The 57,671-nt window shown below is 62.7% G+C and carries 48 protein-coding genes and 1 pseudogene (2 of these 49 cut by a window edge); 14 read left to right on the top strand and 35 right to left on the bottom strand.

The genetic code is table 11. The annotated features are described in order from the left end of the window. Nucleotides 1-547: the 3' portion of an LLM class flavin-dependent oxidoreductase gene (locus tag RIN49_RS14850; protein WP_309120947.1), read on the top strand. The gene continues 461 nt to the left of window position 1, outside the view; only the last 547 of its 1,008 coding nucleotides appear in the window; its start codon lies beyond the left edge, outside the window; it ends in the stop codon at nucleotides 545-547. 52 nt (nucleotides 548-599) lie between these two features. On the opposite strand, the gene RIN49_RS14845 is transcribed toward RIN49_RS14850, so the two are convergent. From RIN49_RS14845 to RIN49_RS14790, 12 genes are all read right to left on the bottom strand, one after another. Then, on the bottom strand, nucleotides 600-1,739 hold the full coding sequence (locus tag RIN49_RS14845) for a glycosyltransferase WbsX family protein (protein ID WP_309120946.1): 1,140 nt from the start codon (nucleotides 1,737-1,739) through the stop codon (nucleotides 600-602). A gap of 15 nt (nucleotides 1,740-1,754) precedes the next feature. Then, nucleotides 1,755-2,642, bottom strand: a complete 888-nt coding sequence (locus RIN49_RS14840; protein WP_309120945.1) for a carbohydrate ABC transporter permease — start codon at nucleotides 2,640-2,642, stop codon at nucleotides 1,755-1,757. Nucleotides 2,643-2,657: 15 nt separating this feature from the next. After that, nucleotides 2,658-3,515, bottom strand: a complete 858-nt coding sequence (locus tag RIN49_RS14835) for an ABC transporter permease (protein WP_309120994.1) — start codon at nucleotides 3,513-3,515, stop codon at nucleotides 2,658-2,660. A 149-nt stretch (nucleotides 3,516-3,664) separates the two neighbouring features. Next, the gene (locus tag RIN49_RS14830; RefSeq protein WP_309120944.1) at nucleotides 3,665-5,329 is read right to left on the bottom strand and encodes an extracellular solute-binding protein; all 1,665 of its coding nucleotides are present in this window, start codon (nucleotides 5,327-5,329) and stop codon (nucleotides 3,665-3,667) included. 113 nt (nucleotides 5,330-5,442) lie between these two features. Next, nucleotides 5,443-7,170: a sensor histidine kinase gene (locus RIN49_RS14825; protein WP_309120943.1), complete on the bottom strand. Its 1,728-nt coding sequence runs from the start codon at nucleotides 7,168-7,170 to the stop codon at nucleotides 5,443-5,445. A gap of 12 nt (nucleotides 7,171-7,182) precedes the next feature. Continuing rightward, the gene (locus RIN49_RS14820; RefSeq protein ID WP_309120942.1) at nucleotides 7,183-8,883 is read right to left on the bottom strand and encodes a response regulator; all 1,701 of its coding nucleotides are present in this window, start codon (nucleotides 8,881-8,883) and stop codon (nucleotides 7,183-7,185) included. 128 nt (nucleotides 8,884-9,011) lie between these two features. After that, nucleotides 9,012-14,132: an Ig-like domain-containing protein gene (locus RIN49_RS14815; protein WP_309120941.1), complete on the bottom strand. Its 5,121-nt coding sequence runs from the start codon at nucleotides 14,130-14,132 to the stop codon at nucleotides 9,012-9,014. A gap of 396 nt (nucleotides 14,133-14,528) precedes the next feature. Beyond that, nucleotides 14,529-15,425 (bottom strand): CPBP family intramembrane glutamic endopeptidase, encoded by an 897-nt coding sequence (locus RIN49_RS14810; protein ID WP_309120940.1) that lies wholly within the window; start codon nucleotides 15,423-15,425, stop codon nucleotides 14,529-14,531. Nucleotides 15,426-15,495: 70 nt separating this feature from the next. Then, nucleotides 15,496-15,651: a hypothetical protein gene (locus RIN49_RS14805; protein WP_309120939.1), complete on the bottom strand. Its 156-nt coding sequence runs from the start codon at nucleotides 15,649-15,651 to the stop codon at nucleotides 15,496-15,498. A 62-nt stretch (nucleotides 15,652-15,713) separates the two neighbouring features. Then, complete coding sequence (locus RIN49_RS14800) at nucleotides 15,714-17,279, bottom strand: UDP-glucose--hexose-1-phosphate uridylyltransferase (RefSeq protein WP_309120938.1); 1,566 nt, start codon at nucleotides 17,277-17,279, stop codon at nucleotides 15,714-15,716. Continuing rightward, nucleotides 17,276-18,277 carry a UDP-glucose 4-epimerase GalE gene (gene galE / locus RIN49_RS14795; RefSeq protein ID WP_309120937.1) on the bottom strand — a complete coding sequence of 334 codons (1,002 nt, stop codon included), beginning with the start codon at nucleotides 18,275-18,277 and terminating at the stop codon, nucleotides 17,276-17,278. The genes RIN49_RS14800 and galE overlap by 4 nt, the downstream gene beginning before the upstream one ends. Beyond that, nucleotides 18,265-19,446, bottom strand: coding sequence for a galactokinase (locus RIN49_RS14790; protein ID WP_309120936.1), 1,182 nt, complete (start codon nucleotides 19,444-19,446; stop codon nucleotides 18,265-18,267). The genes galE and RIN49_RS14790 overlap by 13 nt, the downstream gene beginning before the upstream one ends. 137 nt (nucleotides 19,447-19,583) lie before the next feature. On the opposite strand from RIN49_RS14790, the gene RIN49_RS14785 reads away from it, so the two are divergent. Continuing rightward, nucleotides 19,584-20,471: an AraC family transcriptional regulator gene (locus tag RIN49_RS14785; protein WP_309120935.1), complete on the top strand. Its 888-nt coding sequence runs from the start codon at nucleotides 19,584-19,586 to the stop codon at nucleotides 20,469-20,471. On the opposite strand, the gene RIN49_RS14780 is transcribed toward RIN49_RS14785, so the two are convergent. The 16 genes and pseudogenes from RIN49_RS14780 to RIN49_RS14705 form a co-directional block, all read right to left on the bottom strand. After that, a complete protein-coding gene (locus tag RIN49_RS14780; protein ID WP_309120934.1) occupies nucleotides 20,468-21,610 on the bottom strand; it encodes a PQQ-dependent sugar dehydrogenase in 1,143 nt (380 codons plus the stop codon). The genes RIN49_RS14785 and RIN49_RS14780 overlap by 4 nt on opposite strands. A gap of 92 nt (nucleotides 21,611-21,702) precedes the next feature. Next, nucleotides 21,703-21,879 (bottom strand): hypothetical protein, encoded by a 177-nt coding sequence (locus RIN49_RS14775; RefSeq protein WP_309120933.1) that lies wholly within the window; start codon nucleotides 21,877-21,879, stop codon nucleotides 21,703-21,705. Nucleotides 21,880-21,949: 70 nt separating this feature from the next. After that, on the bottom strand, nucleotides 21,950-23,140 hold the full coding sequence (locus RIN49_RS14770; RefSeq protein WP_309120932.1) for a MalY/PatB family protein: 1,191 nt from the start codon (nucleotides 23,138-23,140) through the stop codon (nucleotides 21,950-21,952). A gap of 87 nt (nucleotides 23,141-23,227) precedes the next feature. Next, complete coding sequence (locus RIN49_RS14765) at nucleotides 23,228-25,171, bottom strand: stalk domain-containing protein (protein WP_309120931.1); 1,944 nt, start codon at nucleotides 25,169-25,171, stop codon at nucleotides 23,228-23,230. A 56-nt stretch (nucleotides 25,172-25,227) separates the two neighbouring features. Continuing rightward, on the bottom strand, nucleotides 25,228-25,641 hold the full coding sequence (locus RIN49_RS14760; protein ID WP_309120929.1) for a hypothetical protein: 414 nt from the start codon (nucleotides 25,639-25,641) through the stop codon (nucleotides 25,228-25,230). Nucleotides 25,642-26,018: 377 nt separating this feature from the next. Further along, nucleotides 26,019-26,711: a DUF559 domain-containing protein gene (locus tag RIN49_RS14755; RefSeq protein ID WP_309120928.1), complete on the bottom strand. Its 693-nt coding sequence runs from the start codon at nucleotides 26,709-26,711 to the stop codon at nucleotides 26,019-26,021. 580 nt (nucleotides 26,712-27,291) lie between these two features. Then, nucleotides 27,292-29,199 carry an FtsX-like permease family protein gene (locus RIN49_RS14750; protein ID WP_309120927.1) on the bottom strand — a complete coding sequence of 636 codons (1,908 nt, stop codon included), beginning with the start codon at nucleotides 29,197-29,199 and terminating at the stop codon, nucleotides 27,292-27,294. Beyond that, nucleotides 29,171-29,959: an ABC transporter ATP-binding protein gene (locus RIN49_RS14745; RefSeq protein ID WP_309120926.1), complete on the bottom strand. Its 789-nt coding sequence runs from the start codon at nucleotides 29,957-29,959 to the stop codon at nucleotides 29,171-29,173. Before RIN49_RS14745 ends, RIN49_RS14750 begins: the two co-directional genes overlap by 29 nt. A 105-nt stretch (nucleotides 29,960-30,064) precedes the next feature. Beyond that, nucleotides 30,065-31,135 (bottom strand): sensor histidine kinase, encoded by a 1,071-nt coding sequence (locus RIN49_RS14740; protein WP_309120925.1) that lies wholly within the window; start codon nucleotides 31,133-31,135, stop codon nucleotides 30,065-30,067. Next, on the bottom strand, nucleotides 31,132-31,851 hold the full coding sequence (locus tag RIN49_RS14735) for a response regulator transcription factor (protein ID WP_309120924.1): 720 nt from the start codon (nucleotides 31,849-31,851) through the stop codon (nucleotides 31,132-31,134). The genes RIN49_RS14740 and RIN49_RS14735 overlap by 4 nt, the downstream gene beginning before the upstream one ends. Before the next feature lie 13 nt (nucleotides 31,852-31,864). Then, nucleotides 31,865-32,083, bottom strand: coding sequence for a type II toxin-antitoxin system antitoxin (locus tag RIN49_RS14730; RefSeq protein ID WP_309120923.1), 219 nt, complete (start codon nucleotides 32,081-32,083; stop codon nucleotides 31,865-31,867). A gap of 3 nt (nucleotides 32,084-32,086) precedes the next feature. Next, entirely contained in the window at nucleotides 32,087-32,935 is an 849-nt protein-coding gene (locus RIN49_RS14725; protein ID WP_309120922.1) for an SPFH domain-containing protein, read from the bottom strand. A 255-nt stretch (nucleotides 32,936-33,190) separates the two neighbouring features. Further along, nucleotides 33,191-33,597 (bottom strand): annotated as a pseudogene (locus RIN49_RS14720) (carbohydrate ABC transporter permease); the annotation flags it as partial. A 164-nt stretch (nucleotides 33,598-33,761) separates the two neighbouring features. Further along, the gene (gene abc-f / locus RIN49_RS14715; RefSeq protein ID WP_309120921.1) at nucleotides 33,762-35,663 is read right to left on the bottom strand and encodes a ribosomal protection-like ABC-F family protein; all 1,902 of its coding nucleotides are present in this window, start codon (nucleotides 35,661-35,663) and stop codon (nucleotides 33,762-33,764) included. Nucleotides 35,664-35,956: 293 nt separating this feature from the next. Beyond that, on the bottom strand, nucleotides 35,957-37,576 hold the full coding sequence (locus RIN49_RS14710) for a GTP-binding protein (RefSeq protein ID WP_309120920.1): 1,620 nt from the start codon (nucleotides 37,574-37,576) through the stop codon (nucleotides 35,957-35,959). Between the two features lie 32 nt (nucleotides 37,577-37,608). Beyond that, nucleotides 37,609-38,463 carry an AraC family transcriptional regulator gene (locus RIN49_RS14705; RefSeq protein WP_309120919.1) on the bottom strand — a complete coding sequence of 285 codons (855 nt, stop codon included), beginning with the start codon at nucleotides 38,461-38,463 and terminating at the stop codon, nucleotides 37,609-37,611. 79 nt (nucleotides 38,464-38,542) lie between these two features. Between RIN49_RS14705 and RIN49_RS14700 the strand changes: the two genes are divergently transcribed. Beyond that, nucleotides 38,543-39,415: a phytanoyl-CoA dioxygenase family protein gene (locus tag RIN49_RS14700; protein WP_309120918.1), complete on the top strand. Its 873-nt coding sequence runs from the start codon at nucleotides 38,543-38,545 to the stop codon at nucleotides 39,413-39,415. Between the two features lie 74 nt (nucleotides 39,416-39,489). Here the strand turns inward: RIN49_RS14700 and RIN49_RS14695 are convergent, their stop codons facing one another. The 3 genes from RIN49_RS14695 to RIN49_RS14685 form a co-directional block, all read right to left on the bottom strand. Continuing rightward, complete coding sequence (locus RIN49_RS14695) at nucleotides 39,490-39,729, bottom strand: glutaredoxin family protein (protein ID WP_138197391.1); 240 nt, start codon at nucleotides 39,727-39,729, stop codon at nucleotides 39,490-39,492. A gap of 77 nt (nucleotides 39,730-39,806) precedes the next feature. Beyond that, complete coding sequence (locus tag RIN49_RS14690; RefSeq protein WP_309120917.1) at nucleotides 39,807-40,823, bottom strand: ion channel; 1,017 nt, start codon at nucleotides 40,821-40,823, stop codon at nucleotides 39,807-39,809. A gap of 71 nt (nucleotides 40,824-40,894) precedes the next feature. Beyond that, nucleotides 40,895-43,087, bottom strand: coding sequence for a HelD family protein (locus RIN49_RS14685; protein WP_309120916.1), 2,193 nt, complete (start codon nucleotides 43,085-43,087; stop codon nucleotides 40,895-40,897). 151 nt (nucleotides 43,088-43,238) lie between these two features. On the opposite strand from RIN49_RS14685, the gene RIN49_RS14680 reads away from it, so the two are divergent. The 5 genes from RIN49_RS14680 to RIN49_RS14660 all read left to right on the top strand — a co-directional run bounded on the left by RIN49_RS14680 (nucleotide 43,239) and on the right by RIN49_RS14660 (nucleotide 46,066). Then, nucleotides 43,239-43,454, top strand: coding sequence for a hypothetical protein (locus tag RIN49_RS14680; protein WP_309120915.1), 216 nt, complete (start codon nucleotides 43,239-43,241; stop codon nucleotides 43,452-43,454). A gap of 138 nt (nucleotides 43,455-43,592) precedes the next feature. After that, on the top strand, nucleotides 43,593-43,964 hold the full coding sequence (locus RIN49_RS14675) for a GntR family transcriptional regulator (protein ID WP_309120914.1): 372 nt from the start codon (nucleotides 43,593-43,595) through the stop codon (nucleotides 43,962-43,964). Beyond that, entirely contained in the window at nucleotides 43,961-44,863 is a 903-nt protein-coding gene (locus RIN49_RS14670) for an ABC transporter ATP-binding protein (protein WP_309120913.1), read from the top strand. The genes RIN49_RS14675 and RIN49_RS14670 overlap by 4 nt, the downstream gene beginning before the upstream one ends. Next, a complete protein-coding gene (locus RIN49_RS14665; RefSeq protein WP_309120912.1) occupies nucleotides 44,860-45,543 on the top strand; it encodes a hypothetical protein in 684 nt (227 codons plus the stop codon). Before RIN49_RS14670 ends, RIN49_RS14665 begins: the two co-directional genes overlap by 4 nt. Nucleotides 45,544-45,733: 190 nt before the next feature. Beyond that, a complete protein-coding gene (locus RIN49_RS14660; protein ID WP_309120911.1) occupies nucleotides 45,734-46,066 on the top strand; it encodes a hypothetical protein in 333 nt (110 codons plus the stop codon). Here RIN49_RS14660 and RIN49_RS14655 read toward each other — a convergent pair. From RIN49_RS14655 to RIN49_RS14645, 3 genes are all read right to left on the bottom strand, one after another. Further along, on the bottom strand, nucleotides 46,057-46,281 hold the full coding sequence (locus RIN49_RS14655) for a YwbE family protein (RefSeq protein WP_309120910.1): 225 nt from the start codon (nucleotides 46,279-46,281) through the stop codon (nucleotides 46,057-46,059). The genes RIN49_RS14660 and RIN49_RS14655 overlap by 10 nt on opposite strands. A gap of 143 nt (nucleotides 46,282-46,424) precedes the next feature. Further along, nucleotides 46,425-47,726, bottom strand: a complete 1,302-nt coding sequence (locus RIN49_RS14650) for a (Fe-S)-binding protein (RefSeq protein ID WP_309120993.1) — start codon at nucleotides 47,724-47,726, stop codon at nucleotides 46,425-46,427. A 64-nt stretch (nucleotides 47,727-47,790) separates the two neighbouring features. Next, entirely contained in the window at nucleotides 47,791-49,206 is a 1,416-nt protein-coding gene (locus tag RIN49_RS14645; RefSeq protein WP_309120909.1) for an FAD-linked oxidase C-terminal domain-containing protein, read from the bottom strand. Nucleotides 49,207-49,332: 126 nt separating this feature from the next. Between RIN49_RS14645 and RIN49_RS14640 the strand changes: the two genes are divergently transcribed. Beyond that, on the top strand, nucleotides 49,333-50,091 hold the full coding sequence (locus RIN49_RS14640; protein WP_309120908.1) for a FadR/GntR family transcriptional regulator: 759 nt from the start codon (nucleotides 49,333-49,335) through the stop codon (nucleotides 50,089-50,091). Nucleotides 50,092-50,146: 55 nt separating this feature from the next. Here the strand turns inward: RIN49_RS14640 and RIN49_RS14635 are convergent, their stop codons facing one another. Beyond that, nucleotides 50,147-50,554: a hypothetical protein gene (locus tag RIN49_RS14635; protein ID WP_309120907.1), complete on the bottom strand. Its 408-nt coding sequence runs from the start codon at nucleotides 50,552-50,554 to the stop codon at nucleotides 50,147-50,149. A 288-nt stretch (nucleotides 50,555-50,842) separates the two neighbouring features. Here RIN49_RS14635 and RIN49_RS14630 point away from each other — a divergent pair, with 288 nt between their 5' ends. The 5 genes from RIN49_RS14630 to ptsP form a co-directional block, all read left to right on the top strand. Further along, a complete protein-coding gene (locus RIN49_RS14630) occupies nucleotides 50,843-52,276 on the top strand; it encodes a PTS mannitol transporter subunit IIBC (RefSeq protein ID WP_309120906.1) in 1,434 nt (477 codons plus the stop codon). 87 nt (nucleotides 52,277-52,363) lie between these two features. Then, nucleotides 52,364-54,442: a BglG family transcription antiterminator gene (locus tag RIN49_RS14625; RefSeq protein WP_309120905.1), complete on the top strand. Its 2,079-nt coding sequence runs from the start codon at nucleotides 52,364-52,366 to the stop codon at nucleotides 54,440-54,442. Between the two features lie 2 nt (nucleotides 54,443-54,444). After that, nucleotides 54,445-54,882: a PTS mannitol transporter subunit IIA gene (locus tag RIN49_RS14620; protein WP_309120904.1), complete on the top strand. Its 438-nt coding sequence runs from the start codon at nucleotides 54,445-54,447 to the stop codon at nucleotides 54,880-54,882. Then, the gene (locus RIN49_RS14615; RefSeq protein ID WP_309120903.1) at nucleotides 54,879-56,081 is read left to right on the top strand and encodes a mannitol-1-phosphate 5-dehydrogenase; all 1,203 of its coding nucleotides are present in this window, start codon (nucleotides 54,879-54,881) and stop codon (nucleotides 56,079-56,081) included. The genes RIN49_RS14620 and RIN49_RS14615 overlap by 4 nt, the downstream gene beginning before the upstream one ends. Further along, nucleotides 56,078-57,671 carry the 5' portion of a phosphoenolpyruvate--protein phosphotransferase gene (ptsP, locus tag RIN49_RS14610; protein ID WP_309120902.1) on the top strand. Its footprint extends 140 nt past the window's final position, so the window shows 1,594 of its 1,734 coding nt (coding positions 1-1,594); it begins with the start codon at nucleotides 56,078-56,080; its stop codon lies beyond the right edge, outside the window. The genes RIN49_RS14615 and ptsP overlap by 4 nt, the downstream gene beginning before the upstream one ends.

The raw sequence follows: 57,671 nt of genomic DNA, 5'->3' as shown, positions 1-57,671 counted from the left end.
GCTCGCCGCGATGCCTGCGATCCCGACGGCCCCAAGCGTCTGGCTGCTCGGCTCGAGCGACGAGAGCGCCCGGATCGCCGCGCGGCAAGGGCTCGCGTTCGGTTTCGCGCAGTTTTTCGGCGTGACGGAGGGCGAACGCGCCATGCGGCTATACCGCGAATCGTTCCGGCCGTCGGCGTACTTGAAAGAGCCGATGTCGCTCGCCGCGGTGCTCGTCATCTGCGCCGAGACGGAGGAGGAGGCGAACCGTCTTGCGTTCAGCTCCGACCTCTTGTTCCTCAAGCTCGAGCTCGGACAGGAGCTTCGGGAGCTGCCGTCCGTCGCGACGGCGGAGGATTACCCGTACACGGAGTACGACCTGCAGCGCATCCGGTTCGGCCGTCAGCGCCGGTTCGTCGGCACCCCCGAGCGGGTGAAGGCGGAGCTGCTCGCCGCCGGCGAGCGATACGGGACCGACGAGTTCATGGTTGTCACGCCCGTATACGATCAGGCCGCCCGCATTCGCTCGTACGAGCTGCTGGCCGACGCGTTCGGCGTTCGGCCGTAATCGAGGAAGGCCCCTCGTCCGCGTTGTTCCGCCGCGAACGAGGGGCCTTCTCTCATGTTCCGAATACCCTCTTTACCGCTTCCAAATATCCCATCCCGTGCTTCGTGTCCGGTTCTAAATAACTTCCCTCCGTCCACTCGTTCCATGCGTTGATCGTAACGATCGGCAAGCCTTCGCCGCGTTCGGCCGCCGTCTCCGCAAGCCGCTTCGTCCGGCGCAGCGCCTCCTCGAATCGCTCCGGCGTATTGCCCGAGACGGTCGCCATGTATTGATAACCGATCGGCTCGTACGTATCCGATTGCACCGTTCTCGGACTCGTATCCCAACCCATCGTCACATTCGGGAAGTATGGCACCGGATAGTCGGCGGCGAGCGACTCCATCTTCGCGAGCGACCGCTCCGTCCACCATCCGTAATCGGTGACCGGAAATTCCGGCAGGCCGACATGGTGCAGCCATACGTACGAGGTGACGGAATCGATGCCGAGCTCGGTCAGCAGCTCGTTCGGACGCTCGATCTTCTCTTCGCCGGGCAAGATTTGCACGCCCCACACGACCGCGTTCAGATGCAACTCCCCGAGCCCCGCTTCCCGGACGCGCGAGCGGAACCCCCGGAAGATGCGCTTCGTCGCCTCGAGGCCGCCGAGCCCTCCGACCAGATTCATCAGCTCGTAGATCGAGAAGTACAAGCCCCCGTTCACGCGCCAATAAGACGGGTGCGAGAAGTAAGCGCGGATCATATGGTCCGTCGCCTCGACGAACGCCTTCTCGGACACGGCGCCCGGCGCCAGCGTCGGCGGCTGGAGCGCGCGGGTCAGCGGATGAATGTCGATCCAATCGTGATTGGCCCACATGAGCGCGAATTGCAACCGATCCGCATTCGGCGCTCGGAGAAAGCCTTCCTCGAGGCCGCGCTGCAAGTACGGGCCGTCTTCGTACCAATACCAATCGAAGAGGAACGCGTCGATGCCGTGGTCGGCCGCCGCGTCGATTTTCCGAGCCATGACGGCCGGATCGGCTTCGTCCTCGTATCCCCATAACGGGATCTTAGGCTGTTCATGCCCTTCGAACCGCGGCTCCGCGCGCTTCATTAATTCCCATTCCGTCCAGCCCTTCCCGTGCCATCGATCGTTCCTTGCGTCCTGATGATAGTTCGGGAAGTAGTAGGCGGCCGTTTGCACCTTTTTCGTCATGATCGCATTCGCTCCTCACTCTTTCACGCTGCCCAGCGTGATGCCTTGAATGAAATACTTCTGAAGAAACGGGTACACCATCAAGATCGGCAGCGACGCCAAGAAAATTTGAGCCGCCTTCGTCGTCTTGTCCGAAATTTGAGATAAAGCCTTCAGTTCCTCCGGCGTCGTCATGAGGCTCGGATCGCGGTTGATGACGACGGTTTGCAAATACGTCTGCAGCGGGTACCCGCTCGGACGGTTCATATAAATCAGGCCGTCGAACCACGCGTTCCAGTGGCCGACGCACGTGAACAGCAGCAACGTGGCCAGCGCCGGCTTAGCGAGCGGAACGACGATGGTCCACAGCACGCTCCAATGTCCCGCCCCATCCACGAAGGCCGCTTCGAACAGTTCTTTCGGCTGCGAGCGGATGAAGTTCAACAGCAGGATGACGTTGAACACCGGCACCGCCCCCGGCAGGATGAGCGACCACAACGTATCCAACAGCCCCACCTGTTTAACTACCATGAAGCTCGGGATGAGTCCGCCGGAGAACAAGATCGTCACCACGAAAAACCAAACATATACCGTTCGCCACCGGAATTGACGCGTCTCCTTCGACAGCGGATAGGCGACGATGACCGTCATGAACATGTTTATGACGGCGCCAAGCGCGACACGCTGCAGCGAAACGGAGAAGCTTTGCAAAAATTCCGGCTTGCCCAGGGCGAACTCATAGGAAGCTAGCGTGAAGCCGACCGGCCACAGCGTCACGTAGCCGGCCGTCGCCGCGGAGCTCGAGCTGAACGACAGCGCCAGTACATGGACGAGCGGCAGCAAGCAGAGAACGGCCGTTACGGTTAGGAAGGCGTTGTTGGATAACAAGAACGCCTTCCGGCCGAGCGATGGTCTATGGAGCAAGGGGCGTCACCTCCGTCAGAAAATCCGATAGTTCGCCAAGCGATAGGCCAAGAAATACGAGACGGAGATCAGAACGAGCGAGACGATCGACTTGAATAATCCGACCGCCGTGGCGAGGCTGTACTGCGCGTCGACGAGGCCGATCCGATAGACGAGCGTGTCGATAATATCCCCGGTGCTGTACACTTGAGGACTGTACAGGTTGAACACCTGGTCGAAGCCCGCGTTCAAGACGTTGCCGAGGCTCAGCGTCGACATGAGCACGATGATCGGCAGCATGCCCGGCAGCGTGACGTGCCAAGTTTGCTTCCACCGGTTCGCCCCGTCCATGAGGGCCGCCTCGTACAAGGTCGGGTTGATGGACGTGATCGCGGCCAGGAAGACGATCGTGGAGAAGCCGAATTCCTTCCACACGTCCGAGACGACGAGGACGAACGGGAACCATCGTTCATGGCCGAGGAAGAAGATCGGATCCGCGCCGAACAGCTTCAACGCCGCATTGACGATGCCCGTCGAGGGCGACAGGATGTCGATCAGCACCCCGCCCAGAATGACCCACGACAGAAAATGCGGCAAATAGACGACCGTCTGGATCGTCCGCTTGAACAGCGCTTTGCGCACTTCGTTCAACAGCAGCGCGAAGACGACCGGAACGAGCAGCCCGAGAACGATCTTCATGGAAGCGATGAATACCGTGTTCCATAACACCTGCGAGAAGTTGGGAAGCTGGAACAAAAATTCGAAATGCGCCCAGCCGACGAAGTCGGACCGGAAGAACCCTTTGGTCGGGACGAAGTTTTGGAACGCGATGACGATGCCGATCATCGGGTAATAACTGAAGAGAAGCATGACGAGGACGCCCGGCAGCAGCATCCAATGAAGCGGCGCTTCGCTCAGATGATTTTTCGGTTTATGCAAGCGGTCCACCTCCGTTCATCGATCCTCCGCTCCCGTCGCGAGAAGGGAACGGGGCTGCCCCGCGTCAAGCTCGGGCAGCCCCGACCGGAGGGGAATCGATCGTGTTATTTCGCCGACGCCCAATCGTTCACTTCTTTCGTGATTTCATCTCCGCCGAGCTTCTTCCAATTTTCGACGAACGTATCGAACTCATCCAGCGGGACCGTATTCATGATGATTTTCGTGAACGTCTCGAGTTCCAGCGTGTCGAGCGTCGTCCCTTTCGTCAACATCGTGGCGGTCGGCGCGCCGAGGAACGCGTTCGAAACCGTCAAGTTTTGCTGGTCGTAGTAATCCTCGACGCTCAGCGCTCCGCCCGGGCCGGACCACTTAAAGCTGCCCCAGAACGCCTTGTCGCCGTTCATGTATTTCTTGATCGACTCGAAGTTGTCTTTGCCGTCGAAGGAGAGCCCCTCCCCGCTGTCGGCTGCAAACCCTTTGACCACGTCGCGGTAAATATTGATGTTCTGCTGCGGATGCTGCGCGTAGACGGCGGCGTACATATACGCCGGGATGACGTTATCCCCGTGAAACTCCATGTCGCGTCCGTTCGGACCGTATTGCTTCTCAAGATTGTAGTTCAGCAGCTTGATAAGCGCCTCAGGGTGTTTCATCCCCTTCTTCGCTACATAGAAGACGGCCGGTCCGTTGCCGAGCATGCTCTTGGCCGGCCCGCCGTCCTTCGAGACGAGCGGATAAGGCGTCCAGTCCGCGTTGTTGTCGTTATTGAAGCTGTCCGGCAGCGGCCAGAACGCGTTCCAGTGTTGTCCGTACACGAGGCCGACTTGGCCGGACGCGACCATCTCGTTCACCTTGTTCGCATCCTGAACCCCGAATTCCGGGTCGATCAATCCCGCCTTGAACATCTCCTGCAGCATGCCGAGCGCTTCTTTCATCTCCGGTTGGATGGAGCCATAGACGAGTTCGCCGGACGCGTTCTCCAACCAAGCCTCCGGGTAAGCGCCGTAGCCGGCCGCAAGGCCCCCGATGCCGGCGTACCCCGAGAAGATGTTCTTCTCGATCGCGATGCCGAACGTCCGCTCGTGACCCGACGGTTTCTTCTCCGCGAAGGTCTTCGCGATGGTCTGAATGTCGGAGAGCGACTTCGGCTCCGGCAGCCCGACCGCGTCGAGCCAATCCTTGCGGATCCAAATCAAGCTCGTGCCGTCCAGCGTCGACACCGTCGACGGCATCGCCATGATTTTGCCGTCGAACGTGGCGGCCGTCAGACCGTTGCCTCCGTCCCCCTCGATGATCGACTTCGTCAGCTCGGACGCGTAATCGTCGTAGACGGAGGTCAACTCCTCGATCATATCCGCGTCGACCAGCTTCTGCAGCTGGGCGAGATCGACCGGCGTAATGTCGGGAATCGCTCCCGAGGCGACTGAAACGTTCAGCTTCTGAACGAATTGCGTGTCCGGCACGCTCCACTCGTTCTTCACTTCGATGCCGAGGTCGTCTTTATAACCGCGATACCAAATATTGTTGTCGATCGACTCGCCTTCCGCGAACTTGATCGAGCTGTTCAAGCTTCGAACCGTCGACACGACGATCGGCGGATCGTATTTGCCGAGCGGATCCGTATTCGACTCCGCAGCCGGTTCGGCCGTCCCCGGTTCGCTTGCGCCCGTCGGGTCGTTCGAGGCGCCGCCGGTCTCGCCGCCTTCTCCGCTGCATGCGCTTACGAGCAACGATAAAACGAGTGCCGCCATCCACAGTATCTTTTTCATTGGCCGTCCCCTTCGCTCATTCAGAAATTAGGAAGCAGATGATCATCTGTCTTCATCCTACCGCCCGTGCGGAAGGAGCGAAATCATAATCTCTCTACATCCTTGCCTTCTGTCTACTTGTTGAGCAACCTCATCTCGACGCGCAGGCCGCCGCCGGCTCCCCGGTCGACCGCAAGGCCCGCGCCTTCGCCGTAACGGGCGCGGAGACGGCGGTGCACGTTCGCGAGCCCCGTCGTTTCCCCTTCCGCCCGCCCCGACTCGAGCTTGGCACGCAGCTCGTCGAGCGCCGCTTCGGTCAGACCGGCGCCGTTGTCTTCCACGACGACGACCAAGCCGCTCCCCCGTTCCAGGAATTCGACCAGCAGCAACCCGTCCTGTGCCTTATTCTCGAGCGCGTGGATGAACGCGTTCTCGATGATCGGTTGCAATATGAGCCTCGGCACGAGCCGCTCGGCGAACGAGTCCGGAATGGCGTCGAATCGTACCGCGATGCGATCCCCGAAGCGGACCAGTTGAATGTCGACGTACGTCTTCGCGTGGGCGGCTTCCTCCGACAGGCGGATCAGCTCTCTGGAATCGCGCGTAATGAACTTATAATACTCGGCCAAATATTGCGTGAACCGCTGAATGAGCTCCGTGTCTCCGAGCTTCGCCATCCGGAATATCGTAAAGAAGCTGTTGTATAGAAAATGCGGATTGATCTGCGATTGAAGCTGCTTCAACTCCGCATGCTGCGTTCGGTATTTTTGTTCGAACACTTCGTACACGAGCTCTTGCAGCTTCCGGACGGTTTGGTTGAAATGCCGGTATAAATATGCGAATTCGTCGCGTTCGGTTCGTTCGATGACGGTGTTGAATTGGCCGTTCCCGACGTCGCGGAACGCCACCATCAGCTTGCGCAGCGGGCGATGGATCAGCCGATATACGACGGCGGAGATGGCTGCGATCAACAGCAGCGAGAAGATCGACAAATACCAAATGCGCCGCCGATTTCGCTCCAAGGGGCCGAACACCTCGTCTTCCGGCACGTATACGACGAAGTTGGCTCCGATCTGATCCGACGGCTCGTAATAATACAAATAGTTCGACCGGTCCAAGACGAGCGTGCCCATGCCGGACGGCTCCGCCGCGCCGCCTTGCACAAGCTCGATCAAGCGAGCCATGACCGGATCGTCCGCCTCGTTTGCGAACGCCCACTCGCCCTTGAAGCTCGCGAGCGCGGCGCCTCCGGCGCCATTGTATTTAAACTGATTGAGCGTCTCCTTGATTTTCCCGATGTTGATTTCGACGCTGAGCAGGAACGGCGGCTCGGTCCCTTCGAGAAGCAGAGGATTCATGTAACTGATAAATAACCGGCCGCGCCAATAAATGAACGGGGAGACGAACGAGTCCGACACCGCGCGCATCGCCGCGTATTCCTCCTCCGACATGTCGAAGTACGGCTGATTCGCCGCGATCATGCTGCCGAGCGAGGGGATGTACGCTTTCGTATTTTCGATGAACCGGTTGGAGAACTTGAGTTGGATCAGCTGCTGCTGCACGGACAAGATCGCGCTTCGCTTGCCCTCGTTGGATAAAATCTCCGACGCGTTGCTAAGCGTGTCCAGGTCCTTGTTCATGCCGAGCTCCTGCTGGAACCGGATCGTCTGGTCGAACTCTTGCTCCAAGCTGCTCAAGTAGAAATGCGCCTGCGACCGAATCGATTCGCTGATCCCCTCCCGTACGCTCTCGGCGTCGGAGTGATTGATCTGCAAGCTGACGATGTAGAGCGGCATAACGACGCATAGCAGCGTGACGAGAAGCTTCGTATAGGTCGATTGCAGCAGCGAGCCTGCTTCCATGGTTGCTCCTCCTTATCCGGACAGCGCGGACTCTCGGTACTCCTGAGGCGACATATTGTTCAGCCGCTTGAACAGCCGCGCGAAGTACGAGGGCGAGTCGAGGCCGACCGCCGTCGCGATGTCTTGGATTTTCAGGTCCGTCGATCGCAGCAGTTCCTTCGCCTTATGAATCCTCTTCTCGGTGACGCGTTCGGATACGCCGATGCCGCTGACTCGCTTATACAAACGAGACAAATAGGCCGGATTTAAGTATACGATCCGAGCTAACGCCCCGAGCGACAGGTCGCCGGCGAGATGGTGCTCGATATAATGGTTCAACGTCTCGACGATTTCCAGTCCGCGGTTATCCTGCCTCCGCTTCCTCGCGAGAAACAGCTCCCTCGCCAGCCGCTCGAAATAATGATGCGCATCCGCCCAAGAGGCGTGCCGGTCGAACCGAGTCAACGGCTCGAACGGTTCGAACGCGAGAGCGACGTCGGAACCCCCGCTCTCGCCTTCGAACCGATTCAAATAAGACAGAAATAAGGAGGATAGCTTCTGGAATACCTCGTATTGCAAGGGCAGCGGCGTCTTGCCCTCGTCCACCGCGCCCATCAAGTCGTGAAGCGATTCCATGAATTCGCTCTCCTGCCCGTTGTCCAAATACGTCTCGAGGAAGACGAACCGCTTCAGCCGGGACCGAATGTCGAACGCGTGATCTTCCGCTTGACCGTCGGCGCACCGTTCGCCGCTCAAATACGAAATTTCTTCCCCGATGCCGGCTCCCCGGCGGCGCAGCCGCGTCAAGCGGTCGTAGACGCGTTCGATCTCCACCCATTCGAACCGGCCGCTGCCGACGAAGCTGAGCTCCAGCCGGAGGAACTGCTTCGCGGCCCGTTGGGTCGATTCCAGCGCGTCCTGCAGCTGTCTCTCGGAAGCGTCCGGCTCCCCGGGCGGCGTCCCGGTTTCGACGGCGGGTTGAATAAGCCACAGCAGCGTCGCATCGTCGAGGGAGACGGCCAGCAGCGCGTCCCACGGCAGGAACTCCTGCGCGATGTTTCGGATCGCATACGAGAGAAGCGCGCGGTCCGTAGGACGGACCGCTTTGGCCTGCGGCGCCTCCTCCGTCTCCGGCTCGCTCCCCGTCGAGGCCGTCCACCGGTCGACCCGGCCGATCACCATAAACAAGGAACCGTGCGCCGATAACGGAATTTCGAGCTCCTCGAACCGCTGCCGCAGCCGCTCCGGCGTCGCCGGCTCGCCTAAGAGCAGCTGATGGACATATTCCCGCTGCCTTACCGGCAGCATTGCGCGGATTTGCCGACGCGCCTCCTCGATGAAGCGCTCGTGCTCCAGATCCCGATGAAGCGCTTCCATCGCATTCGCCACGGCGCGGATAATTTCGTCGTCGCCATCCATCTTTAGGACGTAGTCGACGCCGCCCTTGCGAAGCACCTCTTGGATATAATGGAAATCGTCGTAGCCCGTCAGGAACACGACCTTGCAGCGCGGCCATCGGACGCGGATGCGATCGAACAGCTCCAAGCCGCTCATCTCGGGCATTCGAATATCGGTTAAGACGATGTCGATCTTGTCTTGTTCCATCGTTCTCAGCGCCTGCATGGCCGAACTCGCCCTGTACACTTCTAGCTCCAGCGTATTCAGGGATTGAAACAATTCGACCAGCCCGTCCAGCAATATCGCTTCGTCGTCCACGATCAACAGTCGAAGCATGGGACCCCTCCGTACGCGATGGTTTATTTACATATAAAGACAGGGCCGCCCGAGTGTCGGCAACACTCTGGACGGCCCCGGCAGTCTTTCCCAATTATCGGGGATGCGGGGAGTACGGTCAACGCCGGTTACGGATTTTCCTCATTGCCGCGATTTCCATGGCCGTAGCCGTTCCCGTTTCCGTTCTCGTCGCCATGGCCCTTGTCGTGACCTTGCCCGTTCCCGTGGCCGTGGCCGTTGCCGGTGACGGTCACGACCGCCTCGGCCCGGATGCCGGTACCCGGTACGGCGCCGTACGCGGTGAAGCTGCCCGGCGTCTTATACGCTTCTGGATCGATGTCCTCCCAGACGACCGGGACCGGCTGCTCGCTGCCGTCCGCGAAGGACGCGGTCACCGTATCGGGCAGCGCCGGCGCGGTCTTAAGCGTCGTCGTTGCGTAAACGGGCGAGACGCCGACGACGGGAGCTTCGATTCGAACGTAATCGAGCAGGAAGGCGCCTTCCGTCGCCCCATCGACCGGGTCGAAGCGAATTTGCTTCAGCACCCCGGTCCATCCCGGAACGGTCGACAGATCCAGCACGTATTCCGTCACGCCGGCATCGTTCGCGACGAGAGGTATCGCCTTGCTCTTCGCGGCGTCGAACGACGGACTGTCGTTCGTCGCGAAGAAGAAGGTGCCCTGCGAGCTCGGCGTCCCGTTCCGAAGACCGATCCTCACGATCGTCTTCCCTGCCAGCGGCAGCTGAAGGCCGTCGGGCGAGAAAAATTGCGCGTCGCCGTACCATACATGGTCTCCCCGTAAATAACCGCCTTCTTTCCAGCCGAAGCCGCTGATGCCGAACGCGTTGCCCCAGCCCTCCGCGCTGTCGGTAAACTCCCAGCTCGACGCCAGATTCAGCACCGTTACCGAAGCGTGCACTTCGTACGGCTCCGTCCCCGCGACCATGCCCTTAACCGTGAAGAAGCCGGCGGAGGCGTACTTCGACGGGTCGATGGGTTCCCAGGCGACCGGCACTTCCGCTTGACGTCCGTCCGCATAGGTTTCGACGACGGTCGTCGGCAGCGAGGGCGCGACGCCTGCCGTCGTCGTCGCGGAGACCGGCAGAACCGTAAAATCGACGATCCGGATATAATCGAGCAGGAACGACCCGCTGTCGATCCCTTCCGCCGGGTCGAAGCGCAGCTGCTTCAACACGCCGTTCCAGCCGGATACGCCGGACATATCGAGCGTATACTCCGCGAACTCGCCGCCGTTCCCGGCGATCGCGAACGCTTTGCTGTTCCCTTCGCTGAAGCCGGTGCCGTTCAGCGTCGTGAAATACAATTTTCCGGTCGTACCGGCCGGCGCATCGGTTTGCATCCGGAAGCGAACGCTCTTCTTGCCCGTAAGATCGAGCCACAGGCCGTCCGGCGAGTAGAACTGCGGGTCGGGGTGGTTGATTTGCCCGCCCACGTATCCGCCTTCCCGCCAGCCGAAGCCGCTCATGCCGCCGGCCTGCCCCCAGCCTTCCGACCCCTCGGAGAACTCCCACGCCGACTTCGTGCCCAGCTCCGTCAGCTCGAACGGCTGCACGCGGAGCTCATCCAGCGCGATGGAGCCGCCGGTTTCCGTTCCGTCCCAGCGCAGCTTCAGCTGCTTCAGCACGCCGTTCCAGCCCGGGACCGCGCTCATCTCCACGCGGTATTCCCTGAACCGGTCGTCTTGCGCGACGAGGTCGAAGCGCTTGCTGCGCGATTCGTCGAACGCCGGGTTCGCGTCCGTCGCGAAATACAGCGTCGCCGACGACGCCGGCGTCCCGTTCCGAAGTTTCAGTTTCACGGTCGAATGGTTGTTGATATCCGCCTTCACCGAATCAGGCGACGACACCTCGCCCCCTGCGGCTCCCAACGTGCCTTCCACATACCCGGCAGGGTTCCAACCGAAACCGGACACGCCTTCGGAGGAATGCCAGCTTTCGGCGTCCGCGTCGAAGCTCCACGAAGCGATCGCCCTCGAAGGCAGCAGCCGCACATAATCCAAGCCTGCCGTTCCGCCGCCCGCTTCGTTGGACAGCTCCACGGCCAGCTGCCGAATCGTTCCGCTCCAGGCCGGCGCGGCGCTCAAATCGACCGTGTATTCGCTGTAGCCCGCATCGTTCGGCTTCAAGGCGATCGGGACGCTCTTCGCTTCGTTCCATGCGGCGTCCGCCGTCGTAATAAAGTACAACCGCCCGCTCCCGGCCGGCGTCCCGTTCCGCAGCTTCATCCGTACGACCCGATAGTCGTCGGCCGAAACGTTCAGCGCATCCGGCGAGACGAGCCGCGCGCTTGCGCCGGTAACGCCGCCCGCGATCGCTCCGCCGCTCTTCCAACCGATCGCTTCGAGCCCTCCCGCGCCGCTCCAGCCTTCCGCGTTCGTCTTAAACTCCCAGTTCGTGCGCGGTCCGGCGGGCTCTCCGCCCGGGGAGGCGCTGTGCGACACCCGGAATTCATACAACTCGGGCGCTCCTCCGACGCTGGACGGAATATGCAGTCTGACCCGATCCGTCGCGACGGCCGCGATCGAGAGCGTCGTCCGCTCCGTCAATGTGCCGCCGAAGGCTGCGGCCGACCACCCCGAGCCGTCCCACACTTGAACCTCGTACTCGGCGATCGTCGACCGATCCATTTTCGGCAGCAGCTCGACGGTATCGAACGATACGGCTCTGCCGAACCGAAGCTCCAGCCATTCCCCGGCCGTCCCGCCGGCGCGCCAATAGGTGCTCGGGTCGCCGTCGTTCGCCTGCGCGGCGTTCGCCGCGAAAAACTTCTCCGGCTCGAACGAAGACGCCTCGGCGTACGCTTGCAGCGCGATGTTCCCTGCCGGCTGGGGCGGCGCTTCGACGCTTCCGCGGCCGTATTCGAAATAATCGTGGGAATACGTGCCGCTTTGCGGAAGCCAAACGACCATGATTTCGTGGCGACCTTCCGGCAGTCCGTACTTTTCGAAAGCGACCGCCTGCTTTTCGACCGTCGGACTATACAGGTTTACGACCCCTTGCGACAGTCCGTCGATGAAAATTTCGGCCTCCGCGCCGTCCGGCGCTTTGACCGTGCCCCATCGAACGCTGTGCCCGTCGAAGCCCGCGCGGACGAAGTTGCGGAAATGATTGTCCGCCCTCGCCTCCGGGTTGTGCACGTAGGAATAAGAGCCCCCCGAGCTGGCCGCATCCGGTACGGTCACCCACCCGCTCGGGTTCGGATGAACGAATGCTTTGTATTCCGGCGAATGGTCGTGGTCCTCGATCCGGAAAAACCCGTCGCTTGCGGCCGGGATCTCCGATACCGCCTGCGGCGCCTGCTCGACCCGAGCCGGGTGAACCCCCGCGTCAAACACGAAGTTGAATCGGCCCTCCGGCGCCGCGTCGCCATACTGATAGAAGTCAAGGACGCTGTCGTCGTTCCGCCAATGATCGGCCCACTTAAACTCCAGCCGCAGCGGATCGGATAAGCCGCTTAAAGCCGCCTTCGGAATCGCCGCCATCAGCTCGTTCCCCGCGGCGCGATATCGGATTCGATCCGACGCCGTCTGCCAGCTCCAACCGCCGCCGCTCCGCTCCAGCGTCGTTACGCCGTCCCCGACGCCGGTCCGATTCAACGCGTAGTCGTATCCGTTCCATCCGGTCCTTCCGTCGCCGTCCGCATTGAGGAGCAGCGTCATCCAATTCGGATCGGTCGAAGGAGTCAGCTCCTCGACGGTTCGGACGTAGAAGTATAGATTTGCGTCGTCCGCCGTCACTTTCATGACGTCGATATCGTTCCGTCCCGTTTCGTTGCGGTAAATCAGGCGGTCCGTCCCGACATGATGTCTGGCCGCCGTATCGCCCGTATAGTCTTTGTACGCGGGGCCGACGTCGCTCCATTGTCCGAAGTCGCCGTCGATGTCGATCGTCTTCCCCGGCGTAGGCGCGGCGGGCGGCTGTACCCCTTTATACCGTCTGATGTTTTGCACGAGCTGCATATAATAATGGTCCTCATAGCCGCCGGCCATCGGTTCCATGTCGCGGCTCCAGCGCTGATCCACGACGTCGTAGAAGACGAGGGGATCGCTGGCGCGGGCCGCCCAGTTCCCGGCGATCCATTCGTTCCACTCCAGCACGAGAATCGTCTTCGGATCTTGTTCGATCGCATAATCCCATTGCTCTTGAATGTTATGACCGTAATCGACCGCGCCAGGCGTCTCATCCTCGGCGCCGTCATGATAGTTCCGGCTCTTGGACGGCGGATCGTCCCGGTTATACCAAGCCGTATAACTGAATATCGCGGATTCGCCCGAGTTTTGCGCGACGGATACGGAGATTTGCTCCTTCTCCCCTCGATCGTTGTAATTGATGCGCTGCGGGCGGTCGAAGCTGATCCAGTCCCACCCGTTCGCGGGTTGCTTCGGTTCGTTCGGCCACTGCGCGTACCGGAACGTGAAGAACTCGCTCGCTTTCGCGGAAGGCGCCTCCCCCATAATGAGGGGCTTGCCGTCCCAATAAAACCAGGTGCTTGGAAAACGATACGGCGCATCGTCCGCATAAAACGTCTCGTAAATTTCGTCCATCGTCGCGGAAGAATTCGTATGCGTCATGAAAGCCACCTGCGGGGCGTCTCCCCCCTGCAGCTGAAACTCCGCGATCGTCCGCATGATCAATTCCGCTTGAGGCTTGTAAATTTCATTGTTGGAGGTATCGAGCAGCAGGTAATCGACGTCCGCGTCGGACAGCATCTGAATATGCTTCCTTACGACCCAAGCGTCGTCGGACCGGTAATAACCGAACAACGGCTCTCCCCAATACGCGAAATGTCCCGGCCCCGGCCACGCCCCGCTGTCGGGACGGTCCGGCGCCGTCGGATCCGCCGCCAGCACCTCCGAATTGTTATAGATGTTCTTGTACTCCCGATGATCGTTCGAGCCGTGCCACAGGACGTAGAACACCCCGACGGATCGTTCCTCCCGGGGCAGCGAAGTCGCCCGGTAGTCGGGGAGCGTCCGTCCCAAGCCGTCCGTCCCCGCAAGCGGGCCTCTCGTCGCCGCGACTTCCGACGCCGCCATCGTCATCCCACCCCCTTCCGCCGTATCGATCGCCGCGACCGCCGATTCATCCGGCGCCGCCGTCCCCGATGCCAGCGCCGTCGACTGCGACACCTTCCCGGATGCCTGCGCCGGCGCCGGGGCCGCCGTCCCCGTCGCCAACACGCACGCCGCCAACGCAGCCGCCATCCATGCCTTCCGCTCGAAGCCCATTCGCCCGATTCCCCCTACGCCCAAATATGAAGCGCTTTCTTCAATGTAAATACTAAAGGGTCGACCGAGCAAACTCTATCGTAGAAAATATACTTTCTGTACCTTTGTCTACTTGTTCGACGAAATGCGGGTTTCGCGCCCGCCGCCTGCATAAGTGCAGTTATATATGCTTCAACAACCGCGAAACGCCACGCTGCCTGCAAAACTGCAGCTATTCTCACCTACCGAGAAGCGAACCGGCCGAATGAACTGTATTTTTGCAGGCATTCGGCCGTCGCGCGTTTTTTCCCGCCCGAATACCTGCACTTTTACATTCGCCGCCGACAACGCCAAAAGAAAAAGAACCGTCCGAATTCACGGACGGTCCTCCTTGCTCCTGAGCGGTAAGAAACCAGCTTAGGAAAGCCCCGCCGACGCGGACGCCCCCCGCTTCCGGATCGCGAGCGCCAGCCAGAGCGATGCGCCCGCGGTTACGAGCGTAACCGCGAAGCTGCCCTCCAAGCCGAAGGCGCCGCCGGACACGAAGTCGTTCAGCGACTCGACCCGCAAAATCGAAGGCGTCTCCACGCCGGACACCGCCATGCCGAGCACGTCGCCCTGCACGAAGTTCCACGTCAGATGGGCGCCGATCGGCGCCCACAGCCCGCCGCTCCACTCGCGAAGCAGCGCCAGCATGACGCCGGCGAGCACGAGGTTGAGCATCGGGAACGCGTTCGACAGGACGGCCGGGTTGTTCATATGGAACAGCGCGAACAGCGCCGACGACGCGACCACCGCGGCGACGACGCCGCCCGACCGGCGGACGACTCCGTACACGTACCCTCGGCTGAACACCTCTTCCCCGACGGCGACGGAAGCGAACAGAACGACGTCGAACAGCAGCGCGACGACGACGTCCGACGTCAGAACGGCGTCGACGACGGCGATGCCGCCCGCGATCCACGCGATCAGGAACGCCAGCACGATCAACAGCGCGCCGAGCGCCAACCCGAGCAGCCCCTTCGGCAGCCAATCGCGCTGCCTCCACCCGAGCGTCCACGTCCGCTCCCGCTCCATAGCGTAATACAAAATCGCCGCCGTCGCGACGCCGCTTGCGGCGCTCAAAGCGAAGGACGCGGTTCGGAGCCATGGATTCGACTGCAGCAGCTCCGTAATGCTTTCGGGCGTCACGTTTCCGGCGTTCCGCGCCGCGTCCGCGATCGCGGCGACGAGGCCGATCCCCGCGCTGACGAGTAGATTCAGAACAAGAAACAGAACCGCGGCGAGCAGCACTTTGCCCGTTGTTTTCCACATCGAAGAAACCCCCGTTCGATATCGATTAGGTAAGAAAGCTTCCTAATCATACCAAACGGGGGCTTCGAATTCACTCCGGCGGGTCCAGCTTCTCCGGCCGGACGCGCACCGTCTCGACCTCGGAGACGGCGATTTCGACTTCGTCGTCTTCGCCGCCGACGATCGTGCCTTCGCCGAAGCCGTCGATCTCGACGCGCCGGCCCGGAATGACGTCTTGCGGATCCATTCGCTCCACCCTCCAACTTTTCCCTTAGCATCTCGCGAGGGAGGGCGGATCATGCATGCCGTTTACCGGTTGTCGCGATATCCCATCGACGCGAGGAACGCGGCGAACGCCGCCTGTCCCTTCTCGTCTTGCTTATACACCCCCGCGTCCGTCAAGACGCGAAGGAAGATGCCGCCGACCTCGTCCTGCAGTAGCCGCTCCGCGTCCGATGCGGACAGCGCCGTTCCGTGCGCGTCGAGCAGCCGATCGATCCAAGCCGCATGCTTGTGCAGCGCATGATCGGCGTCCGCCCTCCAGGCTTCGTCAGAGGACTGCCCCGTAAGCAGCGCGGCGATCGCTTCGAGCTCTTCCTTCAGCCGCCCCGGCAGCACCGCGAGTCCCATGACCTCGATCAGGCCGATGTTTTCCTTCTTCACGTGGTGCAACTCGCGATGCGGGTGGAAGAGCCCTTCCGGATGCTCCTCGGTCGTACGGTTGTTACGCAGCACGAGATCGAGCTCGTATTCGCCGTTCGCCGTCAGCCGAGCGATCGGGGTAATCGTATTGTGCGGCGTCTCGCCGGTGAAGGCGCGAATGTCTGCCGACTCGTCGCTGTACGCCCGCCATGCGGCCAGCATCGTAACGGCGGCTTTGCGCAGCTGCACCCGGTTGAACGAGACGAGCCGCACGACGGACATCGGCCACTTCACGATACCCGCCCGCACGTCCGGCAGCTCCGGATGCGCGAACGTCCGCGCGATCGGCGCCTTCTCCTCGGGGAACGCATGGCGTCCGCCCTGGAAGTGATCGTGGTTCAAGATCGATCCGCCGACGATCGGCAAATCCGCGTTCGAGCCGATGAAGTAATGCGGGAACTGGTCGAGGAAGTCGAGCAGCCGATCGAACGTCCGATCCGATATTTGCATGGGCACATGACCGCTATGGAAAATGATGCTGTGCTCGTTGTAATACACGTACGGCGAATATTGGAAAAACCAATCCTCCCCGTCCAGCTTCAGCGGGATGACGCGCAGGTTTTGCCGGGCCGGATGATTGAGCCGTCCCGCGTAGCCGACGTTGTCCGCGCACAGAAGACACTTCGGATACGCGACCGACGGCGCGTTCTTCAGTAGCGCGATTTCCCGCGGATCCTTCTCCGGCTTGGACAGGTTCACCGTAATTTCGAGCTCGCCGAAGTCCGTCGGCGTCCGCCAGTACAGATTGCGGCGGATGCGGTCCATCCGAATGTACGCCGCGTCGATCGACATCGCGTAGAAGCGGTCGGTCGCCGCCTGCACGTCGGCGCTGCCGGCGATACTCCGGAACTCCCGGACGACCTCGGACGGCCGCGGCATGAGGCAGCCCATCAGCCGCGTGTCGAACAGGTCGCGATGCGTCAGCGTATTTTCCTCGAGGATGCCCGCTTCGGCCGCGTAATCGAGCAGCCGCTCGAGCGGCTCGACGGGCGAGTCGAGCGCCTCCTCCGGCGCGGCGCCGGCGTACGGCTCGACGAGTCGGAGCAGCTCGAGCAGCGCGTTGCGCGAATACGCGAGGTCGAGCGGCTCGATGAGCCGCTTCTGCAGCGCGTACTGCAGCAGCCGCTCGACCTCGTAGGCGGCGTCGATGCCGCCGCGCGCGTCCGCCGTCATGAGCGCTCGCCTCCGTCGCCGTAGCCGTTCGGATGCGCCTGATGCCAGCTCCACGCGCTCGCGATAATGTCCTCGAGCGACTCGCGCTTCGGCTGCCAGCCGAGCTCCGCTACGGTGCGCGCCGACGAAGCGACGAGAATGGCCGGGTCGCCCGCGCGGCGCGGCTCGACCTTCGCCGGGATCGGGCGGCCCGTGACGCGGCGCGCGACCTCGACGACCTCGCGCACGGAGTAGCCGCGTCCGCTTCCAAGATTATACACGCCGCTCTCGCCGCCCTCGCGCAGCTTCTTCACCGCGAGCACATGCGCGTCGGCGAGGTCCTGCACGTGGATATAATCGCGGATGCACGTGCCGTCCGGCGTCGGGTAGTCGTCGCCGAACATCGAGATCGCTTCGCGTGTCCCAAGCGCGACCTGCAGCACGACCGGCACGAGATGCGTCTCGGGCTGATGGTCTTCGCCGATCTTGCCGCTTTCGTGCGCGCCCGCCGCGTTGAAGTACCGCAGCGACACGTACTTCATGCCGTGCGCCGTGTCGAACCATCGCATCATGCGCTCCATCGCGAGCTTCGTCTCGCCGTACGCGTTCGTCGGCTCCGTCCGGTCGCTCTCTTCGATCGGCACCCGCTCCGGATTGCCGTACGTCGCCGCCGTCGACGAGAAGACGATGCGCTTCACGCCGGCTTCCTGCATCCGCTCGAGCAGACACAACGTGCCGTATACGTTGTTATGATAATATTTGCCCGGATTCGTCATGCTCTCGCCGACGAGCGAATTCGCGGCGAAGTGGATGACGGCGTCGATATCGTTTTCCGCGAACACCTTCTTCATGGCCGCCTCGTCGCGAAGATCGCAGACGTACAGCTTGCCTCCGAGCACCGCTTCCCGATGTCCCGTCTCCAGGCTGTCGACGACGACGACGTCCTCGCCGAGCGCCAGCAGCTCCGCCACCGTATGCGAGCCGATGTATCCGGCTCCTCCCGTTACTAAGACCGCCATGCTTTCACCCCGTCTCCGATATCCGCGACGTAGAACGCCGCCGCGAGTCCCGTACGCTCCGTATAGTTCTTTCCGACCTGCGCCTTAAATTTCTCGATCGAATCCTCATGCACGAGCGACACCGTGCAGCCGCCGAAGCCGGCGCCCGTCATGCGGGAGCCGAGCGTGCCTTCGATGGCGCGCGCCTCTTCCACGAGCACGTCGAGTTCCTTGCAGCTGACCTCGTACAAGTCGCGCAGACTCTCGTGCGAGCCGTTCATCAAGGCGCCGAAGCCGATCAGATCGTCTTCGCGCAGCGCGGCCACCGCCCGCTTCACGCGGTCGATCTCTTCGACGACGTGGCGCGCCCGCTTGCGCACTTCCGCGTCGACGATCGCGTCCTCGTTCGCTTCGAATTGCGCGAGCGTCAGCTCGCCGAGTAATTTGAGGCCCGGAATGCGCGATTGCAGCGCCTGGACCGCTTGCTCGCATTGCGAACGGCGCGTGTTGTACTCGGAGTCGACGAGGCCTCGGCGCTTGTTCGTGTTCGAGATGACGAGCTTGTAAGCGCCGCTGTTGAACGGCACGAGGTCGTATTCGAGCGTGTCGCACATGAGCAGGATCGCGTGGTCCTTCTTGCCGTTCGCGACGGCGAACTGATCCATGATGCCGCAGTTGACGCCGACGAATCGGTTTTCGACCTTCTGGGCGAGCAGCGCGAGCTTCACGGTGTCGATCGGGTCGACGCCTTCCATCGCCATCAGGCCGAAGCCGGTCACGACTTCGATCGACGCCGAGGAGGAGAGGCCCGCTCCGTTCGGAATCGCCCCGGAGAACAGGACGTCGTAGCCGCGGGAGAAGGATAAGCCTTCTTGCTGCAGGAACGCCGCCATCCCCTTCGGGTAGTTCATCCAGTCGTCCGCTTCGTCATAGACCAGTTCGTCTATGGAAAAATGTTTCACCGATCCCGGGAAGTTCGTCGATGCAAGGCCGAGCGAGCGATCGCCGCGCGGCCGCGCGAGCATCGCGGTGCCGAACGTGAGCGCCGCCGGAAACACATATCCGCCGTTGTAATCCGTGTGCTCGCCGATCAGATTGACGCGACCCGGCGCGTGGAAGCCTTGGATGCCTTCCGCCGGTCCGCCGAACAGACGCAGGAACTCTTCTTTCAATTGCTGGAAATCCGCCATGGGAAGATCCGTCCTTTGCTTCGGTTTTGGTTTCTCTTATCCCCAGTATAAGAAACTTCTTCGCCCCGCGCCATGGAGCGATGTTATCGACGTATGGAATAATGTGATATGATCGTTGGAAAAGGAGGCCGTCCGCCATGACGCAAACGCAGAAGCCTAAGCCCACGTACGCCGTCGTGTCCCATCCGGACCCCGACGCGGCGAACCGTTCGCTCCAGGTGCTGTTCACCGGCCGAAGCCAGACGAAACCGGGTCACCGGCTCGGGCCGAAGGTGTTCGATCATTTCCTGATTCATTACGTGGAAAGCGGGAGAGGGGTGTATACGGCCGAAGGCCGGGAGTATGCGCTGGGTGCCGGGGACAGCTTCGTCATCTACCCGGAGGCGCTCGTCAGCTATGCCGCCGACGAGGAGGAGCCATGGCAATACCGCTGGATCGCGTTCAAGGGCGAAGAGGCGGAGCGGCTCGTCGCAGCCGGCGGCGTGTCGCCGGAGACGCCGACGGCGCGAACGCGCGAAGGCGCGCGCGCGGCGAAGTGGTTCGAACGGGTGATGAAAACGTTCCGGGACAAGGAGGCCGGCGCCCACCTGCGCGCGAACGGCTGCCTGCAGCTGCTGCTCGCGGAATACGCGGACGCGCGACGCGCGGGCGAGGCGGCGGACGCCGCCGCGAAGGGCGCCGACGACGACGGGCCCGCCGCGGCGCTGACGCGGCAGGCGATCCACTACATGACGACGCAATACGCCGAGCCGATCACGATCGAGCTGATGGCGGAGAGCCTCGGGTACAACCGCGCGTACTTGTCGCGCGTCTTCCGCGAGCGCACCGGAGCGACGCCCGTCGCGTTCCTCGTCCGGCTCCGGCTCGATCGCGCCCGACGGCTCTTGCGCGAGCGGCCCCTTCTGACGGTCGAGCAGGTGGCGTCGTCCGTCGGCTTCGCGGACGCGCTCTACTTCTCGAAGCAGTTCCGCCGCGCGTACGGGCAATCTCCGACCGAGTACCGTCGGTCGGTCAAGCAGTATTAAGGCAGCTCGAAGCGGAGCAGCCGGTCGTCCGTCGCGCCGGGCGTCCCGCGGCCGTCGGTGTTGTTCGTCAGGACGTAGGCGTAGCCGTCCCGCACGGCGACGTCGCGCAGCCGGCCGTAGCCCCGGGCGACCCCGTCGAGCGATTCGCCCGCGGGCGTCGGCCGCGCCGGGTCGAAGCGCAGCAGCGCTTCGCCGCGCAGCGTCGCGACGAGCAGCGCGCCGTCCTCTGCGACGGCGATGCCCGACGGCGCGATCGCCGGCGGCTCGCCGGAATGGTACAACGGCGGGATCATGCCGTTCTTCTTGGCGTCGCCGTAGACGTCCGGCCAGCCGTAGTTGCCGCCCGCCTCGACGGCGTTGATTTCGTCGTGGCCGCCGGGGTCGCCGGACGGACCGTGCTCCGAGGCGTACATGACGCCTTCGGCGGTCCATGCGACGCCTTGTACGTTGCGGTGTCCGTACGAGTATACGTAGGACCCCGGGAACGGGTTGTCCGCGGGCACGCCGCCGTCCGTCGTCAAACGCAGGATTTTCCCCGCAAGGTTGTTCAGGTCTTGCGCGTACGCTTCTTCGCCCGCGTCGCCGGTCGTCGCGTACAGATGCCCGTCCGGTCCGATCGCGAGGCGCCCGCCGTCATGGATGCGCGAGCCGGGGATGCCCGAGAGCAGCTCCCCCTTCTCGACCCACGCCTCCTCCTGCTCCTCCAGCGCGACGATGCGGTTCCACATCCGTCCGTTCGCCTCGTACGTGTGATACGCGAACGCCGTCTTCGTCTCGGCGAAATCCGGCGCGAGCGCGAAGCCGAGGAAGCCCGATTCGCCGCTCGCGGCGACGCCCGGCTTCACGACGACCGGCTTGCGTACGATGCTGCCGTCCGGTCCGATCCGCACGACGCTTCCTTCCCGCTCGCTGACGAGCATCGTCTCGCCGTCGAACGCGATCGCCCACGGCGTCCGCAGCTTCTCGGCGAGCACGGCGTAAGGCGCCTCGCCCTCCGCCTCGGGCGGCTCCCGCTCCGCGGCTTCGTCCGCCGGCGCCGTCGCCGCCGGCGGCGGGGCCGCTCCCGGCTCCTCCCGCGCGAAGCAGCCGCCCGCGAGGCCGGCCGCCGCGAGCAGCGCGAGCATTTTCCAAACGAACATCAAATCCTCCCCCTTAGGGCTTTACTTCCATCCTCTCCCATTCCGGAGGACGAGTCAATATGCAAAAAAGGCGACCCCCGAACGGCCGGGAGTCACCTTGCATCGCTCTTTTCCTTGATCAGCCGCTTGATCTCGTGAAGCTCCTTGATCATCTTTTTATACGTTAAGTACCCGACGAACGACTTCGCCGCGAAAAAGAGCACCGCCGCCGTCCCGACCAGCAAATAATTGCCCTTCACCCAATCGACAATCCCGTTGATTCGGTCCATTGGTTGATTACACCGCTCTCATGAGGATACCTCTAAGATGCGCGGAGCGTCTCCCAAGTATACCTAATTCTTATTTCACCGCGACCTTGCGCTCTACCGCGCCGATAAAGCGGCGCAGCGCCTCTTCGAGAATCGACCGCGGGCATGCGCAGTTGATGCGCACGTACCCCACGCCCTCGTCGCCGTAAGACGAGCCTTCGTTGAAGGCGACCTTCGCCTCCGCGTTCATGAATTGCGACATGCCCTTCGCGTTCAGTCCGAGCTCGCGCGCGTCGACCCACAGCAAGTAGGTGCCCTCCGGCGGCATGACCTTCAGCATCGGCGTTCGCTCCCGCAGCGTGGCGATCGCGTAATCGACGTTGCCCTTAATGTACGGCAGCAGCTGATCGAGCCACTCGTCGCCCTCGTTGTACGCCGCGATCGTAGCGAAGTGAGAGAAGTGGTTTTGCATATGAATCGACAGCTTCTTGATGTGATTGTTCAGCTTCGCGCGCTTCGCCGGATCGTTCAAGGCGATGATCGACGACCCGATGCCCGGAAGATTGAACGTCTTCGTCGGGGCGAGCAGCGAGAGAGACGTGGCGGCCGCCGATTCGCTGACCGTCGCATACGGCGTATAGGCGTTCGGCGCGAAGACGAGATCGCCGTGGATTTCGTCGGATACGACGGTGACGTCGTATTGCTCGGCGAGCGCCGCCAGCTTCGCCAGCTCCTCGCGCGTCCAGACGCGGCCGCCCGGATTGTGCGGATTGCACAGAAGCAGCAGCTTGGCGCCGGATCGCATATGCGCTTCCAAGCCTTCGAAGTCCATCTCGTACAGGCCCGTCGCTTCGGAAATCCGGAGCTCGTTCTTTAGCACCTGGCGCCCGTTCGAGCGGATGACGTCGTAGAACGGATAATACACGGGCGATTGCAGGATGACGCCGGCCCCCGGCTCGGAGAACAGGTCGACCGCCAGCGACAAGCTCGTCACGACGCTCGGGCTCGCCACGATCGCTTCTTTCGCGATGTCCCAGCGGTGCCTGCGGCGGTACCAGCCTTGGATCGCCTCGATCCACTCGTCGGTCCGGATCGTGTAGCCGTAGATGCCGGCCTGCGCGCGCTGCGTCATCGCGTCGACGATCGGCTGCGCGGTGACGAAGTCCATGTCCGCCACCCACAGCGGCAGCACGTCCTCGCCGCCGAACAGCGTCGTCAGTTGGTCCCATTTATAAGAGGCGGTGCCTCTTCGGTCATGCAATCGGTCGAAATCGTATTTCATCGCGGGCGTCCACCCTTTCCTTGGCATTTCTTCGATTGTAACAAAAATCCCCCGAGCCTGTCGAAGACTCGAGGGATTCGCTCTATTTTATTGGAAAACGGCCGTCCCCGTCGTATCGTCCCACGACTTCGCGAGGCCGAACGCTTCCGCGACGAAGCTGAGCGGAATGTACGTCCTTCCGTTCGCCGAGAACGGCGCCGCTTCCAGCGCGACCGCCTCGCCGTTCTTCCGCGCCGACTTGCTGCCGAGCGCGAGCGACACGGACAGCTTCTTCGCCTCGTCCGTCAGCGTAATCGATTGCTCGGCGGCGTTCCAGACGGCGTTCGCCTGCAGCGCGTCCGCGATTTGCTTGATCGGCACGAACATGCGGCCGTCCACGATCTTCGGCTGCGCATCGAAGTCGAGGCGCTTGCCTTTCAGCGTCACGAGCGCGTCGCCGACCGTCGCCTTCACCTGCTGCGTCGTTACGAGCTTCCCTTCGGCGCTGAACGCCTTCACCTCGATCGTCGCCGTCTGCCCGCGGTACGGCGCGAAGTCGTGCGTGATCGTCCACGGGGCCGCGGTCGCCGTGCCGATCGTCCTGCCGTGAAGCGCATATTCGACCTTGCCGAGCATCGGCTCGACCGTCTGGACATAGGCGCTCAGTTCGACGACGCGCGGCGGCAGTCCCGCTTCGGCGGCGTCGATATACGCCTTCTTGCTCTCTTGCCCGATCGTATCGAGGTAAAACGGATGTTTGATCGCTTGCTTATACGCGTCCAGCAGCGGTTCGTTCGCAGACAGCATGAAGTGCTTCTCGCGCGCCGCCTCCGTCTTCGTCGCGTCGAACCAGAAGACGGCCTTCACGCCGGGATACAGCATCGGCAGCGTCGCGTAAAACTCCTTCGTCCGGTACGCGGCCCATGCCTCCACCAACCGGTCTTCTTCCGGGTAGACATACGAAATCGCGCCTTCCGAAATAAACAGCGGCTTCTTCTTCGCGTACAAGTCATAGATGTGTTCGAACTTCTGCAAGTGGTTCGAACGGTCTACGCCCGCCTTGAGCGGATCGAGCGCCGGGTTATAGATGCTGTACAAGCTGACGCCGATCCAATCGACGTACGCGTCCCCCGGGTAGTATTGCGTAATCGTGTCGACCGGAATATCGTTCGGCGACCACGCCATGACGACGTTGTCCGGCGCTTCCTCGTGGAAGACGTCGGCGACGAGCCGGAACTTCTCGATATACGCCGCCGGATCGCCGGACCACGGCACCCAATCGCCGTTCATCTCGTTGGCGAAGCGAAGGAAGATCGGCACGCCGGATGCGCCCGCCGCCCGCGCGTATTCGCGGATGTATGCGCCGTCCGTCACCTCCGCGAGACCGTTCATCGGCTGCAGCGCGATCTGCAGCGCGGTGCCGTGCGCCTTCGCCTCCTCGACGTGGGCGGACAGCTCATCGAACGACCGCCCCCAGGTTGTATATAACATGTAGGCGGCGTGCTTGCGCCCGGTCAGCTCCGGGAACTTGTCCGTGTAGAAGTATTTCCACTGCTTCGTATCGTGCGCCTTCGGATCCGATTCCGCGTACGCGCCGAGGTACGCGCCTACCCTCGGCTCGAACAAGGCGCCGCGATCGTATGTATCGGCGAGCGCCTGCGGTTCGACGGCCGCGAACAGCCTCACGGCGCTGCGCACGTAGTCCGCCCGCCGCTTGGAAGCGGCCGTCTCCGCCGCCTTGCCCGCCGCGCTCCAATTCGCCGACTCGTTGTCCCACGCCGCCGCCGCGAGATCGTATAAGCCTTGGCTAGCGTAATTTTGGCCGATTCGCCGGTAAATGTTCGCCGCGTTCGTGTAATCCTTGTCCGCGGCCAGCGTCGGAATCATGCCGTTCAGCTTCGCGATCGCCGCCGCGTAGTCGCCCTTCGCTTCCGCCTCGACCGCTTGCTTGTTCAGTCCCCAAATATTGACGGCGCTCGCCGTCGGCCCCGCCGCGCCGGACGCGAGCAGCGCCGCGACGAGCGCCGTCGCGATCGTTTTCCAGAAATTCATGACGCTCCCCCTGTTGGACCTCGTTCTCGTCTCCAGAAGGTATTATAGCACGGGCCTTACGTCCCGGCTGCGGATTTTCGGGCGCGCCAATGCTCCAACGCAAGCGAGATGTGGTACATGTACAGCGATGCGCCCGCGCCGATCGCGAGGAACGTGCCAAGGTCGCTGGACGTATGCACCTGAAGCCCGTTCAGCACGGTGGCGAGATAGGCGTACATCGCCGCCGCGCCGGCGAGCGCGAAGACGAGCAGGTTGACGGCGTACGATCTTCCGGCCGTTCGGATGACGGCGGCGATCGGCGCCCCGAGCGCGAGGAACGCCGGCGCCGTAATTACAAGGTAAAAGAAATAAGCTTGCGGGAAGCTCGTATTCTGCATCGCAAGCAACGCGAACGCGACCGATGCCGTCAACGCCGATACGACCGCAGCCAACAATTCGAACAGCAACATTTTGCCGAAGCTTCTCTTCATAGGGAATACCCTCCCGGAACGTTGTACCTATTAAACGCTGCGCCCCGTCGAAAGGTTTCGCGCGTCCGCAAGCGCGTAGCCATATACTTTGGCGCCGCGGCGCCTTTAACTACATGCTGCGCCCCGTCGTAAGTTCGCGCGTATCCGCAAGCGTAAAGCCGCATACTTTGGTGCCTCGTCGCAAAGGGTCAGCGGCTTTTACTCGTTGCAGCCCGTCGAACGTTTTCGCATGTCCGCTAGCATGCAGCCGAACATCTTGGTGCCGCGGCGAAGGGGGGCAGCAGACTTTACTCATTGCGCCCCGCCGAAAGTTTTCGCATGTCCGCTAGCATGTAGCCATACACTTTGTTGCCGCGGCGAAGGGGGGGCAGCAGCCATTACTCGTTGCGCCCCGTCGAAAGTTTTCTCATGTCCGCTAGCATGTAGCCATACACTTTGTTGCCGCGACGCAAAGAAGTCAGCAACCCTTCTTCGGCCGCCCGCTCGAACCATCGCTGCGCCGTCGTGCGACCGATTCCGTGCTCGTACGCGAAATTCGTCGGGTGGATGCTGCGATCGCCCTGCTGAACCGCGTATAACTCTATAGCTTTCTTCCGGTACGCCCACAGATCGCCGGCGCTCAACGGCAAGGCGCCTGCGCCGGCCGACGTCGTCCAGCAATACCCGATCGCCTTCAGCAGCTCCGCCTGGCAGTACCCTTCTTCGGTCTCCACCTCGTCGGCGGTAAAACGAAGGAGGAACCACCCGGAATACATCAGCCGGTTTTGCCTGCGGACATGATCTCGAAACTTGGACTTCGAGATTTCTTTCGCATGCGTCGTGTAGCCGTCGATTTCGATGATGAGCTTCACCGGTCCCTTGGAGTAAAAGAAATCGACGAAGCGCTGCCCCCCTTCGAAATCGAGGAACGGGTACTCCGGCTTCAGACCGTCGAAATTGAAGTTCATGAACGGCCCCCAAACGCGTTCCAGGAACCGGGTTTCGGCGTATCCGAGCGTATGTCGGAGACGGCCCTCCCCCCGCGCTTCCTGCTCGAACGCATCGATGAACCGCCGCAGCTCCGGATGCATAAACCATCCCCCCTAACGAAACAAAGCACACCTCGAATGATCATTCGAAGTGTGCTTCACCTGTCGTTATTATACTCGTCCGCCCCGCCCGGGGCAAGGAGAACATGACCGGCGGAGGTGTGGACGGTTCGTGTGGCCCGGTTCGGGTCACCACGGCTCGCCGCGCAGCCGCCATGCCCGGTTCGGGTCACCACGGCACATCGCGCGCCGTCTCCTGACCCGAATCGGGCTACGGCACTCGTCCGCGCAGCCGCCATGCCCGGTTCGGGTCACCACGGCACATCGCGCGCCGTCTCCTGACCCGAATCGGGCTACGGCACTCGTCCGCGCGGCCGCGCTGCCCGTTTCGGGTCACCACGGCACATCGCGCGCCGCACCCTGACCCGAAACGGGTCAACGCCCTCGGCCGGGCGGCCGCGCAGCCCGTTCCGGGTCACCACGGCACATCGCGCGCCGCACCCTGACCCGAAACGGGCCAAGGCCATCGACCAGCAGGCCGCGCGGCCCGTTCCGGGTCACCACGGCACGCCGCGGGCCGCGCCCTGACCCGAAACGGGTCAGCGCCCTCGGCCGGGCGCCGTCAGCCCGCCTCGGCGATGCCGAGCTGCCGCATGTACGCCCGTTCCGTGACGACGTAGTACAGCAGCTGCAGCGCCGCGAACGCCGCCACGACGGACAACGCGCTCGCCCATACGTTCGTCTGCATGACGTTCCCGAGCATCTTGTACGCGAATAACGCATGTACCGCGCCGACGACGAACGGAATGCCGAACACCGAACCGATCTGCACGCGGATGACGCTGCGCAGCTCCTTCGGCGACACGCCGATCCGCAGCAGCTGACGGTACGTCTGCCGATCCTCTTCCAGCTCGGTGAATTGCTTGAAGTAGAGCAAGCTCCCCGCCGCGAAGAAGAACAAGATCCCGACGAACAAGCCGATGAAAAACGTAAGCGAAGTGAATTGCCGGATATCTTGGTACCCGGTGATCCGCTCCCTTACGAGGGATCGCGGTATCTCCGGCGCAACGAGCTCCAGCGCCTCCCGCACGAAGGCGGCGTCCGACTCCCAGCCGCTCCAATCGTAAGCGTACAGCACCGTCCGCTCCGCGTCGGGCACAAGGCGCAGCGCATCTTCGAAGTCCGCGTCGTCTAAGATCCACAGCCGCTTGCCGTGGTTCGTGGCGGCTGCATAGATCGTCCCGTCCGAGACGAACGTCAACGTCCGGCCCGCGACGGCGAAAGCGACGCTTTGCCCGCTCGTCTCTTCGCCGGACTTCCGCTCGAACGGGTACGCGAACATCGTACGCCCCGGCTCGACGTCCGCCGTCGGCAGCTTCAACTCCGCCGCAAGCGCGTTCCAGGACGATTCCCCGATCAAGGCCGCCTCCGGCTCCCCGGTCGCCGTAACGTCCACGAGCGGCGTGCGCGTCTCGATTTCCGGCTCGATGCCGTGCTTCGCGAACAACGCCTTCAGCGCCTCCGGATCCACGACCTTGCGCGTATCGAGCCCCTGCTCCTCGATGCTGAGCGCGAACGGCGTATTGACCAGCAATTTGTCTTGAATGTCCTGATGGAAGACGTACACCGCCCCGATCGCCGTGAAGACGACCGCGAACAGCACCGCCACGGAAAACATCATCCGCGCCGTGTCCTTCAACCGGTACGACAGCTGGGACAGCGCCAGCAGCCGCACGCCCTTCCAATAGTAACCCCGGCTTCGCATCAACCGGCCTAAGGCGGCGATGCAGCCTTGGGTGAACAAGAAATACGTCCCGAGCACGACGAGGCCGGTGATCGGCGTCATCAGCAAGATGACCGACCGCAGGTTGGTCGTGTACGCGAGGATATAGCCGCCGCCGAGCGCGACGACCGCGAGCGCCGTCAGCCACGCCGAGGCGAGGGGCGGCCGCTTCGGCTTGCGCGAGGCGCGCAGCAGCTCGATGACGGGCTTCCGACCGATGCCGAACAGCGAAGCCGCGGCGACCGCGGCGAACAACGCGGCGAACCCGACCGCCGTCCACGCCGCCGCGGACCCGACGATCAAGAAGCGAACCGGCGCTTCGGTCCGGAGCAGCTCTCCGATGCCCATGTAGAACAGCTTGGAAAACAAAATCCCGAGCCCGAGCCCGCAGACGATCGCGCAAGCCGCGACGATCATCTGCTCCGCGAACGCAAGTCTTCGAATTTGCCACGGCGTCATGCCGAGCAGCTGCAGCAGACCGAACTCCTTCTGCCGAGTTTTGTAGAACGACGAGCTCGAGTACAACACGAAGAAGAACGAGAAGACGGCGATCAAGTACACGCAAGCGAGCAGCCCTTGCGCGACGGCGGCGCCGCCGATGATGTGCCCGGAGCGGACGTCCGGGTGCGCGACGAACGAGGCGAATAAATACGCGATCATGACGGCGGCCGTGCTGCTGAGCAGGAACGCTGCGTACCGCCGCCACCCGCCTCGAACGTTACGGATGGCGAGAGCGCGAAACGTCATGCGCACGACCTCCCAACACGCTCAGCATATCGAGAATTTCCTGGAAGAAGGCTTGCCGCCCGGCGACCCCGACGCCCCCGCCGCGCAGCTCCGCGAACCGCCGCCCGTCCTTAATGAACAAGATGCGCTTGCAGAAGCTCGCGGCGAACGGATCGTGCGTCACCATGAGCACCGTCGCCCGGCGCCGCTCGTTCATGTCGCGCAGCGCCTCCATCACGTCGCCCGCCGCCTTGGAGTCGAGGTTCCCGGTCAATTCGTCCGCCAGCACGATGTCCGGCTCGTGGATGAACGCCCGCGCGATCGCGGCCCGCTGCAGCTGCCCCCCGGACACCTCGTACGTCCGCTTGTCCAACGTATGCGCGATGCCCAGCGTCTCCGCCAGCTCGACGACCCGCCGTTCGATCTCCTTCGGCTTCGTCTTGTCGAGCGCCAGCGGCAGAATGATGTTTTCCTTCATCGAGAGCGTGTCGAGCAGATTGAAGTCTTGGAAAATGAACCCGAGCTTTCTCCGCCGAAACAACGCAAGCTCGCTCGCCGACATGCGCGACGGATCGACCCCGCCCACGCGAATCGTTCCCGCCGTCGGCTTGTCGATCGTGGCGAGCAGGTTCAGCAGCGTCGTCTTGCCGCTTCCCGACGGCCCCATGACGCCGACGAATTCCCCTTCCTCCACCGTCAGATCGAAATCCTCCAGCGCTTGATACGTCACCGCTCCGCGGCCGTAAGTTTTCGATAACCGTTCCGCTTGCAGTACAACCATCGAGGTCCCTCCTAAAGAAGTAATGTATGTTTCAAGTATAGGAGGGTTCCCGTCAGGCCGCCATGCGCCAACCTTTCAATCCGCTCGGGTTTCCTTACAATATTGTCACCTGCCGAGCGGCTCCCGAAACAGCGCCCCCGTGTCGGCGAACAGGACCGTCGCCGTCGTCCCGGCCCCGGGGCGCGAGGAAATCGACAGCCGATGTCCGAGCCTGTCGCACGCCTCCTTCGCCACGTACAGCCCCATGCCGGTCGATTCGGCGACGAGCCGCCCGTTCGCGCCCGTAAAGAACGGCTCGAATACGCGGGGCGCATCCTCCGGCGGAATGCCGATTCCTTCGTCCGCGACCTCGAGGCGCACCCCTTCCGGTGTCCGCGCAAGCCGGACTTCGACGCGCGTCGCGCCCGCCGCGGCGGAATATTTCAGCGCGTTGCCGAGCAGCTGCTTGCATACGAAAGTCGCCCACTTCTCGTCGGTCTCGACCCAATACGGCGCCTCCTCCGCCGCCAGCCTCGGGAAGACGCCGTATCGAATCCAAGCGCTGCGGAATTCGTTGATCGCTCCCCGGGCGATGCTCGCGGCGTCGACCCGTCGCACGCGGACGTCCGTCTCGAACCGTTCGAGCCTGGCCGCCTCGAGCATCATCGACACGTAGCCGTTCAGCCGCTCGGCCTCCTCCCGGACGCTGGCCATCGCCTCCGGCCGTTCGCCGCCGAGCTCCCCTTCGGACTGCGCGATCAGGTCGAGAACGGCGATCGGCGTCTTCATCTGGTGCGCCCATTGCTGCAGCTGGTGAAGCTGCCGCTCTTGGGCGCGCTTCGAAAGCGACAGCGCATCGGCGTACGACCGGTACGCGCGTTCCAACGCATCGCGCACAAGCCGCTGCTCCGTCGTGCCGCGCGAACGCACCAGCAGCGCGCGTTCCAGCCCGCCGTCGTCCCCCCGAGAAGCGGCCTCGAGCTCGCGATAGTAGGTTCGGTTTCGCGCATAGTCGTACGCCAAGAACGCCGCCAATCCGCAAGCCGACAAGACGGCAAGATACGCCACATTCCCTAGAAGCAAAGACGCTCCTTGACGGGCGAGATCGAGTTGCACGACCAGCGCGACAAGAAGCGTATTCAGGAAGAAGAGAACGATATACCCGAGACGATCCGCCAGGAAGTGCTTCAGCCTCATGGCGTCTCCCCCCGCGCCGCGAGCCGATACCCGACGCCGCGCACCGTCTCGATGGCGTGCGGCGTGCCGAGCGATTCCAGCTTCTTGCGCACCCGCGTCACGTTGACCGTCAGCGTGTTGTCGTCGACGAAATGAACGTCGTCCCAGAGCCGCTCGAGCAGCGTCTCCCTCGCGACCGGCTCCCCGGGGCGCGCCATCAGCGAGCCGAGCAGCTGCAACTCCTTCGGCGTCAGCTCCGTCTTGCGCCCCTCGTATTCGACCGTCAGCTTCGATCGGTCCAAGAACAACCCCTGGAACTCGGCGACGTCCTCGCGCGACGGCGCCTCGGGCGCCGTCGCGGCGTATTCGCCGTACGTCCGGCGCAGCAGCCCCCGGATTTTCGCGAGCAGCACCTCGAGATGGAACGGCTTCGTCACATAGTCGTCGCCGCCGTGCTCGATCGCCATGACTTGATCCATCTCCCCGGCGCGCGCGGACAAGAACAAGATCGGAACGTTGCTGACGCTCCGGATTTGCCGACATAAATAAAACCCGTCGTATTTCGGCAGATTGATATCGAGCACGACGAGATGAGGCGGCTTCTCGCTTCCCGCGATCCGCCGCTTCACCTCGTCGTATGCCTCGATTCTCTGCGCTTCGTATCCGTACTTCGACAGATGCGCCGCGACGAGCGCCGCGATCTTCGCATCGTCCTCGATGATCCATATCCGATACATGCGCGTACCCTCTTTATTCGTTCTTCCCCGTCGATTCGTTCGCACCCGCCGACTCGTTCGTCCCCGCGCCCGGCGCCCGCGGGCCGGGCAGCCGGCCCGCCCGCCGGAGCGCGTCCCTGAGCACGAATTCGATATGCGCGTTGACGCTGCGGAACTCGTCGGCCGCCCACTTCTCCAACGCGTCGTAGATCGCCGCGTCCACGCGCAACGGATATTGCTTCTTCCCCGCCATAAATCAGTACAAGCTGCTCGTATTGATGACCGGTTGGGCGGAACGGTCCGAGACGATCGCGACCATCAAATTGTTCGCCATCGCCGCCTTGCGTTCGGGATCCAGCGCGACCCCGCTGTCTCGCTCCAGCTGCTCGAGCGCGTCCTTCACCATGCCGACCGCGCCTTCCACGATCTTCTGCCGCGCCGCGATGATGGCGGACGCTTGCTGCCGCTGCAGCATGGCGCCGGCGATCTCCGTCGAGTACGCCAGATGCGTCAGCCGCGCCTCGAGCACGTCGACGCCGGCGACCGAGAGGCGGCTCTGCAGCTCGCGCGCCAGCTCCGCGGACACCTCGTCGGCGTTGCCGCGAAGCGACATGCCGTCTTCCGCGAAGTTGTCGTACGGATACTTGCTGGCGACGTGCCGAAGCGCCGTCTCGCTCTGGATCTCGACGAATTGCTCGTACTTGTCGACCTCGAAGCTCGCCTTCGCCGTCTCGACGACCTTGAAGACGATGACCGCCGCGATCTCGATCGGGTTCCCTTCGATGTCGTTCACCTTCAGCTTCGCGCTGTTGAAGTTCCGGACCCGCAGCGACAGCTTCTGACGCGCCGCGAACGGAAGCACCATCCAGAAGCCGTCCTCGCGAACCGTACCCTTATATTCCCCGAAGAACGTCAACACCGTCGCTTGATTCGGCTGTACGATCGTGATCGAGCAGAACGTCAGGAATGCGATCAAGAGCAGCAGGACGCCGACGACCGGCAAGAACGACGACAACGTCAGCGCGAACGCGCCGACGGCGGCGACGACCAAGCCTAGCAGCACCGCCAGAAACCCATTGATCTTCCATGCGCCGAATTCTTTCATGGATCATATCCCCTTTACATCATTTTGATACTTATATGATATCACCTTTTCAAAAATGTGTAAATCCCGACATGCCCCCGAAAAGAGGAATAAAACAACTCGGCTTCGCTATGGGAAGAAGATTAGGAAAGACCCGCGAATGCGAACGCGAGGCGATACACGCGGTTCGACGGCAGCAAATACTCCGGATGCGGGAGCTCCCCAGCTGTCGTCCCCTCCGACGCCCATCTGATGCGCATTGATCCGAACGAACCCCAGCAGCTGGTTGACGACCCCGTTGTACGAGTTGAAGATGACGTAAAACACCACCGACATGACGGATGCGCTGATGATGGTCGGCAAGAAGTACACCGCCCGCAGCAGCTGCCTGCCCTTGATCGCCTGGTTTAAAATGACGGCCAAGATCAACGAAACGGGCGGCGTCACGATCAGCTTGCCGCCGGCGTAAACGAACGTATTTACGACCGAACTCCAAAATTGATCGTCCCTCAGAATCCGTTCGAAGTTGTCCAGCCCGATGAAGATCGGCGTTCCGAAGCCCTGATAATCGTAGAACATGTATTTCAGCGCCCAGGTAATCGGATATACGCCGAAAATTAACGTCAACACAAACTCGGCAATACAAAAATCCAAGCGTTGATTTGGCGTTTCGCCTCGTTCATTTTCTGTTCCTCCTGCCTCCGGTGTCTTATGTTTTACATCATAAGGCTTCCCGACCGAACCGAGTTATGGAGAATTCGACTGAACGAAGGGGGAGAAATTCACTTTTTACGCGAAAAAAAAGCAGCTTCGTCCGCTTCCGGCGGATGAAGCTGCTCGACCGATTTTAAGATTGTTCCACGCTTAGCCGCTCCAACTTCTCGTAGAGCAGCTCCCGTTCGGCCGCGAGGACGGAGCGTTCCGCATAGAGCCGCTCTAACCGTTCCGCGTCGAGCTCGCGCTCCATCGCTTCGTCGAGCAGCGCGAGCTTGCGCTCCGCCGCCTCGATGTCCGCCTCGAGCCGCCCGAACGATGCGGACGACGGTTTCGCCGGCTTCGCCGCGCCGCCGGAAGCCGACTTCTTCGGCGCGGCCGGCGCGGGCGGGGGGACGGGGGCGGAAGCCCCGGCCCTTGCGGCCAGCTCCGCCCGCTTGCGCTTCGCTTCGTCGTAGCCGCCTTCGTAGCGGATCAGGCGGCCCTGTTCCATCCAATAGGTCACGGGGAACAGCTTGTTCAGGAAGTACCGGTCGTGCGACACGCAGATGACCGTGCCCCCGAACGAAGCGAGCGTCTCCTCGAGCGCCTCGCGGGCGTCGATGTCGAGATGGTTCGTCGGCTCGTCGAGCACCAGCAGATTCAAGTCCTGATGCATGAGCTGCGCGAGACGGAGGCGCATCTTCTCGCCGCCGGACAGGTTCTTCACCTTGCGGAACACGGACGCGCCGTAGAACAAAAACTTCGCGAGCAGATGCCTCGCCTTGCCTTCTTCGACCGGGGCGGCGTCGCGGAACGCGTCGAGGATGGTGAGCTCGTCGTTCGGGAACAGGTCGTGCTGCGCCAAGTAACCGATCTTCACGCCGCTGCCGACGCGAACGACGCCGTCCGTCGGCGGTTGCCCCTCGGCGATCATGCGGAGCAGCGTCGACTTCCCGCAGCCGTTCTCGCCGACGATCGCGGCCGTCTCGCGGAAGCGGACGAGCAGGTCGACGTCCGAGAACAAGCGCCGTTCGCCGAAGCGGACGCCGACCTTCTCCATGACGACGACGTCTTTGCCGCTCCGCTCCGACAAGTCGAGCGACAGCCCCATCTTGACGCGCTCCAGCACCGGCTTGTCGATCCGATCGATGCGATCGAGCGCCTTCTGCATCGCCGCCGCGCGCTTGAACATCTTCGGATTGTCCGCCTGCGCCGCCCACACCCGCAGCCGCTTGATCGCCTCTTCCATCTTCTTGATCCGCTTCTGCTGTTCTTGATACGCCGTAAACTCGGCGAGCAGCCGGCGCTCCTTCTCTTCGACGAAGTAGGAATAGTTGCCGTGATACGTCTCCGCGACGCCGCCTTCCAAATCGACGATCTTCGTCGCGACGCGGTCGAGGAAGTACCGATCGTGAGACACGATCAGCACGCTGCCCTCGTAGTCCTGCAAATACGACTCCAACCACTCGACGGAGGACAGGTCGAGATGGTTCGTCGGCTCGTCGAGCAGGAGCAGATCCGGCTTCAGCAACAGGATGCGCCCGAGGCCGACCTTCGTCCGCTCCCCGCCGCTCAGCCGCCCGAACGGCCGGTCGAGCAGCCGCGTAATGCCGAGACCCTCCGCCACGCGCGAGAGCGCGGCTTCCATCTCGTACCCGCCTTGGGCGCCGAACGTCTCGAGCAGCGGTCCGTACGCTTTCATCGCCTTCTCCATGAGAGCTGGATCCGCCATATCCCGTTCGAGCTCCGTCAGCCGCCGCTTCATCGCGAGCAGCGACTCGAACGCTTCCGCCAGCACGTCTCCGGCCGTCCGGGTCGGCCCGAAGTCCGGAATTTGCGCGAGCAGCGACACCCGGCTCCCCCGCCGGCGATGGATCGCTCCCGCGTCCGGGACGTCCGCGCCGGCGAGCAGCGTCAGCAGCGTCGTCTTGCCGCAACCGTTCGGCCCGACGAGCCCGATTCGTTCCCCTTCGCGTATTTCCAAAGACAGCTCCGATAACACCGGCGCGCCGCCCCAATTTTTCGTCACTTTCTCCGCTGCGCATAATACCATATCGATCACCCGTAGTTTGTCAAATTTTGGAATTCAAGGCATACAAAAAAGCCGCAGGCGAAGAAGACAACTTCGCCCGCGGCTTCAAGCCGAACGTCGGAAACCGATCCCGACGTCTAGAGGGTCAACGCGTTGTCATCGCCGGATTTGGACATACCTCTCCCGTTGGCAGCGGAACGGAATACGATGGTAGCTTGGCGGACCCACGTTTGGGCACCTTTGCTACGAGCGGCGATCGACAACATGTTGACACCTCCTTTAGGTTCCGAATTACAAACTTATGGATCAGCTTATCATACGTCCGCCGTTTTCCGCAAGATCATCGATTGAAAATGCGGCTGGCGCCCCGTATCGCTCAACTTCGCGACGCCGAAGTACGACACGTCGAAGACGCGCTCGACCGCTTCCCGCATCGCGTCGTCCTCGTACATGGCGAAGAACCGCTTCGGCTCGTATTCGTCTTGCTCCCAGACGCCTTCGGAGTCGACGCCGCCGTAGACGCCCATATAAAACAATCCTCCGGGCTTCAGCACCCGGCGGATGCCGCGCAGCGTGTCTTCCAGCTCGGCCTTCGGGATGTGAAGCAGGCAATTGAGCGCATAGACGGCGTCGAACGACGCATCCGGGAAGCGAAGATCGGACATATCCATCTCATGGGCGTCTAACGCTTTCTCCCGGCACAGCCGCACCATCTCCGGAGACAGGTCGACCGACGTCACGCGGAACCCGGCGTCCTTGAAGAAGAGGCTGTCGCGTCCCGGACCCGCGCCGACCTCCAGCAGCGTCTCCGCACCCGCCTCCCGGAGGGCGCGGACGAAGCGGTCGCGTTCGATCGTCTTCCAGTCCTGCAGCTTGCCCGTATCCCGTTCCTCGGCGTGTCGATCGTACGACCGCTTCAGCCTCTCCCGAAGGAACGCGCCGCGCTCCAGCGCCGACAGTCCCGCCTCCAGCTCGTCCTTCGGGAATTGCTCCCCGAGGAAGACGACGACGTCGTTCACCTCGCCCTGCGGCGCGATCCGGATGAACTCCAGCTCGCGGTACGCGTATTGGAACAAAAACCGGCTGGCCGTATCCGTGAACGTGACGATGCCCTTGCCCCGGTAGACGCTCGCCGGCAGCGACTTGACGAACGCCTCGAACGCGCGGCTGTCGATCGGCCCGGCGAGAAATCGAGTATATACGGACACGTGCTCGTGGGAGGCATGATGCTTATGCTCATGCGCGGCATGGCCGTCGTCGTCCGGACAGCCTTCTCCGCGCCTCGACTCCGGATCGGCGGCGCTCGGCTTCGCCGGCAGCCCGTTCGTCCGGAACCAGACCCCGGGATCGATGTCCCCGCGCTCCGAGCGGACGATGCTCGCATACGGGTTCCACTCCCGCAGCGACGCCTCCGCGCGGTCCGCGCCTTCCGGCGTCAGCCGATCGAGCTTGTTCAAGACGACGAGCGACGCGCACGATACCTGCTCCCGGAGCAGCCGCTTCGTCTTCGCCGACGGCGGCTCGGGCTCGCCGAGCAGCAGCGCGCCGTCGACCACCGTGACGATGCCCGCGAGCGCGATCGGCAAATACAGCGACGTCTCCGTCACCGCATCCATGATTTCCAGCGGATTCGCGACGCCCGTCGATTCGATGAAGACGGCGTCGGGGTCGTACGTCGTCGCAAGCTCGTGCAGCTGCACGCCGACGTCGCCGCGAATCGAGCAGCAAATACAGCCGCTCAGCAGCTCCGCCATCGGCACGCCGCCTCCGGCTTCGACCGCGACCCCGTCGAGATTGACGTCGCCCAGCTCGTTCATCAAGACGACGGGACGAAGCCCTTTGCGCTGATAGGCGTCGATCGCGCGACGCAGCAGCGTCGTCTTCCCGCTGCCCAAAAAACCGGCGATGACGTACACCGGAATCGTTCTTTCCATCTCTAAGCACCTCGATATGTTGATAAGATTTTCTACGGATGCGGCCGCGCCTGGAACGCTCCCCGCATGAACGAGGACGGCGGCACGCCGTACCTGCGCTTGAACTGCTTGCTGAATTGGAAGACAGAGGAGTATCCGACCGAATCGGAAACCTGGGAGACGTTCATCGATGTCTCCGCCAGCAGGACGACGGCGCGCTCCAAGCGCGCTTGCGTAATATATTCCTTCAACGACACGCCGACCGAAGCTTTGAACACGCGGCTCAAGTATTCGGGAGAGAGCGCCGCCTGTCGCGCAAGCTCCTCGCGCGTCAGGCGTTGACCTGCGTGCTCCCGGATGTATTGAACGACCCGCCGGACGGCGCTCTCTTCCTTCCTCGAGGGCGAAGCCTCCGTCCGGTCCCGGGAAGCGCGCAGCAGCGAGAGCAGCGCCAGCTTCATCAGTCCGTCGAACTCGTCCTCCCCCCAAAGCCGCGGCTGGTACAAACAATCCAACATGCGATGCAGCAGCCATTCGAACTCGTAAGTTTCTTTAAGGTACACCGCCCGCTCCGGGAGCGCCTCTTCGCCGTGCGGAAGTGCCGGTTCCAGTCGAAAATGGATAAACACGACGGTCAACCGGTCGTCCGGATCCTGCACCGCCTGCGGACGATCCTGCGGATGGAGAAGGACACAGGCTCCCTTGCGCAGCGGGTACGCGCGCTCGCCGAGCCGAAGCTCTCCCCGGCCGGTGACGACGTACCACAGATCGTAGTCCGGGAGCGGCGCCGGGCTCCAGTCCCAGCCGATCTCGCACCGCGCCTTGCCCCAATTCGGCGCCGCCGCGACCGCCCGCACGCCGCGCAGCGGGAACGGTTCCTCGCAAGATATACGGGTAAGGATAAACAATCCCCTCCTCGATCCATTCTTCGCCGACTTCACCTCGTGATACGCTTACATTGAACGAAACGTCGGGAGGGTGTCAAGCATGAGCAAGAAGGAACCAGGAAGTTTGTTCGCTTACGAAAGCGAAGAAGACCTTCGATCGGCGAGGCGCGTCGCGGACGCGTTATACCGGTTCGATTCGATCGCCGGGGATCGTCTGCCCGCTCTTGAGGCGTGGGGAGACGACGTCGTGCGCCGGTTTTGGGAGCAAGGGTACCTCGTCGTCGAGAACGTGCTGTCGGAGGACGAGGTGCGCGACGCGTCCGGGGCGATCGACGATATTTTATCCGGCGCCTCGCAGGGCTCCAAGATTCAATTCGTGAAGCCTCGCGGCGAGCTGCATACGATGGACGACATCATTCGAGCCGCCCGAAAAATCTACGACTATGCGGAGCATGAGCCGAGATTGCGCAGCATCGTGCTCCACGCCAAGCTGCTCGCCGCGTTGGAGCGGCTGTTCGGCGAAGCGCCCAAGCCCGTACAGGATCAGGCGCTGTTGAAGCCGCCTTCCGGCGGTGCGGAGAAGCCTTGGCACCAAGATATGGCTTACGGTCCGCTCGCCTACGACAAGTCGGTCGTCGGCGTATGGATCGCGCTCGATCCCGCGGAGCTGGACAACGGCTGCATGCACATCATTCCGTATTCGCACCGGGAAGGCGGCGCGCCGCACTACGCCGTCCGCGACTGGCAGCTATGCGACGCCAGCGTCCGCGTCGACCGCGACGTCGCCGTGCCGCTCGCGCCCGGCGGCGCGCTCTTCTTCTCGGGACTGCTGCATCACGGGACGCCGCCGAACTTCTCGAGCAAGCGTCGGCGCGCGCTGCAAATCCATTATGCGCCGGAGTCGGCGCGGAAGCTGAGTCCGCAGGAGTACAAGCGGATGTTTACGAACGAGATGACCGGCGCCGAATGTTGAGCGTCGCCAAACGAAAGGGCCGTCCAGAGGTCGTACGACGACGACCTCTGGCGGCCCTTATGCTGTAGTTGCGATTAAGCGGTAACGGACGCGAGCGCCTTCTGGATGCGCGTCGTGTTCATGCCGAGAATGTTGTATTCGCCGATGACCGTCACCGGCAGCGACATCATGCCGATCTTCTGCAGCTCCTCGAAATACGCTTCGTTCTCGTCTACGTTGCGCTCTTCGAACGAGACGTTCTGTTCCGTCAAATACGACTTCAATTGCTTGCAGTAAACGCAGTTCGTGCTTGTGTATACGATCGCTTGAGCCATGGTTCTCTCTCCTCCGATATCCTCTATCTATAGTTAATTAAACATAAGAATAAGTATAAACAATCGCGTTCCGCCGATCAAGTGGCGGCCCGGATCCGTTCGTACGTCGGCCCGTCGCAGATGATGAACAACCGCGCTTCCCGCGGCATCGGATCTTGAAGCCGACGGTTGATCGTCATGTCGCTCCGATCCGCGATGAGCGTGGCGCCTAGAGATAACAGACCTTGGAACGCGTCGCCGTACGTCTTCCATTCCGGGCGCGGTCGAATCTCGAAGACGTCCTCCCCGACCTTGCTGCTGAGCAGCTGGGTGAAGATGGAGACGCTGCCCGCATGCAGCGCCGACCGCGCGGCCAACCGCGACACCGCCTCGTGGGACAAGATGAATTCGTTCACCTGCACATGGCGGAAATTCTGAATGTGCTGCTCCAAGACGATCTCGACCGTCGTGTGAATGTGCGGCGCCAGCCGCTCCAGGCTCGAGGCGACGAGCAGCGACTTGCCGTCGGCGAGCGCCGCGTCGTCGATGCTGCGATCGGAGAAGACGATCGCGGAACGCGCGCGCGTCAGCCCCGCCGTCTCGAGCGTCGATTCCGCCGACGGATCGCCGCCGACGAAATAGACGCGGTCTCGATCCACCGGAGACCGCTCCAAGTCGTCGATGACGACGACGTCCAGCGACGGATCCGCGTGCAGCAATTCCTCCATCGCGGATTGCGCCCTTCGGCTCCAGCCGATCAAGATGACGTGACCGCTTCCGTGATATTTCAACTTGCCCGCCTCCTTTCGCTTCTTGAGCGTGCCGAACGCGTCGATGATTTTCCCGATCACGAGACTGAGCAAGCCGATGCCGAATAAATACAGCAGCATGGCGTACAGCTTGCCGGGGACGGTCTTCGGGAAGTAATCGCCGTAACCGACCGTCGTCACCGTCGTCATGACGTACCAGAACGCATTGAACCACATGCCGAACGTATCCGGTTCGAGCAAGTACATGACAGTCGCGCTCCCGAGCGCGAATACCGCTGTGAAGAGGACGAGGAAGCCGTTGTTCAGCTTCAGTATTTTCTGCGAAATCCGAATAAGGTAAAACAAAGGGGCACCTCCCCGACTGATAATTCCAGTATATCGGTCCGAGCGTCGGCATACCAGCCGTTTATGACGCGCTACAGCGCGCCTTGCAGCATGGGAGTCAACTCGTCCCAGTGGTACGCCTCCAGCCGGTGAAGCGCCCTCGTGCACGCGACGTAGAGCAGCTTGACGTCCTCGGGAACGGCCGGGTCGTACGCCGCTTCCGACGGATTGACGAGCAGCACCGCGTCGAATTCCATGCCTTTGCTTAAGTATACCGGCACGACGCTGACGCCGCCCTCGTACTTGCCCGCCTTCCCTTCGATCAAGTGAACGCCTTCGACGCCGAGGGCGGTCAGCCGCTTATGCACGGCTCGGCACCGAGCCGTCGTCTTGTCGATGACGGCCAGGTTATGCATGCCCTGCGCCCGCAGCGCGGCCAGCCGATCGGCGATGGTCCGCAGCCCTTCCTCCTCGTTCGGCAAGCGCGCCGCGAACGGCGCTTCGCCGTGGCGGAGCACCGGCTCCGCCTGCGTGACGTGGGGGTTGTCCCAATGGGACAGCACGGCGTTCGCGACCGTCATAATTTCGACGGTCGACCGGTAGCTCTTCTTCAGCCGCTCGATCGACACTTTCCCGGGGAATACGCCTTCCTTCAAGACGTTCCAATCGGTCAATCCGCGGTACGGGTAGATCGACTGGGCGAGATCGCCCAGAATCGACATGGAGCCGGCGGCCGACAATGCGCTCAACGCATGAAGCTGGAACGGGGAGAAGTCCTGCGCTTCGTCGACGATAATATGGCTGTATGCGCGCGTCTTGCCCAAGCCGTAAAACCGGTACGCCAAATAAAAGAGCGGCGCGAGGTCGTCCCACTCCAGCTCTTGCTTATGCTTCTCCTTCCGTTCCGCGAAATACGCGGCGACCCGCTCCGCGTCTACGCCCTCGCCCGCGAGGCCGGCTTCCCTCATCCACCTCGCGACGTTGGCCGGCTTCGTCACGATGTTGCGGTAGAACGAGACGAGTTCGACGCTCTTCACCGTCTCGACGTACTCCGCCAGCTTGCGATCGTATTGCGCCCGCACCTCCGCGACGCGCTTCTCGGTCGCCGCGTATTGCCCGGACTTCACGCGCGACTCGAGGACGCGGGCGGCTTCTCTCGCGCAATCGTCCTTCCACTGCGTCAGCGCCTGAATCAGCCGCTTGCGCCGCTGCATGTACGGATAATGCCGGAAGTCGACGTGAAACTTCCGCCGCACCTCCTCGGCCGTCATCTTATGCGTCTTGCTGAGCGAGAGGTCCGCGTCGGGAACGGTCGATTCGATGCGCCGTTCGACGTACCGGTCGAGCAGCGCCTTCGTCGCCATCGACCCGCGCAGCCGGGAGGCGAGCTTCACCGTCGCGAGCCGTGCGGCGTCCGCGCCCCGCTCCGCCTCGAGGAACAGCGCCGTCTTCCCGGCCGCGTCTTCGAATTTGTAGCCCTTCGGCAGCGGGATAAAGCCGCGAAGCGCTTCCTCCCACGTCGTCTGTACGACGCCTTCGATGCCGAGATCCGGCAGAACGTCGGAAATATAATCGATGAAGAGGCGGTTCGGCGCGATGATGAGGAAGTTGTCGAACGCGCCGCGATCCCGGTACGCGTAGGCGAGGAACGCGAGACGGTGAAGCGCGATCGTCGTCTTCCCGCTGCCCGCGGCGCCCTGCACGATAAGCGCTTGTCCCGCTTCGGCGCGCAGCACGGCGTTCTGCTCGGCCTGGATCGTCTCGACGATATCCTTCAGCTTCTGCTCGCCGCGCTGCTCCAGCCGCTCGATGAGAAGCCGGTTCGTCCCCGTTTCGGCGGACATGTCGTAGAATCGGGTCAGCTCGTCCTTCTCCATCTCGAACTGCCGCTTGTTGCTCACGTCGAACAGCAGCCGCTTGCCGAGCTTCACGTCCACCGGCACCTCGCGGAACGAATGCTCGTAGTATAAATTCGCCATCGGCGAACGCCAATCGAGCACGATCGGCTCCATCGTGGCGCGGTCGAACAAGCCGAACCGCCCGATGTACGCCCGCTCCCGGTCCGGCTGCTCGCGCTCTTGGAAGTCGACCTTCGCGAAGAACGGCCGCGTTCTGGACTTAAACAGCTGGTCCAATTCCTTCTGCCGGATCGCGTTGAGCGCCAGCTCCGTGAAGTCGTCGGTCAGCTTTATGCCGGCCGACCCGCTTTCGATCTGCCGTTCGATGTGACGCCGTACCCGATCCAGAAACTCCCGCTCCGTCGACAACTGCTCCTCGTACGTCATGCCGCTCGTTTCGCTCCTTCGTTCCGAATACGATCCGTTACTGAGCATTATATATTAATATAAGCTCGCTATTTTTTCCAGATTCCGGTTGAAAAAGTTTATGTTACAATATCGAAAGAAAGATCGACCGACCGAAGATCGAGGAGGCCCCATGGCGCGCAACCGACGTTTAATCACGGATCAAGACCTGCAGGAAGCGATGGAAAGGGAGACGCGGATCCGGGTGTTCCGGGACGACGCGATCGTCGATTCCGGCGGCGTCGTCACCCGCTTCGACGATTCTATCGTCGTGCTCCAAGCCGGAGTCGGCGACGTCTCGTACCATCGCCGCGACGAGAGCGAATTTTACGAAATGCCCTCAAGGTAAACCGAAAGCCGAATCGCGTTCTCATTAGGAGACGCGGGTCGGCTTTTTTCGTTATCCGAACGATTCGCCTCTTGACATCTGTATCCATTGGTTATATGGTTAGTTACATGAGTAATTAACCGGTTAGGTGGTGAACGAATGGCTAACTTGATCGACGAGGGGAAACCCATATTCCAACAAATCGCCGAGCGCATCGAAGACGACATTATCAACGAGTCGCTGCCGGAAGAAACGCAGGTGCCGTCGACGAACCAGTTCGCGGCGTTCTATCAAATCAACCCGGCCACCGCGGCCAAAGGCGTCAACCTGCTAGTCGAGCAAGGCATTCTATACAAGAAGCGAGGGATCGGCATGTTCGTGGCTGCCGGCGCGAGAGAAACATTAATCGAAAAACGAAAAGAACAATTTTACGAGCAGTTCGTGGTCACGATGCTGACGGAAGCGAGCAAGCTGCAAATCGGACGCGAGGAACTCATTCGCATGATTCGACGGGAGGGCGACGAGGAATGACCGGAGTCGTGGTGGAAGCGGTAGAAATTACGAAAGCGTACGGCACGATGAGAGCGCTCGACCGCGTGTCGTTCCGGCTGGAAGCCGACAAAATATACGGGTTGCTCGGGCGCAACGGCGCGGGCAAGACGACGCTGATGCACATCCTGACGGCGCAGCTGTTCGCCACGAGCGGCGAGGTCCGCCTATTCGGCGAAGCGCCGTACGAGAACGACGCCGCGCTGCGGCGCGTCTGCTTCATCAAGGAAAGCCAAGTGTATCCGAAGACGCTGCGCGTGAGCGATGTGCTGGAAGTGTCGGCTTCTTTCTTTCCGAACTGGGACCGGGAGTTCGCGATGCAGCTCGTCCGCGACTTCGAGCTGCCGCCGAACCGGCGCATGAACAAGCTGTCCCGAGGGATGCTGTCGTCGGTCGGGATCATTATCGGGCTTGCGAGTCGGGCGCCGGTGACCATTTTCGACGAACCGTACTTGGGGCTGGACGCCGTCGCGCGCGGCATGTTCTACGATAAGCTGCTTCAGGACTACGCGGAGCACCCGCGGACGATTCTGCTGTCCACGCATCTGATCGACGAGGTGAGCCGCATGCTGGAGCATGTGCTGCTCGTCGACCGCGGCCGACTGCTGCTCGACGAGGATGCGGAATCGCTCCGGAGCAAGGCGTATACGGTCACCGGGCCGAAGGCGAAAGCCGATTCGTTCGCGAACGGACGAAGCGTCATTCACGCGGAGTCGATCGGCGGCTTGGCGTCGCTGACGATACAAGGCGCGATGTCGCCCGAGCTGAAGCGGCAAGCGGAAAGCCTCGGCCTCGAGATCGGTCCCGTCTCGCTGCAGCAGCTGTTCATCCATCTTACGAATCACGCTTCGGCGGAAGGAAAGGAGCTTGTCGGACGATGAACCGTTCCAGCGCAGGCGTATTTAAGATGTACCTGAAGGACGCGCGTCTTTCCGTCATTATTTTTTGGTCGATTTTATTCGCGATCTACTTCCTGATGGCAACGGTCATGACCGCCGTCGGCGAAGGCGAAGTCAACTCCGCGGGCGTCTCCCCCATGTACGTGTATATGTTCGTTTCGGGTATCGTCGGCCTCCGGGAGTCGCTGCCTTACGCGCTCGGCATGAACGTGCGGCGGAAAGATTATTTCTATGGCGTGATGATCGCCGCCTTCTCGATCGCCGCATGCTTCGGCGCCTTCGCGACGCTGCTGGCGGTCATCGAAGAAGCCGTCACCGGCGCCTTCGACGTGCGGACGATCTCGTTCTTCCGCGTCGCATGGTTCGAACGCGTAAGCTTCGTCGGCGAATTCGCCGCGCATCTCGTGTTCCTTTGCTTCTTCTTTACGCTAGGCTTCTTCTTTTCTTTGCTTCAGAAACGATTCGGGGCGATCAGCCTGTACGCGCTCGGCGCCTTGTCGATCGTCGCGATTTTCCTCATGCATCTGCTCGGAGCGTGGCCGTCCGTATTCCGGTGGCTCCTCTCGCTGGACAGCGTCCTTACGTTCTCCTTATGGCTCGTTCCCGCCGTGGCCGTCGTCGCGGGAGCTTCCTTCCTGCTGATGCGCAGGGTGACGCCGTAACCGGAACGAAATCCGCGACAAACGAAGAAAGCCTGCCTGAGACGACGTCTCGGGTAGGCTTTTTTACCTAACTTTAATATTCGGGAAAATGGTGCGACTTCCGTACGAAAGCCCTAGTTTTCAGGCTGCAACCATGTCATAATAGTAGTACTAAAATCATCCAACTCAACGACGAAAGAAGGGATTTTACGTGCCTGCCACTCCATATGTGCGTTCGATTTCGTTCGGCGACGCCCCGTTGGAAGACGTCGCGCTGCAATATTTGCCGACGCAGCGACAGCTTGTCATTACGTTCTATTACCAAGGCATCCAATTCGCCTGCATGTGCCTGAAGACAGACGAAGAATTGCAGCCGATTCGCGTCGTGAATCACCTGAAGAAGGACGATCACAACATGAGGGCGAGGTTTCTGGTCAGCGTTCTGAACGATCGATTGACGGAGCTGTTCCGCGCCGTCTCGACCGCCAGCGCCTCCTTCCGCACTTACGTCCGGAGAGAGATCGGCGAGATCAACTACGCCTGATCTCCGCCGGCGCCCCCTCCCAGGATCGTCTTCACGCGCCCGACCTGTCCGTCCTGCAAGCGCACCTTAATCCCATGCGGATGATCCGCCGATTTCGTCAAGATGTCTTTCACGACGCCTCTCGTCGTCTTGCCCGTCCGCTGATCCTGCTTCAACACGATGTCCACCTCGAGCCCCGGTCGAATCGCGCTCCGCTGTCGTCCGCTACCGTTCATCGTCGTTCATCCCCTTGTTCCGTCATAGCTCTAGCATGCGCGAAGTCCCTCCCGTCTATTTGACGACGGAAGGGACTTCGTTCTTTCCGCTGCGGCGAACTCCGCCATGATTCTAATAAAAGTTCATCCTCGCCCTCGGCGGATCAGTCTTTCTTCAAGCGCTCGTATAGGAAGTCCACGACGTGGACGGCCGCCATCCGACCCGGATCGCCGTGCTTCTCGATACCGAGCTTCATCTGCAGCAGGCAGCCGGGATTGCTCGTCAAGATGTACTCCGCCTTCGTCGCTTCCGCGTGCTCCATCTTGTGTTCCAGGATTCGCCCCGACATCTCCGGCTGCGTTACGTTGTAGATGCCTGCCGAGCCGCAGCACCGGTCCGCTTCCTTCATCTCGCAAAACTCCGCCCCGGCGACGCGGTTCATCAACGTCCTCGGCGCGCCGGACGACTTCATGACGTTCCGCAGATGGCACGAGTCCTGATAGGTGAAACGGGCGGGCTCCTTCGACTCGAAGGCGAGCGGCCGCCCTTTGCGGACGAGTAGCTCGGAGACGTCGACGACGCGCTCGGCGAACCAAGCGGCCGCCTGCTTCCATTCCGGATCGTCCTGGAGCAAGTGATCGTATTCGACGAGCAGCGCGCCGCAGCCTCCGGCGTTCGTCGCGATATAGTCGACGCCCGCGCCCTGGAAGGCGCGGATGTTGCGGCGCGCGAGCTCCCGCGCGTCGTCGGCTTCGCCGCTGTGCGCGTGCAGCGCGCCGCAGCAGTTCTGAACGTCGGGAATGACGACGTCGAAGCCCGCTTCGCCCAGAAGCTTCACCGTGTTGACGTTCGTCTCCGTGAACAGGACGTCCATGATGCAGCCGCGGAACAGGCCGACCTTGGCGACCGCGGCGCCGCCCTTCGCCTTGTGCTCGGCGCCGATGCGCGCGACGACGCCGTCCTCGGATGCATCCGGCAGGATGCGCTCCATCTGCTGCAGATGCTCCGGGAACAGCTTCATGACGCCGGATTGCCGCGTCCACTGTCGCAGGCGGGTCCCTTGGTACAGCTTCAGCGCCTTGCCGAGCAAGCGCATGCGGCTCTGATGCGGGAAGACGCCCTTGAAGGCGGTCTTGCGAACGGCGCGAATCCACCAGCGATGGCTCTCCGTGTGATCCTCGACCGCGTCCCGCGCCTGTTCGATCAACTGCCCGTATTTCACGTCGGCGGGGCATGCCGGCTCGCACGCCCGGCATGCGAGGCAATGGTTCATCTGGTCCTCGAACGCCTGATCGGGCTTTAGAATGCCGTCGGCGACCGCCTTCATCAAGGCGATGCGGCCGCGCGGCGACTCCGCCTCCACGCCGGTCTCCCGGAACGTCGGACAAGCCGGCAGACAGAAACCGCAGCGCATGCAGTTCGTCAGCTGGTCGTAATCGAGCTTCAGCTTGAGCGTCGCCGCCATCGCCTCCTGCGCCGGGGTCGGCTGCCGGGCGAGCTCGCCGAGGCCCGTGCGCACTTGAATTTGGTTAGCCACGGTCGATCACCACCCTCTTGCGGGTCGCTTTGGCGAACATTTTCCCCGGATTCAGAAGGTTATGCGGGTCGAATGCCTGTTTGATGCCGCGCATCATCTCCATCCCGGCCGCGCCGACCTTCCATTCGAGGAACGGCGCTTTCACGAGACCGACCCCGTGCTCGCCCGTGATCGTGCCGCCGAGCCGAATCGCCGCTTCGAAAATTTCCTCGAACGCCGCCTCCACCCGATGCACCTCGTCTTGGTCCCTCGCGTCGGTCGTCGCCGTCGGGTGCAGGTTGCCGTCCCCGGCGTGGCCGAAGGTAGCGATCTGGACGTTGTGCTTCGCGGCGATGCGATTGATCTCGAGCACCATCTCGGCGATCTTCGACCGCGGCACCGTCGCGTCCTCGAGAATCGTCGTCGGCCGGAGGCGCGCCAGCGCCGTGAACGCGCTGCGCCGCGCCGTCATCAGCTTCAGCGCCTCCTCCGGCGTCGCCGCCACCTCGACGCGGTCGGCCGCTTCGCCGCGGCAGATCGCTTCGATCCGCTCGATGTCGCGTTCGACCGCCGCCGGGTCGCCGTCCTGCTCGATGAGCAGGATCGCCTCCATGTCGCGCGGCAGCCCGAGCTTCGCGAAGTCGTCGACGACCCGAATCGTCGGGTTGTCCATAATCTCCAGCGTCGCCGGAATGATGCGCGCCTCGATAATCTTGGACACCGTGCGCGCGGCGCCGTGCAGATCCTTGTACATGGCGATCATCGTCTTCTTGAATTTCGGCGGCGGGATCAGCTTCAGCGTCGCCTCCGTTATGACGGCGAGCGTTCCCTCGGAGCCGACGAGCAGCTTCGTAAGGTCGTAGCCGGCCACGTCCTTCATTAGCTTCCCGCCCGTCCGGAGGATGTCGCCGTTCGCGAGCACCGCCTCCAACCCGATGACGTAATCCTTCGTCGTGCCGTATTTGAGGCCTCTGAGGCCCCCGGAGCATTCGGCGATGTTGCCGCCGATCGTGGAGACGGCCATCGAGCTCGGGTCCGGCGGGTAGAAGAGGCCCAGTTCTTCCACGTGCGCGATGAACTGTTTCGTGTTGAGGCCCGGCTGTACGGTGGCGGTCAAATTTTCGAGATCGACCTCCAGAATGCGGTTCATCCGGTGCATGACCATGACGACGCCGCCTTGGACCGGCACCGTGCCGCCGCACAAGTTCGTGCCCGACCCGCGGGAGACGAGCGGGATCCGGTATTTATGAAGCACCTTCAGCGTCTGCGATACTTGTTCGGTATTTTCCGGATAGACGACGGCGTCGGGCAGCGACTGCAGCATCGGCGTCCCGTCGTACGAATGGGTCACGAGCGTCTGCGGGTCGTCCTTCACATAATCCGGCCCTAACGCGGCGGCTAATTCTTGTTTGGCTTGTTCCGAAATCACGGCTTCGGATCCCTCCGTTTTTCGAGTAAGTCGTCAGGTCATCTGATGACTTTTGGTTGATTCTAGCATACAATAAAATGGATGAAATGAATATCGTTAATTTTCTATAGAAAAGAGGGGTCCCCCATGGCGCCGCCACCTCGCGGTCCGAACGAAACGCAAGACTCGGCCTCCCCTACCGCCCCCGCCCGCCCGCTCAAGAGCTCGGACTGGGTGCGAGCCGATCTGGAGCGGCAGCTCGAAGACGGCACGTTCGCCCCGGGCGCGAAGCTGCCGTCGGTGGACGAGCTGTGCCGCCGGTACGGCGTCGGCCGCTCCACCGTGCGCGAAGCGATGAGCGCCTTGAAGGCGATGGGCCGCGTGTCGATCCGGCAAGGCGGCGGCACGTACGCGCTCGCTTCGGAGGCGCCGCGCCATCCTGCCGCGCGCGAGCCCGACGCGTGGCACAACCGCGCGGCGACGCTGCGGCGCATCCTCGAGGTGCGCCGCGTGCTCGAGACCGGCTGCGCGGCGCTCGCCGCCTCGAATCGAACCGCGTCCGACGTCGCGGCGCTGGAGTCGCTGCTCGCGGACATGGAACGCGGTCTCGACGACGACGGCGCGCTCGGCGAACAGGCGGACGTCCGGTTCCATCTCGGCATCGCCGAAGCGACGCATAACCCGATGCTGGTCGACATGATGCGCTCCATCACGGAGCGGCTGCACGACAGCATGAAGGACACCCGCGCGCTGTGGCTGTACGCCGAGAAGACGTCGGCCGAGCGGCTCGCGCGGGAGCACCGTTCCATCTTCGAAGCGGTGAAGAGCGGCGATGCCGCCGAAGCCCTCCGCCGGATGGAGGCGCATCTCGCCAAGGTCGAGCAGGTGCTGAACGAACCGACGTAACGTCGAAAAAAAACGGTTGAGCGGAACCGCATCTCCGCTCAACCGTCGCTCGTCGTTATTCCTCGTCCTCCGGCTCGCAGATGACTTCCGTGAACAAATTTAAAGGAAACAGAGACGGGACGCGCCTTCCGGGGATGCGCACGAACTCGACGAAATCTCTTCCGACGCGGATGAGCTTGCCGCTAAACCTTCCCATGCCTTCGGCGGTAGCCGTCAACTCCCGCGGCCGAACCCGCTTCGCCGGCGAATGGAGCTCGACGATGAACGAGGTTTTGTAAAATACCTTCGTCGCCCCTACTTTGAAAGAAGTTAACGTGACGTCTCTGAGAACTCCCCTCGTCTTCGTCAATTGCGGCATGCCCGGCTGGTACAACGTCACGGTCCGGCCGACAAGCGGTTTCAACCGTTGAATCAACGTCATATTCACGGGCGCCGGACAGTCTCGAATGGATATATCGCTCATGAAATTCCCCTCCCTAATCAAATAGACCCTACCATCATAAATCTATGCACTTCCTCGTAGACGGGTTGGGTGCGGCCGATAAATAGGTTTCAGAACAGGCTCGCATCGCGCACCCCTGTCGCCGACTTCCTCCCTCTTCGCCGACTCCCGAAAAATGATGTCATCGGCAATGATGACGCGACCTCATTTTCCTTCCGTTGAAGGTGATACCGCTTTCCCTTACGATTTGATTATCGGAACTTGAAACATACTAACCCAATACAGTTGGTAAACGAGGAGGATAGACCCATGAACGCAACGACGCAAGACGGGGCGGCGAACGGCGGGGCTCGCGTCGCCGTCCAGAAGTTCGGCCGATTCCTAAGCGGCATGGTCATGCCGAATATCGGCGCATTTATCGCATGGGGATTGATTACGGCTTTATTCATCCCGACCGGATGGATTCCGAACGAATATCTCGGCGCGCTCGTCGGCCCGATGATCACGTACCTGCTCCCGGTCCTGATCGGATACACGGGCGGCACGATGATTCACGGCACGCGCGGCGGCGTCATCGGCGCCGTGGCGACGATGGGCGTCGTCGTCGGAGCGGACATTCCGATGTTCCTCGGCGCGATGATCGTCGGCCCGCTCTCGGCTTGGGTGCTGAAGCGATTCGACAAATCGATCGAAGGCAAGGTCAAAGCGGGCTTCGAGATGTTAGTCAACAACTTCTCGTCCGGCATCATCGGCGGGGCGCTCGCGATTCTCGCGTACGTCGGCATCGGCCCGGTCGTGCAAGCGATCAGTCAAGCGCTCGCGGAGGGCGTCCAAGCGCTCGTCGACACCGGCCTGCTTCCGCTCGCGAACGTTCTGATCGAGCCCGGCAAGGTGCTGTTCCTGAACAACGCGATCAACCACGGGGTGCTGAGCCCGATCGCGCTCGATCAAGCGTCCACCGCCGGCAAGTCGATCATCTTCCTGCTGGAAGCGAATCCGGGCCCCGGTCTCGGCATCCTGCTCGCGTACTGGCTCGTCGGCCGCGGCATGGCGAAGCAATCGGCGCCGGGCGCGACGATCATTCACTTCCTCGGCGGGATTCACGAAATTTACTTCCCGTACATCTTGATGAACCCGCGTCTCATCCTCGGCGCGATCGCGGGCGGCATCGTCGGCACGTTCACGTTCCTCCTGACGGGCGCGGGTCTCGTGGCGACGCCGTCGCCGGGCAGCATCTTCGCCCTCGCCGCGATGTCGCCTAGAGGCGGCCTGCTGCCGGTGCTGACCGGCGTCGTTACGTCCGCCGCCGCTTCCTTCGCCGTCTCGGCGCTGCTGCTGAAGACGGGCAAACCAGCGGATGACGATCTGGAGCAAGCTCAATCGAAAATGAAAGAGATGAAGAGCGCCGGTACGAACGGCTCCGTATCGGCAACGGCTACGACGGCCAGAGGGCCGCAGAAGGCGAAAGGCGAAGTGAACAAAATCGTCTTCTCCTGCGACGCGGGTATGGGTTCGAGCGCGATGGGCGCCTCCATCCTGCGCAAGAAGGTGAAGGCGGCGGGCTTGCCGCTGACCGTCACGAATACGGCGATCAACGATATTCCGCAGGACGCGGACATCGTCATCACGCACAAGACGCTTACGGACCGCGCGCGGCTGAAGGCGCCGAACGCGGAACATATTTCGATCGACGACTTCCTGAAGAGTCCGGAATACGACGAGCTCGTCAAGCGGCTCCAATAATCGAAAATGCCGGATAAACCGTAACGCTGACGACGCTGTATTGTCGTCGGCGTTGCGTCCATTGTAGCGACGAGGGGGGCGGGCGCGATGAAGGTGTCTCAACGTCAAAAGAAAATCGTCGAGGCGCTGCTCCGCGCGCCGGGCGATCTATCCGCCGGCGAGCTGGCCAAGGCGGCCGACGTCAGCGCGCGCACCGTGCACCGGGAGCTCGCGGACGTAGAATCGCTGCTCGCGGACGTCGGCGTCGGCCTGCAGAAGAAGGCGGGCGCCGGCATCCGGCTCGACGCCGACCCGGGGCGGCTCGAAGCGCTCGAGCGGATTCTCCGCCACGCGGAATCCGACGAGCTGTCGGCGACGGATCGCCGGACGCTGCTGCTCTGCGCGCTGCTCGAGGCGGACGAACCGGTGAAGCTGTTCGCGCTCGCCCACGAGCTGCAAGTGACGACGCCGACCGTGACGAGCGATCTGGACGAGGTCGAGCGATGGGCGGCGCGGGACGGATTGACGCTCGTCCGAAGGCGCGGGTACGGGGTGCAGCTGGAAGGCGACGAAGCCGGAAAACGCAGCGCGATCCGGCGTCTCGCCTGGGAGACGCTGGACGACTCCGATCTGTTCGGCCGGCCGGAAACGGACGGTCGCCCGCTCCACCCCGTCACCGCGAAGCTGCTCGAGTCGATCGGCAAGCCGCACTTCTTCCGGCTGGAACGTGCGCTGTGGGCGAACGAAGCGGCGGGAGCGAAGGAGCTCTCCGAGACGGCGTACACCCGCAAGCTCGTGCGGCTGTCCGTCGCGCTCGCCCGCTTCGGCGCCGGCCATCGGATCGGCGCGTCCGGGGGCGCCGCCCCGCCGCCGGACGCGGCGGCCGCGCTCGCGGGCGCGCTCGGCCGGGAGCTCGGGCTCGACCTGCCTCCCGAGGAGATCGCCTACGTCGCCGGCGTGCTGACGGAGGACGAGACGGACGACGACGGCGTCGGCGTCGCGGGAGCGGATCCGCGGCTGCTCGAGACGACGAGCGCGCTCATCGCCGCCGTGGAGCGCCGGATGCACGCGTCGCTCGCCGGCGACCGGCAGCTCCGAGAGGGGCTGCTGCAGCATCTGGAGCCGGCCATCGCGCGGCTCCGCGAAGGCGGCTCGATCCGCAACCCGCTGCTGCAGCAAATTAAGAAAGATTACGAGACGCTCTTCCTGAGCGTCAAGGAAGCCGCGAAGGAAACGCTGCGGCAACGGGAGCCCGGGCTTACGGTGCCGGACGAGGAGATCGGGTTTCTCGCGATGCATTTCGGCGCGGCGCTCGAGCGGGCCAAGCAGCTGCCGGACGCCGTACGCGCCCTGCTCGTGTGCACGAGCGGCATCGGCTCCTCGAAGATGCTGGCCGTCCGACTCGCGAAGGAATTCCCGCAGCTGAACGTCGTCGGCAACGTCTCGTGGTACGAAGCGGCGCACAGCCCGAAGGACCGTTACGACCTGATCGTGTCGACCGTCGACCTGCCGCTGCCGCCCGAGCAGTACATTAAGCTGTCTCCTCTGTTGAACGAGGAGGAGACGGATCGGCTGCGGCGCTTCCTTCGCGGCGCGGCCGAACGCAAGCGGGCGCAAGGCGCCGCGCCGACGGGAGCCGGGCCGCCGGCGGGAGCCTCGGTCCCGAACGAAGACGCGCTCGAGCGGCTCCGCGCGCTGAAGCAATACGCCGACGGCGCGGTCCGGCTGCTCGACTCGTTCGTCGTCGGCCGGCTGGCGACGTTCGGCCGCGGCATCCGCGAGCTGCTGCTCGAAGCGTGCGGGCGGACCGCCTCGGCGGACGTCGCGAAAGCGGTGACCGACCGGCTGCTCGAACGCGAGCGCCAAGGCTCCGTGCTGATCCCGGACACCGATTTGGCCTTATTCCATACGCGCAGCGACGCGATCGAGGCGCCGACGCTCGCGCTGTTCCGCCTCGACGAGAAGATTGAGACGGGCGCGGACCGCCCCGTCTCCCGCTTCCTGCTCATGCTCGCGCCGAAACGCCTTCCGAAGCGCGAGCTCGAGCTGCTGAGCGAAATCAGCGCGATGCTGCTGCAAGAAGACTTCATCGACGCGCTGCAAACCGATGACGAAGCGTGCATCAAGCAATACCTATCGTATCAACTAGAAGCTTATATAAAGAACAATATCGAATGGAGCGAGTGACGATGACCATCCTATCTACGAACAAAGTGAAGCTGGGCGCGAAAGCCGCGGACAAAAACGAGGCGATCCGCATGGCCGGCCGACTGCTCGTCGACGCGGGGCACGTGCCGGAGGAATATATCGAGAAGATGATCGAGCGCGACGCCCTCTCCTCGACGTACATGGGCGGCGGCCTCGCCATCCCGCACGGCACCAACGAGGCGAAGCCGCTCGTGAAATCCACCGGCATGTCGATCCTCGTCTTCCCGGACGGCGTCTCCTTCGGCGACGGGCAAGTCGCGAAGCTCGTCGTCGGCATCGCCGCCGTCGGCGACGACCATCTCGACATTCTGACGAACGTCGCCATGATTTGCTCCGACGAAGACAGCTTCGATAGCATTCTAACCGCCGACTCGGAAGAGCGGCTGATCGCCATCTTCGAAAGCGGGATGGACGAATGATCGCCGTTCATTTCGGCGCGGGCAACATCGGGCGCGGCTTCATCGGCCTCATGCTGTCGCAAGCCGGCTACGACGTCGTCTTCGTCGACGTCAACGAAGCGCTCGTCGCGGCGCTGCAGGAGCGCAAGCGATACGAGGTCGAATTCGCGGACGGACGGGGCGAAGCCGTCGTCGTGCGGAACGTCGACGCGGTCGACGGGAAGCGCGTCGATCTCGTGGCGGAACGCATCGCCGGCGCGGATCTCGTCACGACGGCGGTCGGCGTGAACGCGTTGAAGTTCATCGCGGGCGGAATCGCTCGGGGCATCGAACGCCGCCTCGCCGCGGCGGCCGGCGGCTCCCCCGCCCCGCTGCACGTGATCGCCTGCGAGAACGCGATCGGCGGCAGCACGCAGCTCAAGGAACACGTCTACGCCCGCCTGCCCGCGGAGGCGCGCGACGCGGCCAACCGCAGCGTCGCGTTCCCGGACGCCGCGGTCGACCGGATCGTGCCGCTGCAGAAGCATGACGATCCGCTGCGCGTCACCGTCGAGCCGTTCGCCGAATGGATCGTCGACCGCTCCGCCATGCTGCCGGGCGGCCTCCCGCCGATCGAAGGCGTCCATTACGTCGACCGGCTGCAGCCGTACATCGAGCGGAAGCTGTTCACGGTCAACACCGGCCATTGCTGCGCCGCCTACCACGGCTACCTGCGCGGTCACGAGACGATCCAGTCGGCGATGGCGGACGACGCGGTGCGCGCCGAAGTCGTCAGCATTCTTGAAGAGACCGGCGCGATGCTCGTCCGCAACTACGGCTTCCCCGAAGCGGAGCACCGGCGCTACCTCGAGACGACCGTCGAACGGTTCGCCAACCCGCATCTGACCGATGAGGTCGCGCGGGTCGGCCGCTCGCCGATTCGCAAGCTGTCGCCGAACGATCGCCTCGTGCGGCCGGCGACGCTCGCGCACGAGCTCGGCATCCCGGTGCCGCATCTCGCCAAGGCGATGGGCGCCGCCCTCCGCTTCGACGTCCCGGACGATCCGGAGTCGGCGGAGCTGCAGCAGGCGCTGCGGCGCGACGGCGTGCATGCCGTGTTGACGAAGGCGACCGGTCTGCCGGAGGACCATCCGATCCATAAACAAGCGGCCGCGGCGTACGAAGACCTCGCCGCCGAGGCTTCCCGAACCGACGACCCGAAAGGAGCGATCCGATCATGACGACGAAACAACCGATTCCCGGCATCGCCGCCTCCCCCGGCATCGTCATCGCGAAGGCGTACGTGGCCAAGGCCGAATCGTTCGTGCCCGAGCTCGCCAGCGCGGCGAATCCCGCCGCGGAGGAAGCCCGGCTCGACGCCGCGATCGCGAAAGCCCGCGCGGAGCTCGAGACGATCAAGAACGATGCGGCCGCGCGCATCGGCGCGGACAAGGCGGAAATTTTCGAAGGCCATCTCCTCCTGCTCGAAGATCCGGACCTGATCGACGGCATCCGCGAGAAGCTGACGTCCGACGGCGTCACCGCCGAATATGCGCTCTACGAGACGGCGCAAGGCTTCGTCGACATGCTGCTCGCCATGGACAACGAGCTGCTCCGCGGGCGGGCGGTCGACGTCAAAGACGTCTCCGGCCGCGTCATGAGCCATCTGCGCGGCGTGCCGCACGCCAGCCTTAGCTCGATCGCCGAGCCGTGCATCGTCGTCGCCCGCGACCTGACGCCGTCGGATACGGCGCAGCTCGATCTCGCCTACGTGCAGGGCTTCGTGACGGAAATCGGCAGCCGCACGTCCCACTCGGCCATCATGGCGCGGTCGCTCGAAATTCCGGCCGTCGTCGGCGCGGGCGAAGCGGTGCTGGTCATACGGCCCGGTACGACCGTCATTCTCGACGCCGTCGAAGGCCGCGTTCACGTCGACCCGTCTCCCGAGCGGCTCGCCGAATACGAAGCGAAGAAGGCGGCGTACGACAAGAACAAAGCGGAGCTCGCGCTGCTGAAGGACCGTCCGACCGTCTCGAAGGACGGCCATCGCGTCGAGCTGGCCGCGAACATCGGCAGCGTGAAGGATTTGGAGAAGGTGCTGGACAACGGCGCCGAAGCGATCGGCCTATTCCGAACGGAATTCTTATATATGGGACGTTCCTCTCTCCCGACCGAAGAAGAACAATACCAAACCTATAAGCATGTCTTGGAAAAGATGAACGGCAAACCGGTCGTCATCCGCACGATCGACATCGGCGGCGACAAGGAGCTGCCGTATCTCGGCCTCCCGAAGGAATCGAACCCGTTCCTCGGCGAGCGGGCGCTCCGATTCGCGCTGCGTCGCGAGGACGTGTTCCGCCCGCAGCTCCGCGCCTTGCTCCGAGCCAGCGCGCACGGCAACTTGAAAATCATGTTCCCGATGGTCGCGGTGCGGGAGGAATGGCTCGCCGCGAAGCGGCTGCTGGACGAAGAGCGAGAGAAGCTGAAGGCGGAAGGCGCGAAGGTCGCGGACCGAATCGAAACCGGCATCATGATCGAAATTCCGGCCGCCGCCATCGCCGCGGATACGTTCGCGAAGGACGTCGATTTCTTCAGCATCGGCACGAACGACCTCATTCAATATACGATGGCCGCCGACCGCATGAACGAGACGGTGTCCTACCTGTACCAGCCGTGCCACCCGTCGATCTTGCGGCTCGTGCAGATGGTCATTCAGGCGGCGGAACGAGCGGGCAAGTGGGTCGGCATGTGCGGCGAGATGGCCGGGGACGAGACGGCGATCCCGCTTTTGCTGGGCCTCGGGCTGGATGAATTCAGCATGAGCGCGGGCT

It is taken from the genome of Paenibacillus sp., assembly GCF_031177825.1.
Lineage (GTDB): Bacteria > Bacillota > Bacilli > Paenibacillales > YIM-B00363 > Paenibacillus_AE.
This window is presented reverse-complemented; position numbering and strand designations above follow the sequence as displayed.

Bases quoted from the DNA above. Each gene is read 5' to 3' on its own strand.
- RIN49_RS14845 (WP_309120946.1), bottom strand. From the start codon at position 1,739: ATGACGAAAAAGGTGCAAACGGCCGCCTACTACTTCCCGAACTATCAT.
- RIN49_RS14835 (WP_309120994.1), bottom strand. From the start codon at position 3,515: ATGCTGCTGCCGGGCGTCCTCGTCATGCTTCTCTTCAGTTATTACCCG.
- RIN49_RS14830 (WP_309120944.1), bottom strand. From the start codon at position 5,329: ATGAAAAAGATACTGTGGATGGCGGCACTCGTTTTATCGTTGCTCGTA.
- RIN49_RS14825 (WP_309120943.1), bottom strand. From the start codon at position 7,170: ATGGAAGCAGGCTCGCTGCTGCAATCGACCTATACGAAGCTTCTCGTC.
- RIN49_RS14820 (WP_309120942.1), bottom strand. From the start codon at position 8,883: ATGCTTCGACTGTTGATCGTGGACGACGAAGCGATATTGCTGGACGGG.
- RIN49_RS14815 (WP_309120941.1), bottom strand. From the start codon at position 14,132: ATGGGCTTCGAGCGGAAGGCATGGATGGCGGCTGCGTTGGCGGCGTGC.
- RIN49_RS14810 (WP_309120940.1), bottom strand. From the start codon at position 15,425: ATGTGGAAAACAACGGGCAAAGTGCTGCTCGCCGCGGTTCTGTTTCTT.
- RIN49_RS14805 (WP_309120939.1), bottom strand. From the start codon at position 15,651: ATGGATCCGCAAGACGTCATTCCGGGCCGGCGCGTCGAGATCGACGGC.
- RIN49_RS14800 (WP_309120938.1), bottom strand. From the start codon at position 17,279: ATGACGGCGGACGCGCGCGGCGGCATCGACGCCGCCTACGAGGTCGAG.
- galE (WP_309120937.1), bottom strand. From the start codon at position 18,277: ATGGCGGTCTTAGTAACGGGAGGAGCCGGATACATCGGCTCGCATACG.
- RIN49_RS14790 (WP_309120936.1), bottom strand. From the start codon at position 19,446: ATGGCGGATTTCCAGCAATTGAAAGAAGAGTTCCTGCGTCTGTTCGGC.
- RIN49_RS14785 (WP_309120935.1), top strand. From the start codon at position 19,584: ATGACGCAAACGCAGAAGCCTAAGCCCACGTACGCCGTCGTGTCCCAT.
- RIN49_RS14780 (WP_309120934.1), bottom strand. From the start codon at position 21,610: ATGTTCGTTTGGAAAATGCTCGCGCTGCTCGCGGCGGCCGGCCTCGCG.
- RIN49_RS14775 (WP_309120933.1), bottom strand. From the start codon at position 21,879: ATGGACCGAATCAACGGGATTGTCGATTGGGTGAAGGGCAATTATTTG.
- RIN49_RS14770 (WP_309120932.1), bottom strand. From the start codon at position 23,140: ATGAAATACGATTTCGACCGATTGCATGACCGAAGAGGCACCGCCTCT.
- RIN49_RS14765 (WP_309120931.1), bottom strand. From the start codon at position 25,171: ATGAATTTCTGGAAAACGATCGCGACGGCGCTCGTCGCGGCGCTGCTC.
- RIN49_RS14760 (WP_309120929.1), bottom strand. From the start codon at position 25,641: ATGAAGAGAAGCTTCGGCAAAATGTTGCTGTTCGAATTGTTGGCTGCG.
- RIN49_RS14755 (WP_309120928.1), bottom strand. From the start codon at position 26,711: ATGCATCCGGAGCTGCGGCGGTTCATCGATGCGTTCGAGCAGGAAGCG.
- RIN49_RS14750 (WP_309120927.1), bottom strand. From the start codon at position 29,199: ATGACGTTTCGCGCTCTCGCCATCCGTAACGTTCGAGGCGGGTGGCGG.
- RIN49_RS14745 (WP_309120926.1), bottom strand. From the start codon at position 29,959: ATGGTTGTACTGCAAGCGGAACGGTTATCGAAAACTTACGGCCGCGGA.
- RIN49_RS14740 (WP_309120925.1), bottom strand. From the start codon at position 31,135: ATGAGGCTGAAGCACTTCCTGGCGGATCGTCTCGGGTATATCGTTCTC.
- RIN49_RS14735 (WP_309120924.1), bottom strand. From the start codon at position 31,851: ATGTATCGGATATGGATCATCGAGGACGATGCGAAGATCGCGGCGCTC.
- RIN49_RS14730 (WP_309120923.1), bottom strand. From the start codon at position 32,083: ATGGCGGGGAAGAAGCAATATCCGTTGCGCGTGGACGCGGCGATCTAC.
- RIN49_RS14725 (WP_309120922.1), bottom strand. From the start codon at position 32,935: ATGAAAGAATTCGGCGCATGGAAGATCAATGGGTTTCTGGCGGTGCTG.
- abc-f (WP_309120921.1), bottom strand. From the start codon at position 35,663: ATGGTATTATGCGCAGCGGAGAAAGTGACGAAAAATTGGGGCGGCGCG.
- RIN49_RS14710 (WP_309120920.1), bottom strand. From the start codon at position 37,576: ATGGAAAGAACGATTCCGGTGTACGTCATCGCCGGTTTTTTGGGCAGC.
- RIN49_RS14700 (WP_309120918.1), top strand. From the start codon at position 38,543: ATGAGCAAGAAGGAACCAGGAAGTTTGTTCGCTTACGAAAGCGAAGAA.
- RIN49_RS14695 (WP_138197391.1), bottom strand. From the start codon at position 39,729: ATGGCTCAAGCGATCGTATACACAAGCACGAACTGCGTTTACTGCAAG.
- RIN49_RS14685 (WP_309120916.1), bottom strand. From the start codon at position 43,087: ATGACGTACGAGGAGCAGTTGTCGACGGAGCGGGAGTTTCTGGATCGG.
- RIN49_RS14680 (WP_309120915.1), top strand. From the start codon at position 43,239: ATGGCGCGCAACCGACGTTTAATCACGGATCAAGACCTGCAGGAAGCG.
- RIN49_RS14675 (WP_309120914.1), top strand. From the start codon at position 43,593: ATGGCTAACTTGATCGACGAGGGGAAACCCATATTCCAACAAATCGCC.
- RIN49_RS14670 (WP_309120913.1), top strand. From the start codon at position 43,961: ATGACCGGAGTCGTGGTGGAAGCGGTAGAAATTACGAAAGCGTACGGC.
- RIN49_RS14665 (WP_309120912.1), top strand. From the start codon at position 44,860: ATGAACCGTTCCAGCGCAGGCGTATTTAAGATGTACCTGAAGGACGCG.
- RIN49_RS14655 (WP_309120910.1), bottom strand. From the start codon at position 46,281: ATGAACGGTAGCGGACGACAGCGGAGCGCGATTCGACCGGGGCTCGAG.
- RIN49_RS14650 (WP_309120993.1), bottom strand. From the start codon at position 47,726: ATGGCGGCGACGCTCAAGCTGAAGCTCGATTACGACCAGCTGACGAAC.
- RIN49_RS14640 (WP_309120908.1), top strand. From the start codon at position 49,333: ATGGCGCCGCCACCTCGCGGTCCGAACGAAACGCAAGACTCGGCCTCC.
- RIN49_RS14635 (WP_309120907.1), bottom strand. From the start codon at position 50,554: ATGAGCGATATATCCATTCGAGACTGTCCGGCGCCCGTGAATATGACG.
- RIN49_RS14630 (WP_309120906.1), top strand. From the start codon at position 50,843: ATGAACGCAACGACGCAAGACGGGGCGGCGAACGGCGGGGCTCGCGTC.
- RIN49_RS14625 (WP_309120905.1), top strand. From the start codon at position 52,364: ATGAAGGTGTCTCAACGTCAAAAGAAAATCGTCGAGGCGCTGCTCCGC.
- RIN49_RS14620 (WP_309120904.1), top strand. From the start codon at position 54,445: ATGACCATCCTATCTACGAACAAAGTGAAGCTGGGCGCGAAAGCCGCG.
- RIN49_RS14615 (WP_309120903.1), top strand. From the start codon at position 54,879: ATGATCGCCGTTCATTTCGGCGCGGGCAACATCGGGCGCGGCTTCATC.